Source organism: Streptomyces sp. NPDC034103 (assembly GCF_055575395.1).
This window is the reverse complement of record NZ_JBVISS010000004.1, coordinates 280,936-336,742: the sequence shown is the minus strand read 5'-3', so window position 1 is coordinate 336,742 and position 55,807 is coordinate 280,936. Positions and strand designations below refer to the sequence as shown.

Genomic DNA, 55,807 nt, shown 5'->3' with positions numbered 1-55,807 from the left:
TGACTCAGAAGCGTATCCGCTGAATTCCATCGGATTCTTCTGTTGGACCAATGCCCACAGGTCACGAAAGAGTGGGCAGGCGGTTCTCAGGTAAGCCGCCCCCACCGTGTCAACCCCTCTGGAGTCGCGTTGTACACCGCACACCCCGACCGCTACGCGGACATGCCCTACCGGCGCACCGGACGCAGCGGTCTGAAGCTCCCCGCGATCTCGCTCGGTCTGTGGCACAACTTCGGCCCGGCGGACCGCACCGTCGAGACGCAGCGTGCCATCCTGCGCCGCGCCTTCGACCTCGGGGTCACCCACTTCGACCTCGCCAACAACTACGGCCCGCCGCCCGGCGCCGCCGAGTCCGCCTTCGGCGAGGCCCTGAAGTCCGACCTCGCCGGCTACCGCGACGAGCTGGTCATCTCCACGAAGGCCGGCTATCTGATGTGGCCCGGCCCGTACGGCGAGTGGGGCTCGCGCAAGTACCTGCTGTCCTCGCTGGACCAGAGCCTGACCCGGATGGGCCTGGACTACGTCGACATCTTCTACTCGCACCGCCCCGACCCGGAGACTCCGCTGGAGGAGACGATGGGCGCCCTGCACACGGCGGTCCAGCAGGGCAAGGCGCTGTACGTCGGCATCTCCAACTACAACGCCGAGCAGACCCGCGAGGCCGCCCGCATCCTGGGTGAGCTGGGCACCCCGCTGCTGATCCACCAGCCGCGCTACTCGATGCTGGACCGCCGTCCCGAGGAGGAGGGCGTGCTGGACGCCCTGGACGAGGTCCAGGCCGGTTCGATCGTCTTCTCCCCGCTGGAGCAGGGGCTGCTCACCGGCCGCTACCTCGACGGCATCCCCGAGGACTCGCGGGCCGCGAGCGACAGTCCCTTCCTGAACTCCGACGCCGTCACCGAGGACCTCGTCGCCCAGCTGCGCGAGCTGAACGACATCGCCCAGTCCCGTGGTCAGACGCTGGCGCAGATGGCGCTGGCCTGGGTGCTGCGCGGCGGCCGGGTCACCTCCGCCCTCGTCGGTGCGAGCAGCCCGCAGCAGATCGAGGACAGTGTCGGCACGATCCGCAACCTGGACTTCGACGACGAGGAGCTGGCCCGCATCGACGCGGTGCTCAAGAAGTAGCGCCGTTGCTTCAGAGGCGTTCCTGGAGGCGGACGGTCACCGTGTCGCCCGCCTCCTTGCCGATGGCCTCGCGCACCTCGGCCTTCACGGGCAGCTTGTGCCTGCCGTCGCCGAGGGCCATGAAGGAGCTGCGGAAGGGGTGCCCGTCGATCGTGCCGCGCACCTTCACCAGACCGCGCGTGCCGAAGAACGCGACCGACTCGGGCCAGACCAGATAGGTCCAGCCGCCTTCGTTCGGGCTTCTGACCAGCTCGGCGGTGAACTGCCGGTCCAGTTTCACGGTCATGGTTGTCGCCTCTCGCTCGCGGTGGTCCTCCTCAGGAGACCACCGCGAGCGCCGGAACTCATCGTCAGGCGGCGGGCACCCGGTCCAGGAAGCCGAGGACCGACCGGATACGTCCCTGCTCGTCCAGGGTGATCACGTCGAAGCCGGCGACGGGCGCGCTGCCGTCGGCCTCGTTCACCAGTTCCCAGGAGAAGCGGGCGGTGTCGTGGTGGCCGTCGACGACCCCGGTGGGTCGGAAGGCGAAACCCGGGAACTGCTCGTGCGCCGCCGCGATCACGGCCGCGATCCCCTCGTGTCCGCCGACCTCGGTCAGCGGGTCGGTGTAGGTGCCGTCGGCGGACCAGGCGGCCGCGACCGCCTTGGTCAGGGTCTCCTGGTCGAGGGCGTTCCAGGCCTCGAAGTAACGCGCGACGGCACTCTCGTAACGGTCGGTGGTGGCGGGCATGAGAAATCAGCCTCCGTCGAGGTCGTATCTGCTGGTCATGGGCCGGGTCCCCGTGGGGTGACCCGGTACCGACAGCCTGCCCGCGCCGCCTCGGTCCGTCGATTACCTCTCACGTCATGGTGAGGCCCGCCGCATTTCGGCCAACTCCGGTGGTGAATATGCCAGGAGAGTGGCCAAAAAACCGTGGTGACAGTGTTTCGGTAGTGAACATACTCAACTGACAGAGCGTTCACATCCAGCGAGGATGTGATCACACACCGCACATGATCCACGGTACCCGCAGCACGCGAGCCGCACCGAAAGCGAGGCAAGCCGAAAGGCGCACGACGCGACGGGGGAGTGAACGTGCACGACGAATTCCTGTGCCATGTCACCGCGTACGGAACCTGCGAGGGGAAACGTATCGGCGTACCCCTCGGCAGCTATCGTGCCCCCACCCTCGCGCTCGCACTGTGGTGGCTGCGCGACCGGGCGTCCTGGATCGCCGAGCGTCTGGACCCCCGGCCCGACGTCGGCGGGATCCCGCCGAACGCGCTCGTCCCGGTCGCCGACACCGTCCCCGACGTCCCCGCCGTGCTGCGCGCCTGGTGCTGTGACGACGCCCAACAGGAGCGGGTGGCCGACGAGTTGGCCGCGGGGCGGCTGATCCGGATCGCCACCAGGGACGAGACCACCGAGTACGAGCTGCTCGCCGAGTCGGTCGACGCCCTGCGCATGCAGCGGACCATCCCGGCGCTGGTCGTCTCCGTGGGCTGAGCCGCCCGGAGCGGAGGCCGGACAGGCGCATATCCGTACGCATCGGTAGAATTTCGGCATGGCAGAGCGGCCGAACGCGCCGACTGCGCCCGAACTTGTCCTGGAGACCGAGACGGGCTCCATGGTGATGAGTCCGAGCCGCGACTATCACGTCGGACGCGATCCGTTGAGCGACATCTTCATCGACGACGCCCGGGTCTCCTGGCACCACGCGGTGCTGCGGCCCCAGGCCGACCACTGGACCCTGGAGGACGAGCACAGCACGAACGGCACCTACGCCGACGGCCGGCGCATCGACGAGTGGAGCGTCGGACCCGGCAGCGTGATCCACTTCGGCAGCCCCTCCGACGGCCCCCGAGCCGTGCTGACCGGCACCGCTCCGATGGTGCCCCGGGAGCGCCCCTCCGCGGTCTCCATGCCCGCCCTGACCGGCACCTTCCGCCAGCCCACCACCGTCAGGCCGCTGCCCACCCGCACCGTCCGCATCGGCCGCTCCGCCGACAACGACCTCGTCATCGACGACCTGGTCGTCTCCCGCAGCCACGCCGAGCTGCGCGCGCTCCCCGACGGCGGCTACGAGATCGTCGACCTCGGCAGCCACAACGGCACCTACCTCAACGGCGGCCCGGTCACCCGCGCCCCGCTCGGCCCCGGTGACGTCGTCGGCATCGGCCACTCCGCGTTCTGCCTGGTCGGCGACGAACTCCAGGAGTACGTCGACACCGGCGAGGTCTCCCTCGACGTGCAGGACCTGTCGGTCGCCGTCGACCACGGGCGCAAGACCCTCCTGGACCAGGTGTCGTTCCCGGTGGGGGAGAAGTGCCTGCTCGCGGTCGTCGGCCCCAGCGGCGCGGGCAAGTCCACCCTGCTCGGCGCCCTGACCGGCCAGCGCCCCGCCGACCACGGCACCGTGCTGTACGACGGCCGCGACCTCTACCGCGACTACGCCGAGCTGCGGCAGCGCATCGGACTGGTCCCGCAGGACGACATCCTGCACGCCCAGCTCACCGTCCGTGCCGCCCTGTCCTACGCCGCCGAACTGCGCTTCCCGCAGGACACGGCCAAGGCCGAGCGACGGGCACGGGTCGAGGAGGTCATCCGCGAACTGGGGCTGGAGCAGCGCGCCGACCAGGCCGTGCACAGCCTCTCCGGCGGCCAGCGCAAGCGCGTCAGCGTCGCACTGGAACTGCTGACCAAGCCGTCCCTGCTCTTCCTCGACGAACCGACCTCCGGCCTCGACCCCGGCATGGACCGCTCGGTGATGCACATGCTGCGCGGCCTCGCCGACGACGGCCGTACCGTCATCGTCGTCACCCACAGTGTCCTCAGCCTGGACGTCTGCGACCGGCTCCTCGTCCTCGCGCCCGGCGGCAGGATCGCCTACTACGGCCCGCCCGAGGACACCCTCGCCTACTTCGGCTACCAGCAGTGGCCGGAGGCCTTCGAGGCCTTCGAGCGCGACCAGGACCGGGACTGGGCGGGGGAGTTCCGCGCCTCGTCGTTCCAGCGGCGGTACGTCGGCGATGCCACCGGCCAGCCCCGGGTGCCGCGCTCGGGCCCCGTCGTCATCGCCCCGCCGCCCAGGCCGCGCAGCCGGGGTGCCCAGCTCGGCACCCTGATCCGCCGCTACGCCACCGCGCTCGCCGCCGACCGGACCTTCCTGGCCATCATGATCGCCCTGCCGTTCGTGATGGGCGCGATGGCCCGCGCGCTGGCGGGCAGCGAGCTGACCCAGGAGACGGCGATGAACGCGCTGCTCATCCTGTGCGTCGGCGGTGTGCTCACCGGCGCGGCCAACGCGGTGCGCGAACTGGTCAAGGAACGCACGATCTACCAGCGCGAACGCGCCGTCGGCCTGTCCAGATCGGCGTATCTGCTCTCCAAGGTCGTCGTGCTCGGCGCGGTCACGGTGCTCCAGGCGGTCGTCCTGACCCTGGTCGGCCTGTTCGGCGTCGACCTCAACGCACCCGGTGGCGAAGGCGTGTTGCTGCCGCCCCTGGTCGAGATCATCGTCGCCGTCGCGCTGCTGGCGTTCACCGCGATGATGCTCGGCCTGCTGGTCTCGGCGCTGGTGCGCAAGGAGGAGGTGACGATGCCGCTGCTGGTGCTGCTGGCCATCGTCCAGGTGGTCTTCTGCGGCGCCCTGCTGAAGCTGGACGGGGTGCCGGGTCTGGAGCAGCTGTCCTGGCTGGTGCCCTCGCGCTGGGCGCTGGGCGCGATGGCGGGCACGGTGGGTCTCGCCCGGATCGTGCCCGGCGAGCTGACCGCCGACCCGCTCCTGCGCCACTCGACGGGGGTGTGGCTGCTCGACGTGACCATGCTGGTCGTGCTGTCGGCCGTCTTCGGCCTCGCCGTGTCCCGGTTGCTGCGCCGGCACGAACCGGCCGTGCTGCGGAAGTAGAGGAAGCCCATGACGACCGACGACCCCGGGTGCGAAGGCAGGCGCGCATGATGACGACCCACCGCCGCGGGCGCGCTCGATGACGGCGCGGGACTCCGGGCGCGGAAGCGGGTGCACGGGATGGTGACCCCCGGCTTCCGGCCCACCCACGTCGTCCCGCAGAACGGCATGGCCGCCTGGGACGCCCCCGACCCCGCCCGGCCCACGGTCCCGCTCGATCCGTTGCTGCCGGTGCAGCTGGTGGAGCGGCGCGGCGACTGGGGGCACGTGCTGTGCGCCAACGGCTGGTCGGCCTGGGTCGACGGCCGCTGCCTGGTCGCCGTACCCCCGGACCCGCCCGCCGCGGACAGCGCGCTCGCCCGCACCGCCGATCCGCGCCCGCTGCTGGCCCGCGCCGAGCAGGCCCTGGCCGGCTACCGGGCCGCGGTCGAGGAACTGGCCGCGGGCGGCCTCAACGGCGAGGCCTTCCAGGCCCGCACCCGCGGACAGCGCATCGGAGTGGTCGTCGACGGCGAGTCCGTCTGGCTCTACGACGCCCAGCACGGCCGCTGGGTGTACGCCGACGGCACCCGACTGAGCACCTACGCGGCGGACGAGGCGCCCCGCACCGCCCCCGCGGACCACGCCGCCACCCAGGTCGTGACGCCCGATGGCCCGTGACACGAGCCTCTTCTCCGGACGGCCCTCCGAGCTGATCGGGCGGACCATCGCGGGTTACCGCATCGAGCGCGAGATCGGCCGGGGCGGCATGGCCGTCGTCTACCGGGCCCTCGACCTGCGCCTGGAGCGCACGGTCGCCCTCAAGCTGCTCGCCCCCGAACTCGCCCGCAACGACACCTTCCGCCGCCGCTTCACCCACGAGTCCAGGGCCGCCGCCTCCATCGACCACCCGCACATCGTCCCCGTCTTCGAGGCCGGCGAGACGGACGACGTGCTGTACATCGCGATGCGGTACGTCGAGGGCAGCGACCTGCGTCATCTCCTGGACCGCCGGGGCCCGTTGACGCCCGCGGCCGGTCTGCGCATCGCCGCCCAGATCGCCTCCGCGCTGGACGCGGCCCACGACCACGGGCTGGTCCACCGGGACGTCAAACCCGGCAACATCCTGGTCGCCCGCGGCACCGACAGCGACCACCCCGAGCACGCCTACCTCACCGACTTCGGCCTGACCAAGAAGTCGCTGTCGCTGACCGGCTTCACCACCGTCGGCCAGTTCGTCGGCACCCTGGACTACGTGGCCCCGGAGCAGATCTCCGGCAAACCGGTCGACGGGCGCTGCGATGTCTACGGCTTCGCCTGTGTCGTCTACGAAGCCCTCGCCGGACGCCCCCCGTTCCTGCGGGACGACGACATGGCCCTGCTGTGGGCCCACCAGTACGACGAGCCGCCTCCGCTCACCGAGTCCCGCCCCGACCTCGCCCCGGCCGTCGACGCCGTGTTCGCGCGCGGCCTCGCCAAGAGCCCCGACGACCGCTACGACTCCTGCCTCGCCTTCGTGGCGGCCCTGCGCGTGGCCACGACGTCCGGCGACCACCCCGGCGGCCACGCGCCGACGGAGGTGGACCTGAGGGTCGTGGGAATCCCGCGCGAGGGCCCGAAGCAGCCGCCGCCGTGGGCCCGGCCGGTCTTCAGAGGTGGCTAGGGCCTGCTGTGAAAGTGGCCGCCCTCCGAGCGGCGAGGCCACTTTCACAACACGCCCGAGGCCCTCGCCCACCCGGTGCCGGTGGCCCCGTCCGGACCCGTCGCGCCCCCGCGCCGCACCGGGCGGGCCAGCAGTGCGCCGAGGAAGCCCGCGACCAACCCCCACAGGGCCGCGAGGCCGACCGCGGTCCACAGCTCGGGCTTCAGCAGGAGTTCGCCGTTCAGGTCGCCGCCGAGGTCGCCGATGCCGAGGACCGACAGGCCGTAGTGGGCGGAGATCCGGCCCAGGAGGCAGATCATGAGGACGGTCAGCGCCAGGGCGACCGCCAGGTGCAGGGCGTGCTGCCAGGCGCGCACACCCGCCGGGGAGCGTGCCGCCATCACGAACGCGGCGGCCAGCAGCAGGACCGCGTCCACGGCGACCAGCCACCACACCCGGCCGTCGTACTCGGCCAGCGTGCGCAGGTTCAGGGTGGCGGTGTCCGAGCCGCGCAGGACCTCGTCCAGGACGTGCGGCATCGGCAGCCCGAACGGCCCCTCCACCCGGCCCTTCCAGGTGGCGCCCAGACCGAGCGTCAGCGCCAGCCACGCCAGGTTGGGCAGGCCGAGCAGGATCACGGCGAGCGTCTCGACCGCGTGCCCGCGCGTGAGCGCCACGACGAGTCCGATGACGACCCCGAGGACCACGTAGGCCAGCAGCAGGACCACCATCGCGTACGCCGCCGGCCGGACCGTCGCCTGGAAGCGCAGCAGCCGGGCCGGCAGCGGTGCGCCGCGCGAGACGAGCAGGGCCAGCACCAGGACACCCGCCAGCCACAGCAGACCGAGGCACAGTGTCTGCGGGACGTCCGTCTCGAAGCCGACCTTCGGTGAGACGCCGAACAGATCGCCGAGGTCGGAGAGCGTGTCGTCGCCGACCGAGAGCTGGAAGGTCTGCCGGGCGCCGAAGGCCAGTGCGAGCAGCGCGAGCAGCCACAGCGCGGCGACCCGGGCGGCCCAGCCGGCCAGTTCCCCAGCGCCCGCGACGGCCCGGTGCCGCAGGGGCCGCAGAAAGCCCGCGGCGATCACCAGGGCCCCGACGAGCGTGACCGACAGCGGGATCACGGTGAGGCCCGCCTCGGTGCCCGCGAGTCCACCGGCGTCCCCGGAGAGCTCGATGGTGCCGCCGACCGCGGTCACCACGGTCGCGGCCACGACCCGGGGGAAGGCCCCGTCGGGCAGGTCGGTGGCGCCCGCCGCCCACAGTCCGAGAGCGGCGGTCACGCCCATGGCGATCAGCCCGGACAGGACCGTGAGGAGGGCCTGCACCCAGCCGTGCGGGGCAATGGCCTGGTCGGAGCGGGTTTTCGGGCTCACCCTGCCACGCTAAGCAGCCCCCGGCCGCCCCGCCCGCCGAGAGGGCCGTCCGCGTCGGCTTGCGAGCGGCACCCGACCGGAGCACACAATGGGAATGTCGTGGATAAAAGCGGCGTAAACGCATCAAAGCCGCAGGAGTCCCACGTCGGGAAGAAGGGCTCGTGAGCGTCGAACCTCCGTCCTCCGGCCGGCCCACCGGGCCGCCCTCCGGTCCGCTGTCGGGACCCTCCCAGCCGCCCTCCGGGCCGCCGTCGCAGCCCCCGGGCAGCAGTGGGGGAACCCCGCCCCCGCCGGAGCCGCACCGCCCCTGGTGGCGGTCCGTGCCGCGGGTCGCCGTGCTGGCCACCGTGGTCGTGGCCGCGGTCGTCCTGGCCCTCGTCCTCAGCCGCTCCGACGGCGGCGGTGGCGGTTCGGCCAAGGGCGGCGAGGTCTTTCTCCAAGCCGCAGGCAAGAGCGGCCCGGACCCCTTCACCCCGTCCTCGGCGACGGACAGCTCCGCCGCGCCCGCCTCCACCGCCCCGGCCGACGAGTCTGCCTCCGCCAACGCGGTGCGCGGCGTCGACGGCGGCGCACCCGGCCTCTACGGCGGCACCCGCAACGTCGCCAGCTGCGACGTGGAGCGCCAGATCACGTCCCTGCGGTCGGATCCGCCGGTCAACCAGGCCTTCGCCTCCGTCGCCGGCGTCCAGCCCGACGCCGTCCCCGCCTACCTGCGCTCGCTCACCCCGGTCCAGCTGCGCATGGACACCCGCGTGACCAACCATGGCTACCGGGACGGACGGGCCACCAGTTACCAGGCCGTCCTCCAGACCGGCACCGCCGTCCTCGTCGACAGCCGCGGTGTTCCCCGGGTGCGCTGCGCCTGCGGCAACCCGCTGACCCCGCCCGTGGCCCAGCAGAGCACACCGAGGCCGACCGGCGACTCCTGGTCCTCCTACCGGCCCACGAACGTCGTCGTGGTCGCCCCCTCGGTCACGGTCGTGAACATCTTCGTGATCTACGACCCCGACTCCGACGACTGGATCGCCCGCCACCGCGGTGACACGGGCGGCAAGGACAAGCCGACCAAGCCGCCGGAGAACCCGGCCTCCCCGTCCCCGAGTGAGATCACGCCGACGCCGCCCACGTCACCGTCCAGCGTGCCGCCCGCCCCGGTACCGTGTCTGAACACCGCCACCGGCACCCCCAGCGGGCCGGTCACGGGCACCCCCACCGGTTCGGCGCCCTCGTGCCCGCCCACGTCGAGCGCCCCGTCCTCGACGTCGCCGAGTTCCGAGCCTCCCACGTCCGACTCAGGGACCACCGAGGACGAGCAGTCCGAGCCCGAGAGCTCGGCACCACTGGCCCCACCGGATTCCGACACGACGTCAGGGTCCGCCTCCACGGACACCGCCCCGGGGTCCGTGGTGACGCCACCGGCCGTGTGACCGACACGACTCGTTCGGGAGACTGCGAGACCCCTCTCGGGGTACGAGCACTGGTGTAGCAGGCGTCCGGCCAGTCCGGCTTCTTCCGAGAGAGAACGCATGATCGAGCACCTGGACGGGGCAGTGATGCCGACTGGTTTCGACGTGCCCGTGGACCCGCTGCGGCGGGCGGCCCACTACACCGGTGAACCAGGGTGCATCGCCGAGGCCCGTGGTTTCGCGGCGAACTTCCTGGACCAGCTCAGGAACGAGTGGTGCGCCGAGATCGACGGCCGGGCCGACGGCGAGGTGCTCCTGGTGGTCAGCGAGCTGGTCACCAACGCGGACCGGCACAGCAACGGGCCGTACATACTCGATCTGGAGGGCACGGACGCGGTGGTCACCGTGTCCGTCTACGACAGCAGCGCGGCGCTGCCCCTGCGCTTTCCCAGGGATCCCGAGCGCATCGGTCGGCATGGTCTGGAGATCGTGCACGCGCTGGCGGACGAGGTCAGCGCCGAGCGGGTGCCGGTCGGCAAGCGAGTGAGCGCGGTGCTCAGGCTCGACAAAGGGTGACCGTCGGAGCCGGCTCCGACGGTCACCCTTTGTCTCACTCGCCCTGTGTGTGTCAGGCGCAGCCCAGCTCGCCCAGCATCCCCGTGCGCAGCCGCGTGATGATCCGCTTGATCAACCGGGACACGTGCATCTGGGAGCAGCCCAGCCGTTCACCGATCTCCGCCTGGGTGGCCTCCTCCACGAACCGCAGGTGGATGATCTCCCGGTCGCGTTCGCTCAGCTCGGCCATCAGCGGGGCCAGGGACTGGAAGTCCTCGACCAGTCGCAGTCCGTCCTCCTCCACGCCGATGAAGTCGGCCAGCACGGACTCGCCGTTCTCGGGTCCGTCGCCGGTGAGCGCGGCGTCGAGCGAGGAGGAGTTGTAGCCGTTGGCGGCGATCTGGGCCTCGACGACCTCCTTCTCGGAGATGTTCATCAAGGTGGCCAGCTCGGCCACGGTCGGCTCCCGGTCCAGTCGGCTGGCCAGCTCCTCGCGGGCCTTGGCCAGCTCCACCCGCAGCTCCTGGAGCCTGCGCGGCACGTGCACCGCCCAGGTGGTGTCACGGAAGAACCGCTTGATCTCACCGACGATGTACGGCAGCGCGAAGGACGTGAACTCCACCTCCCGCGAGAGGTCGAACCGGTCGATGGCCTTGATCAGGCCGATCATGCCGGTCTGGACGATGTCCTCCATGTCGTCGCCGCGGCCGCGGAACCGTCCGGCGGCGAACCGCACGAGCGACATGTTCATCTCAATGAGGGTGTTGCGCGCGTACTGGTACTGGTGCGTGCCTTCTTCGAGCTCGGTGAGACGCCTGAAGAACTGGCGGGACAGCTCCCGCGCGTCGCGCGGAGCAACGCTCCGCGGGTCCACGATTCCCGGCAGTGTCGCGTCACCCGTGCTGCTGGTCCCGGCGGTTGTCTCCACGACCTGTGCCTCCGACCGGATCACGGCGGTGTCCATTACCTCTCCCACGCAAGTCACGGCTTGACGCCCTGCCTTTTCAGCCTCGGTTGTTCCCGGAAACTGCTCTTCGCGCTCTCCGGGTACCCCGATCGGGACGACGTATGCGTACGTCATCCTCTGGCCGGCGTGTCGCCCGCGGGTCCCGCCCTCTCGCGTACCCACCGGACGGCGGCGTATGCCCTTGGCGCGCAAGGGTTGTGCGGGGGAGGGCGGGGAGGTCGCGGGGGATGCGGCAGGCCTCCGCCAGTATGACCGAGGTCACATTTTCAGGTGGTGCGGGTGGCGGTGACCACCTCGTGAAGGTAACGCTTGGTGACCATGCCGCCGTACTGCGTGTCGAGCAGCTCACGGAGACAGGCGAGCAACCCGTGCCGGAGATCCTCCCGGAGGGCGCGGTGGTTCGAGTAGGTGAGCAGGACGTCTAGGTACTCCGCGGTCGTGTACGTGATGTCCTGGACGTACCGGTGCGCCTGGACGTTCTCCAGACGCGGGCAGTGGACGAGCTCCTCGGTCTGGGCGGGGATCTCGTCCGCCCCCCTGAGCAGGAGCCCGGGCGGCGTCTCCGGGTCCCAGCGCCGGTAGCACTCCTGGGCCTGGTGGAAGAACTCCGTGGTACCGCCCGCGACGTGGTGGGTGACCACGACCGCCAGCCGTCCTCCGGGTGTCAGCGCCTGGGCGGCCCTGTCCACGCGCGTGGCGGGATCGAGCCAGTGCCAGGCGGTCGCGCACACCACGAGGCCGAACGGGTCCGGCGGCAGGGGCCACTTGTCGAAGTCGGCCACCTCGACGTCGACGCGCGGGAACCCGCCGAGCCGGCGCCGCGCCACCGCCGCCATGGCCGGGCCCAGCTCCACGGCCGTGATGTGACAGCCGAACCCGGCCAGCGCGACGGTGAGTTGGCCGGTCCCCGGCGCCACCTCCAGCACCCGGCGCCCCGGCCCGAGGCCCGCCGACCGCCCCAACTCCTCGACCAGCGCGACCGGATACCGCGGCCGCGCCCGGTCGTACAGCTCGGCGTCCTCGTCGAACGTCTCCCTCAAGGCCACGGTCCGTGCCTTTCGCCTCGGCGATTCCACCCAGGGCAGAATGCTGATCCCTTCCCTCGGCGTCCAACGCTTTTAGGCTGGGAAGGTGAGTGACGAAGCGACGAAACAAGCCCGCGTGATCCCCCTGCGCCCGGGGACCGCCCGCCCTGCCGCCGCACCTGCTCCCAAGGAGCCGCTGCTGCGCGACCTGGTCGGCGACGTCCTGCGCCAGGAACGCCTCGACCAGGAGCGCACGCTGAAGGACGTGGCCGACGCGGCGCGGATCTCCATGCCGTATCTCTCGGAGGTGGAGCGGGGCCGCAAGGAGGCCTCCTCGGAGGTCCTCGCGGCCGCCGCCCACGCCCTCGGACTGGGCCTCGGCGACCTGCTGGCGCGGGCCCAGGGCGAACTGGTCCGGATCACCAGCCGCCGGTCCGTCGCCGACCGCAGGGCGTCGACCTCGTCGTACGACGGACTCTGCCTGGCCGCCTGAGCCGAGGCCGGCGCCTCAGACCGTCACCAGGCGCCGACTGAGCACCTCGTCGGCGAGCCCGTAGGCGACGGCCTCCTCGGCGGTGAACACCTTGTCGCGGTCCATGTCCGCGCGCAGCGTCGCGGGGTCGTGGTGGGTGTGCCGGGCCAGTACCTCCTCGACCTGCGCGCGGATCCGGACCATCTCCTTGGCCTGGAGGGTGAGGTCGGAGATCGTGCCCTGGCTGCCGCCGCTGGCCGGCTGCCCGAGCAGCACGCGCGCGTGCTCCAGGACGATCCGCCGCCCGGGGTCCCCGCCGGCCAGCAGCACCGCCGCCGTGGAAGCCGCCTGGCCGACGCAGATCGTGGAGATGGGCGCCTGGACGTAGGTCATCGTGTCGTAGATCGCCATCAGCGAGGTGAACGAGCCGCCGGGGGAGTTGATGTAGATCGCGATCTCGTTCTCCGGCGCCGAGGACTCCAGATGGAGCAGTTGCGCGATGACGACGTTGGCGACGCCGTCGTCGATCTCGGTGCCGAGGAAGATGATCCGCTCCGACAGCAGCCGGCTGAACACGTCGGAGGAGCGCTCGCCGTGCGCGGTCCGCTCGACGACGTACGGAATCGTGTAGTTCCCCATGTCACAGCCCCATCCGTCGCTTGGAGGCGGCCGGGCGGACGTCCGTGAGGGACTCCAGGACCCGGTCCACCATGCCGTACTCCCTGGCCTCCTCCGCCGTGAACCAGCGGTCGCGGTCGCCGTCGCGGGAGATGGCCTCCTCGCTCTGCCCGGTGTGCTCGGCGATGAGCCGCTCCATGGTCCGCTTGGTGTGCTCCAGGTTCTCGGCCTGGATCTCGATGTCGGCGGTGGTGCCGCCGATGCCCGCGGACGGCTGGTGCATCATGATCCGCGCGTTCGGCAGCGCGTAGCGCTTGCCCGCCGTGCCGACGCTGAGCAGGAACTGACCCATGCTGGCCGCGAAACCCATGGCGAGCGTCGAGACGTCGTTGGGGATCAGCCGCATGGTGTCGTAGATGGCGAGGCCCGCGTGGACGGAGCCGCCGGGGCTGTTGATGTACAGGCTGATGTCGGTGCGGGGGTCCTCCGCGGACAGGATCAGCAACTGGGCGCAGACCCGGTTCGCGGAGACCTCGTCGACCTGCGTGCCCAGCAGCACGATGCGCTGCGCCAGGAGCTGGGCGGCCAGGTGGTCGTCGAAGCGGCTGGGCGCGGTGTCGCCCTCCTCGGCCCGCGGCGCGAGCGTGGACAGTGGAGTCATCGGTTCTCCTCGGGGTGGCGGGGATGCCGTCGACTCCACCCTTGCCCCCGGGCGGCGCTCGCCGGTGACTTCTCTGCCCGCGGCAGATTCGCCCAGGGCAGAGCGGCCGCCTCAGCCCTTCTCGCGCAGGAGGCGGAAGAACGCCCGTACGTCCTCCACCAGCAGCTCCGGCTCCTCCATCGCCGCGAAGTGACCGCCGCGGTCCAGCTCGGTCCAGCGCACGATGTTCTCGGTGCGCTCCGCCTTGTGGCGCAGCGGGATCTGCGGGTCGCCGGGGAAGGCGGCCACCGCGGTCGGGGTGGTGGACGGCTCGTGCGGGGCGGCGATCCGGTCGCCGGTGGCGTGGGCCCGCTCGTAGTAGACCCGGGCGGAGGAACCCGCCGTGCCGGTCAGCCAGTACAGCATCACGTTGGTGAGCATCTGGTCCCGGTCGACGGCCTCCTCGGGCAGCTCCTCGGAGTCCGTCCACTCCTGGAACTTCTCGACGATCCAGGCGAGTTGACCGACCGGCGAGTCCGTGAGCGCGTACGCGAGGGTCTGCGGCCGGGTGGACTGCTGGTGGAAGTAGCCCGTGCCGTCCCGGAACCACGCGGCCCACCTGCGCCAGGAGTGCAGGGTCCGCTCCCGCTCCTCGGGCCCGAGCGCCGCCAGCTCCTCCTCGGTCGGCTCGGTGGCCGCCTGCGCGCCGGGCAGCAGGTTGAGGTGGACGCCGATGCACCGGTCGGCGTGGACACGGCCCAGCTCGCGGCTGATGGCCGCGCCCCAGTCGCCGCCCTGGGCACCGAACCGGTCGTAGCCGAGGCGGGTCATCAGCTCGGCCCAGGCGTCGGCGATCCGGCGCGCCTCCCAGCCGGTCTCCCGGGTGGGTCCGGAGAAGGCGAAGCCGGGGATGCTCGGCAGTACGAGGTGGAAGGCGTCGGCGGGGTCGCCGCCGTGTGCGGCCGGATCGGTCAACGGTCCCACGATGTCCAGGAATTCGGCGATCGACCCGGGCCAGCCGTGGGTGACGACCAGTGGGGTCGCGTCGGGCTCGGGGGAGCGGATGTGCGCGAAGTGCACGTGGGCCCCGTCGATCTCGGTGGTGAACTGCGGCCACTCGTTCAGCCGGGCCTCCGCCGCCCGCCAGTCGTACTCGTGCCGCCAGTAGCGCACCAGTTCCCGCAGATACCCCGTCGGCACCCCGTACGACCAGCCCACCCCGGGCAGCTCGTCGGGCCAACGCGTCCTGTCGAGGCGTTCGGCGAGATCGTCCAGGTCGGCCTGCGGGATGTCGATGCGGAACGGGTGGATGCCGCTGTCGGCGGGCGAAGACGTCATGGGCGCGATGCTAGTTCGCAATGATGTAGAGGCCACCTGGATTTCCGGACGCGCGAGCGATGAGTTCCGGCGTGAGGATCGGTCGACACAGGTGACAGCGTTCCGCACACCCGGGAGGTACCCATGGCAACCGACGGTTTCACCACGTGTCTCTGGTTCGACGACCAGGCCGAGGACGCCGCCCATTTCTACGTCTCGGTCTTCAAGAACTCGAGCATCGGCGAGATCGCGCGCTACCCGGAGGGCGCGCCCCGGCCCGCGGGCAGCGTCATGACCGTCGAGTTCACCGCCAACGGCCACAGGTTCCTCGGGCTCAACGGCGGCCCCGAGTTCACGTTCACCGAAGCGGTCTCCTTCATGATCTTCTGCGAGAACCAGGAGGAGATCGACTACTACTGGGCCAAGCTCACCGAGGGCGGCGGCGAGCCGGGCCCCTGCGGCTGGCTCAAGGACCGCTTCGGCCTCTCCTGGCAGGTCGTCCCCGACACCCTCCAGAAGATGATCACCGACCCCGACCCGGCGAAGGCGGCACGGGTGACCCAGGCCTTCATGGCGATGAGCAAGTTCGACCTGGCCGCGCTGGAGAAGGCCTACGCGGGCGAGTGAAGGTCAGTCGGCGGCGGCCCGGCCTATCGCCCGGGTGATCTCGCGGGCGATCCGCAGGATGCCGGGGGAGCGGACCGGGCAGGGCTTCGGCGTGGCCGTCGTGGGCGCCAGGCAGAAGTGCAGGTAGTCCTTGTCCCGGTGCAGGGCGGTCCGGTCGCGGCCCGGCTGGGTGCAGTACGCGGTGTGCTCGCGCTCGTAGGCGGTGCACGGCAGGTACTGGACCCAGGAGTAGCGGGCCCCGGCCGCGCTCACCGCGGCCCCCGCGTCGGCGACCAGGTCGCCGGAGGCGGCGGCCTGCTCGGTGTAGAGCTCGTTCACGCGCCGGACGCGGTCGGGGGTGATCGCGTCCGGGCCCTGCGCCACCCACACGATCCGCGGCCGCTCGCGCCCGCCGGCCCTGGTGATCTGCGCGGTCAGCCGGGCCATGTCGGCCTTGTACCGCTTGAAGTACGTCGTCGGCCGCTCGGCGTGGGTGATGCCGTCCATGCACCAGGTGTAGCCCCACGCGTTGCCCCAGAACTGGAGCACCACGAAGTCCGGCCGCAGCGAGCGCACCAGGGCCGCCGCCTTGTCCCGGTCCGGCACGAGCGACTTCGCGCCGGTGCCCTCCAGGTAGTCACAGACCGTCGTGCCCGAGTACGGCTTGCTCGTGTACTCGGCGCGCAGATCCCGGCGCAGTTCCTGCCCGACCACGTTCTGGGCCTCCATCGCCAGGGAGTCCCCGAGATACAGCACCCTCGGCGGCTCGGCCGGGGCGCTGGGGGCGGGGCTGCCGGCGGCGCGCTGGTGCGTCGTGCCGGCCGACGCGGGGGGTGCGAGGGAGCGCGGTGGCTCCGCGGGGTCCGAGGCGGGGTCGGAGCACGCGCCGAGCAGCACCGCGGCCAGCAGCATTCCCACGATCCACGGCTTGCGCATGCGGCAACTCCCGCCCCGGACACCGAAAACGGTTCCCCAGGCAAGCACAGCCGGGCGCGAGGAGGAAGACGTGTGCCGGTCACGTCTCCGCGAAACGCTCCAGGCCCGCTGTCCGGCCGGAGACGGTCCGAACCGTTCGGCGCGCGGGCCGACGCAAGGGTGGCTAGCGTGAGAAAGGGGACGAACCGCCGAATCGGAGAGGGCCGGTCATGGCCGTACAAGCTGAGGGAACCCCCTGTTGGGCCGATGCGATGTTCAGCGATGTCGAGGGAGCGAAGAGCTTCTACGGCGAGGTGCTGGGCTGGACCTTCGGCGAGGCGTCGTCGGAGTACGGCAACTACATCCAGGCCTACGCGCACGGCAAGGCCGTCGCCGCGGTCGTGCCGCCCATGCCCGGCCAGGAGGGCCACTCGCAGTGGTGCGTGTACTTCGCGAGCCCGGACGCGGCGGCCACCGCGGGCAGGATCCGCGAGAACGGCGGCGAGGTGCTGATGGAGCCCATGGCGGTCGGCGACTTCGGCACCATGTGCCTGGCCCGCGACCCGAGCGGTGCCGTCTTCGGCGTCTGGCAGGCCGGGGCCCACGAGGGGTTCGAGGCGATCGGCGAGCCGGGCGCGTACGCCTGGGCGGAGGTCTTCACCCGCGAGCCGGAGAAGACCGACGCCTTCCTCACGGCCGTCTTCCCGTACCGCGTAAGGCAGATGCAGGACGAGGCGATCGACTTCCGGATCTTCGACGTCGGCGAGAACACCGTCCTCGGCCGGATGCGGATGACCGACGAGTTCCCGCCCGAGATCCCCTCGTACGTCAACGTCTACTTCGCCGTCCCCGACTGCGACGAGGCTGTCGCCAAGGCCACCGGGCGCGGCGGCGTCCTGCGCTTCGGGCCGATGGACAGCCCCTTCGGCCGGTTCGCGGCGCTGAGCGACCCGCAGGGCGCGAGCTTCTCGGTGATCGACCTGAGCACCACCCAGGGCGAGATGCCGCAGATCACGGAGGTCTGAGGACCGGTGACCGGGCGGTCCGCCGGTCCGTGGCATGATCGGGCCCATGCGTGAACGTGTGGTGGCCGCGTGCGACGGCGCTTCGAAGGGAAACCCCGGACCGGCCGGCTGGGCCTGGGTCGTCGCCGACGAGAGCGAGACCCCGGACCGCTGGGAGGCGGGCCCGCTCGGCAGGGCCACCAACAACGTCGCCGAACTCACGGCGCTGGAACGCCTGTTGACTGCCATCGCACCGGACGTGCCGCTGGAGATCCGGATGGACTCCCAGTACGCCATGAAGGCCGTCACCACGTGGCTGCCCGGCTGGAAGCGCAACGGCTGGAAGACCGCCGCGGGCAAGCCGGTCGCCAACCAGGACCTGGTGGTGCGCATCGACGCGCTGCTCGACGGCCGCGAGGTCGAGTTCCGCTATGTCCCCGCCCACCAGGTCGACGGCGACCGCCTGAACGACTTCGCGGACCGTGCCGCCAGCCAGGCCGCCATCGTCCAGGAGCCCGCGGGCAGCGGTCTCGGCTCGCCCGAGCCGCCGCCCTCGCCCGACACCCCGAAGAGCGCGCGCCCCGCCAAGGCCAAGTCGCCCCGGCGCAGCGGCGGTTCGGCGTCCGCATCGCGCACGATCAAGGCCAAGTTCCCCGGCCGCTGCCTGTGCGGCCGCACCTACGCGGCCGGCGCGGACATCGCCAAGAACGCCCAGGGCTGGGGTCACCCGGAGTGCCGTACGGCGGACGCCTGATCAGTCGGTGTCGAAGGTGTAGTGCGCCCGGTGGTCCAGCAGGTCCGCCGGGCGTACGTCGTTCCACGGCTTCATCGTCTCGTTCAGGTCGACGACGTCCCGCGTCCCGGCGGCCGGCAGATACGGCGAGTCCGGGTGCCGGCGCTGCCACTCGGCCCACAGCTTGTCGATGTAGGCGTGGTGCAGCCAGAACACCGGGTCGTTGGGGGAGACCCCGGTGGCCATCTGGCCGCCCACCCACACATGGACGCGGTTGTGCAGGTTGACCCCGCGCCAGCCCTCCAGATGGTTGCGGAAGCCGTCCGAGGCGCTGTTCCAGGGCGCCATGTCGTACGTCGGCATCGCCAGCACGGAGTCGACCTCGGCCCGGGTCGGCAGCTCCCGCACGGACGTGCCCAGCGAGCGGCGCAGGAACGTACGGCCGTCCACCCGCACCGATATGGGCCAGTTGCCGGCCGACGCGGCGAACGGGCCGTCCATCACCTGGCCGTCCCGGCTGCGGCCGGTGCCGCCCAGGAAGTCCGGCGCCCACAGCGAGGCGCGCGGTGAGCGGTCCACGGACCAGTCCCAGTACGGCAGCGCCACCGAGGCGTCCACGGACTGCAGCGCCTGCTCGAACTCCAGAAGGTATCTGCGGTGCCAGGGCAGGAACGACGGTGAACGGTGGCCCGTACGCTCGCTGTTGTCGGTGTCGGACATGATGAAGGCGTTGTGCGTGGTGACGAAGGCGTCGTAGCGGCCGCTGCGCTTCAGCTCCAGGACGGCGGCGACGAACCGCCGCTTCTCGTCGGAGGTCAGGCTCGCCTGGTTCTTGCGGACGGTCATGTGTGGTGCTCCAAAGTGCTTGCGGGACGGTTCAGTTGGCCGGGAACGGGACGAGTCGCGCGCCTCGCAGCTCGTCGACCGCGGCCCGTGCGGCGGCCCGCGGGGTGGGTACCGGGTCGTAGTGGCTGACGACGCTGATCCAGCTGCCGTCGGCGTTGCGCATCACGTGCAGCTCGACCCCGTCGATGAACACGGCGTATCCGGCGCCGCCGTGATGGTGGCCGCCCGAGGCGGCCGGCCGGCCCTGTATCCGGCGGCCCTTGTAGACCTCGTCGAAGGCCTCGGGGGTCGCGGGGGTCGCGGGGGTGGGGTGGTCGTGGGCGGCCGCGCGGGGTGCGACGGCGACCGTGGTGGCGAGCGCGGCCGCGGCGGCGAGTGCGTGACGGCGAGTCAGTTCGGACACGGGAGTCCCTTCGGTGATGGATGACCCCGTATGCCTATCCGCCCTGGTGAGGGCGCGAGAAGTCCCGTCGTGCCGGTTGGCTGCGATCCGGACAATTACCAACATGTCGTGCAAGGTTGAACCAAGATGATCTTGCTCCCGCGCGGCTCTCCCTGTGCCGGAACGGGAAGTTCCTTCCACTGGGGGGCGTGTTTCGGGTGGACCCTGGCGGGCGCGCGGTTCGCCAGTGGCCTGGCTCACCCGGAGAAACTGGCGCAATCCCCTGCTACTCTGCGTCGTCAACTGACCGCTATAAGTGATTCCTGGGGTGCGCGTGAAGGTCGCCTGCGTCGGTGGCGGGCCCGCCGGCCTGTATCTGTCGATCCTGCTGAAACGGCAGGACCCGTCCCACGACATCACCGTCCACGAACGCGATCCGGAGGGCTCGACCTACGGCTGGGGCGTCACCTACTGGCGCGGACTGCTCGACAAGCTCCACGAGCACGACCCCGAGTCGGCGCGCGCCGTCGAGGAGCACTCGGTCCGCTGGAGTGACGGCGTCGCCCACGTCCGGGACCTGACGACCCGGCACCGTGGCGACGAGGGCCACGGCATCGGTCGCCACCGGCTCCTGGAACTCCTCGCCGCCCGCGCCCGCTCGCTCGGCGTACGGCTGGAGTACGAGCACGGCATCACGCCCGAGAACGTGCCCGACGCCGACCTCGTCGTGGCGGCCGACGGCGTCCACAGCGCCCTGCGCACCGCGCACGCCGACCACTTCGGCACCGAGGTCAGGGCCGGGCGCAACCACTACATCTGGCTCGGCACCACCAAGGTCTTCGACGCCTTCACCTTCGCCTTCGTCGAGACGGACCACGGCTGGATCTGGGCCTACGGCTACGGCTTCGGCTCCGACCGCAGCACCTGCGTCATCGAATGCGCCCCCGAGACCTGGTCCGGCCTCGGCCTCGACCGCGCCGACGAGGCCGAGGGGCTGAACCTGCTGGAGAAGCTCTTCGCCGGCATCCTGGACGGCCACTCCCTCATCGGCCGTGCCCCGGCCGACGGCAGCGCCCAGTGGCTGAACTTCCGCACCCTCACCAACCGCACCTGGTCCCACGGCAACCTCGTCCTGATCGGCGACGCAGCCCACACCACTCACTACTCCATCGGCGCCGGCACCACCCTCGCCCTGGAGGACGCCATCGCCCTGGCCGGAGCCCTGCGCGAGCACACCGACCTTCCGGCGGCCCTCGCCCACTACGAACGGCAGCGCAAGGCGGAGCTGCTGTCCGTGCAGAGCGCCGCCCGCTACAGCGCCCAGTGGTACGAGAACCTCCCGCGCTACATCGGCCTGCCCCCGCACCAGATGTTCGCCCTGCTCGGCCAGCGCCACTCGCCGCTGCTGCCCCATGTCCCGCCGCGGCTGTACTACCGGATCGACAAGGCGGCCGGACAGCTCGAAGCGCTGCGCCGGCTCAAGCGGTGGCTGGGTCCGAAGGTGGCGCGCAGCGTCCACGCGCGGACGGCGAGCGGGCGGAAATAGCGACTTCCCCTCTGGGGTGCAGGGCGATTCACCGGCTGGCCCGGCGTCATGTACGGCATGGCCCGCGGCGACCACCTCCGGGCGAGCGCGGTCGAGGAGAGCGCCGACCGGTACGTGCTCGTGGTGCGGTCGCAGCTGACGTCCTAGCCGAACAGCCGGTCCAGGAAGGCGTTGCCGAACACGCCGTGCGGGTCGAGGCGGTCCAGGATGCCGGACGCCTGCCCCCAGGCGCCCTCACCGAGGGAGGCGGGTACGGCCGTGCCCAGCACCTCCTCGTCGTCCCAGACCGCATCCCTGGTGTAGGCCCAGCCCTTGGACCACTCCACGCGGGTGAGCGCGTGGGTGCCGTCGTGGCTGTCGAGCAGGAACCGCTCCAGTTCGCGCAGGAACGCCTCCGCGTGCGGGGTGCCGGGCAGGGTCAGCACGTCCAGCCAGACGGCGGTGTCCCACTCGGGATGCCCGGCGTCGGGTCGCAGGGCGGAGAGCAACGGGGCGCGGGCACCGGCGAGTTCCGCGTCGGCCGGGTCGTCGAGGCCCGTCACCCGGATCTCGACCGAGCCGTTGACCGGGAAGCGGCCCAGGGCGGCGTAGGCGGTGAGCCGTTCGCGGTAGAAGGCGGTGAACTCGGCCACGACCCGCTGCACCTGGTCCCGCGAGGTGAGCACCGCGTACCCGTTGGCGTGCACGCGCAAGGTGGTGGGCCTGACGTAGAGCAGCGTGTTCTTGGACGGCCCCCAGATGTCGGCCGACAGCGTCGCCACCAGCCCGAGCGCGGCCGCGTCCGCCTGCGCGTTGCCCAGCACCGGCGCCAGGTACCAGGCCGCGTCCGAGACCATCCGCCCGGCGAGGTCCGCCACCAGGGTCGGGACGTTGTCGGAGAACGGGTAGTTGTACGGCGAGTTCACGCGACGCGAGGCGAGCGGCTTCGTCGGCGCCACGCTCCACACCTTCAGCCACGGGAACTCGGTGAAGGCGAACCAGATCGCCTCCACGCGCCCGGACTCCTCCAGATACCTCGCGAGCGTCCGTCCGCCGCTGCCGGGCGCGGCGAAGAGCTCGCCCGCCGGGATGTCCGTACGGCTGACACATCGCAGGTTCGCGTTCGCCCCGACCCGCAGCACCACCTCGGTGACCAGGGTGCGCCCCAGATGGGTCAGCAGCGCGGCGGCGTCGGCCTCGTCGCGCTCGTAGGTGCGCAGGACATAGGCCCCGCTGTCCTCGTCCCACACGACCGCCGTCACCGACAGCACCCGGTTGCTCAGCGAGCCGTACGTCTGCCCCGGCGCCCGCTTCTCGCCCTCGGCCGGTACGGCGGTGCCGTGCGCGTCGATCGCCAGGGCGCCGCCCAGCGTGAGGTCGCCGGGGGCGGGTGCGGCGGTGAGCCCGAGGCCGTGCTCCTCCAGGAACGTCAGCAGCGCCTCGGTCGAGGCACCGGCGCCCGCGCGGACGGCGTGCGGGCCCTGGAGGGCCAGGCCGGTCAGATGCGCGGTCGTGTCGACCAGCAGCACGGGCGCGTCCGGGGACGTGTCCTCGGTGATCGTCAGCGGGGACCAGCCGTGCGCGTAGCCCCGGGCGCGCACCCGCCAGCCGCTGCGCCAGGCCCAGTTGACGACGGCCACCGTCTGGTCCCCGTCGGCCGGCGCACAGGCCCACAGGCCCACGGCGGTGATCTCGCCCACCCAGTTCCGGTACGCCGAGCGGTACAGCTCCACACCGCCCGGGAAGCCGGGCAGCTCCTGCGCGGCGGCGGCCGGATCGGCCGGTACGAGGGTCAGCGCGGCCGCGCCGAGGAGGAAGCTTCTGCGGGTCCAGTCGTGGGTCACCAGGTCACGCTAGGACCGGCTTGACAGAGAGTGCTTGGACGTCGAGGTGAATCACCCGTCCGAGTGAACCCTTCGCAGGTGCGCGGCCGGAGGAGGACGTTCCGCGTATGTCCGCGATGGATGACAGACTGACGCCATGGACGAGCGTACTTTCGGCAGGTTGGGTCAGCAGGCATCCGTCGTCGGTCTCGGCACCTGGCAACTGGGGGCCGACTGGGGAGACGTGGACGACAAGGAAGCCCTTTCGGTACTGGAGGCCGCCGCCGAGTCGGGCGTGACCTTCTTCGACACCGCCGACGTGTACGGCGACGGCCGCAGCGAGCAGACCATCGCCTCGTTCCTGCGCGGCCGCCCCGACCTGCACGTGCTGGTCGCCACCAAGATGGGCCGCCGGGTCGACCAGATCCCGGAGAACTACGTCCTCGACAACTTCCGCGCCTGGAACGACCGTTCCCGGCGCAACCTCGGCGTCGACCGCCTGGACCTGGTCCAGCTGCACTGCCCGCCCACGCCGGTCTACTCGACGGACGAGGTCTACGACGCCCTGGACACCCTCGTCGCCGAGGAGCGCATCGCCGCCTACGGCGTCAGCGTGGAGACCTGCGAGGAAGCCCTCACCGCGATCGCCCGGCCGGGCGTGGCCAGCGTCCAGATCATCTTCAACGCCTTCCGCATGAAGCCGCTGCACCAGGTGCTCCCCGCCGCCCGGGAGGCGGGCGTCGGCATCATCGCCCGGGTGCCCCTGGCCTCCGGCCTGCTGTCCGGCAAGTACACCAAGGACACTGTCTTCCCCGAGAACGACCACCGCGCCTACAACCGGCACGGCGAGTCCTTCGACGTCGGCGAGACCTTCTCCGGCGTGGACTACGCGACCGGCGTGGAGGCCGCCGCGGAGTTCTCCGCCCTCGCCCCCGAGGGGTACACCCCGGCCCAGCTGGCGCTGCGGTGGATCATCCAGCAGCCGGGGGTGACCACCGTGATCCCCGGCGCCCGCACCCCTGAGCAGGCCCGCGCCAACGCGGCCGCCGCCACGCTGCCGGAGCTGTCCGAGGAGACGCTCGGGGCGATCCGGGACCTCTATGAGCGGCGGATCAAGGACCAGGTCGAGAGCCGCTGGTAGCCCGTCGGGACGGGAGCCGGGCTGTTTGAATGATCAGTCGTCGGGTAACCCGTCCCGCATGGTGGAGGCAGCGGAGAGACGCACGGGCCGGGACGAGACCGAGGACGAGCGCGCCGACCGGATGTGGGTCGAGCTCATGCAGGAGATCAGGGTCGCGCAGATGGGCGTGCAGATCCTGTTCGGCTTCCTGCTGACCGTCGTCTTCACACCGAAGTACGCGGAGCTGGGGGACACCGAGCAGGCGATCTACATAGTGACGGTCGTCCTCGGGGCCATCGCCACCGGTGCCCTCATCGGGCCGGTGTCCCTGCACCGCCTGGTGTCCGGGCGGCGAATAAAGCCGCGCGCGGTGCAGTGGGCGGCCCGGCTCACCTTCGTCGGCCTGATACTGCTGCTCGCCACGTCCGGTTCCTCGCTGCTGCTGATCCTGCGGGTCGCCACCCATGACGCCTATGTGCCGTGGCTGGTCACCGCGGTCGTGGGCTGGTACGTGGTGTGCTGGTTCCTGCTGCCGCTGTGGATCCGGCGCCGCTACACGACGAAGTGAGCTCCACGGTGGTCAGTTGCCGGTCGTGCGTCCCGCCCCACACCAGCACGGAGACGGTGGCGCCGATCAGCGCGCAGAACATGTCCCACTGGGTGTCCCACACATCGCCCTGGGTGGCGAGGAACGCGTCCGCCGCCTGACCGCCGATCACCGCGGCCAGCCACTCCAGCATCTCGAAGACCGCGCTGAAGGCCAGACAGGCGCACACCGTCAGCGGCGCCAGCCAGCGGCTGCCCCGCAGCGGTGAGGTGCGGCTGAGCAGCTCCCGCACCAGCACGGCCGGCACGAACCCCTGCATCAGGTGCCCGAAGCGGTCGTACGGATTGCGCTCCAGGTCCAGCTCGTCGCGCAGCCAGTTCCCGAACGGCACCTCCGCGTAGGTGTAGTGGCCGCCGATCAGCAGCACGAGCGCGTGCGCGGCCAGCAGACAGCACAGCAGGTCCGTCAGCGGGAAGCGCCGCCAGGTCAGCACGATCAGCGGCAGCCCGACCAGCACCCACACCGTCTCCAGGAACCACGTGGTGCGCTCCCGCGGATCCCATGCGGACAGGACCAGTCCCACGACCACGACCCCGGCGAGCAGGGTGGGCAGAGGGCGGCGAACTGCTGTCATGGTCGGGCTCCTTGTCGTCGGAGCCCCATCGTGGCGGCGGTGCGGGGGAGCGGCATGAGTACGGCTACTCAGCTCGGCCCTGGGGGAGGCCTCTCCGCTCAGCCGCGTGAGAAGACCTCCGAGATCAGGTCGTCCACCCTGGTCTCCTCCTGCCCCGGCGGCACGACGTCGTGGGTGCGGCGCAGGAACGAGCCGAACGCCGGGGCCCACGCGAACACCACGGCGCGATGCCGGCCGCCCTCGGGACGGGCCTCGCCGAGGAACTCCATGCGCAGTTCCTCCCACAGACCGCACGACACGGGACGCAGCCGTACGTCACCGACCCCGACCGGGCGCAGCAGTCCCTCGGCGAGCATGTCCCGGTCCAGCCGCCATCGGGCGAGGATCCGGCCGTCGTGGCTGAACACGACCGTGACGGCGAACGGATCGGCGGGGTCGTACCCCAGGTGGGCGAGCACGGGGAAGCGGTCCGTGTCGCCCGCCTGGAGCTGTACGACGATGGTTTTGTGCACGATGGGGTTCACGCGAGGGCCTCCGGGAAAAATGACGTGTGCCCTCTGGTACCCCGTAGGGGCACATGATGCTCACTCCGGAGAGTGATTCCCCCGCGCTCCGCGCAGCGCCGTGATGCAGGCACCGATGGCGTGCTGCAACTCCTCCAGCTGCTGGACCATGTCGTCCTCGTAGAAATCCTGCGCGTCGTCGAAGGTGAGCTCCTCGAACACCTTCGTCGCCTTCTGCAGGCTGCTGTAGAACTTCGTCCGGCGTTCCTGGACGCGCAGTTCGGGGTCGGCCTCCACGGCCTCGACCACGAGGGTCTTCAGGGTGCCGTAGGCCTCGGTGGCCCACTCGCCGGTGTCCTCGTCCTCGTCCAGCTCGTCGAGGAGCGACAGATGCCGCTCCGCCTCCTGGCGCAGGTCGGCGGGTGCCTCGACGGTCTGCCCGGCGGGTGTCTTGATCTGGCCGGACTCGGCGATCTGACGGACGTAGTCGATCCGGTCGGCGGACCTGCTCTCGGTGGCGACGGCCTTCTTCAGATCGTCGGTGCGCACCACGTCACGGGCCAGCTCGGCCTGCAACTCCGGATCTTCGCGGACCCGGTCCAGGAGTGCCTGGCGGGCGGCGCGGGCGGTGGAGGGGTCGGCGAGGATCGCGGCCCGCAGCGCGGTGGGGTTCTCGGCGACCTCCAGGGCCTTCGTCGGCCGGATGCCCTCCGCCTCGGCGGCCTCGGTGATGGCGGTGCCGCGCTCGGAGGTGGCGCTGTTGCGGGAGACGTAGTAGGTCAGCCACACGTCGGCGTCCGGGAGCTCCACCTCCTGGCCCGGCGCGAGCCCTTCGAAGTGCGGGACGAGGCCGTCGTCGGCCGCCCGGTCCCACGCCTTGTAGTACCGCATGACACGGTCGGCGGAGCAGCCGGCGAGTTCGGCGAACTCCTTCGCGGACACCTTCGGGGTCTCGTCCGCGCTCTGGCCGCCGGGCCGGACGCTGCGCGCCACCATCAGGGCGAAGGCCCACCCACCGGTGCGCGCGTAGACGCCGAACTCCCGCGCGTCCCGCGCCACGAGGTCGGACAGTGGCGCGGGGGACGTCTCGGACGGGGCGGTCGCTAGGGTCACGGGTGACTCTCCTGGGTGGGGGCCGGTCGCACCGCACTGGTGCAGGGACGCAGCCTATATCCACCCATTGGAGATGCTTTGGCGGCCCTGGCGTGTCCAGGGCCTGCCGACTCTAGGAGTCCAGGGCGTCGTGGAGCGCGGGCAGCAGTGTCTTCTCCGCCCAGTCCAGATACGCCGGCTGCGAGTCGCCGCCGATCTGCACCAGCGCGATCTCCGTGAACCCGGCCTCCGCGTACGGCCGTACGGCCTCGACGAAGTCCTCCGGGTCGTCGCCGCACGGGATCGACGCGGCGACGTCGTCGGGGGTGACGAACTGGGTGGCCGACTCGAAGGAATCGGGGTGCGGCAGCTCCGCGTTGACCTTCCAGCCGTTGCCGAACCAGCGGAACTGCGCGTGGGCGCGCTTCACCGCCGCCTCCCGGTCCGGGTCGTAGCAGACGGGCAGCTGGCCGACGCGGGGCTTGCCGGTGCCGCCGTGCTGGTCGAAGGCGTCGAGCAGCCCCTGCTTCGGTTCCGTCGCGATCACCAGGTCGGCGAGCCGGCCCGCGAGCGCGCAGGACTGCTCACCGGAGACGGCGATGCCCAGCGGCGGCGCCTCGTCGGGCAGGTCCCACAGTCGGGCCGACTCCACGTCGAAGTGCTTCCCGCGGTGGTTCACATGGCCGCCCGCGAAGAGCGCCCGGATGATCTCGACGGCTTCCTCCAGCATCTCGTGCCGCACGTCCGCGGACGGCCAGCCGCCGCCCACCACATGCTCGTTGAGATTCTCCCCCGAGCCGAGTCCGAGGCGGAAGCGGCCCTCGGAGAGCAGCTGCATCGTCGCCGCCTTCTGCGCCACCACGGCCGGGTGATAGCGGAAGCTCGGGCAGGTCACGTACGTCATCAGCGGGATCCGGGAGGTCGCCTGGGCGGCGGCTCCCAGCACGCTCCACGCGTACGGCGAGTGACCTTGTGAACGCAGCCACGGGAAGTAGTGGTCCGAGGTCACCGAGAAGTCGAAGCCGACCTCCTCGGCCCGCACCACATGGTCCACGAGGTCACGCGGGCCGGCCTGCTCGGTCATCATCGTGTATCCGATTCGCACCATAAAGGGCGAGTCCCCGGCTTGAGGGACGGAAAACAGCTTCCGGGCGTCTGGATCATGGCGTGATCGCCGGGAGAGGATGCTCGCATGAGTGTTCGCCCCCTGCCCACGAGCACCCCGTCCGCCCAAGGCGTCGACCCGGCCGGTGTCCATGCCCTCCTCGACGGCCTGGAGACCGCCCCCGACCTCGAGCCGCACAGTCTGATGGTGCTGCGCCACGGCAAGGTCGTGGCGTCGGGGTGGTGGGCGCCGTACACCGCCGACCGCCTCCACCTGCTGTACTCGCTCAGCAAGAGCTTCACGGCGACCGCCGCCGGCATCGCCGCCGCCGAGGGACTGCTCCGCCTCGACGACACGGTGATCTCCTACTTCCCGGAGTTCGAGGCCGACATCACCGACCCGCGCAGCCGTGCCATGCTGGTGCGGCACGTGGCGTCCATGGCCAGCGGCCATGTGGCCGAGACGTACGACCGGGCGGTGGCGGCCGACCGCGAGGAGCCGGTGCGCGGCTTCCTGCTGCTGCCGCCGGAGCGTGACCCGGGCACGGTCTTCGCCTACAACCAGCCCGCCACCTACACCCTCGCCGCGATCGTGCAGCGGGTCACCGGCCAGTCGCTCACCGACTACCTGCGGCCGCGCCTGCTCGATCCCCTCGGTATCGGGGACGTGGCCTGGCTGCGCGACCGGGCCGGACGCGAGCTGGGCTTCAGCGGACTGCACGCCACCACCGACGCGATCGCCCGGCTCGGGCAGCTGTATCTCCAGCGCGGCGAGTGGGAGGGCGAACGCCTGCTGTCCGAGGCGTGGGTGGCCGAGGCGACGCGCTCGCACATCGTCGCCGAGGACGGCACCTGGAGCGGCGACTGGGCACGGGGGTACGGCTTCCAGTTCTGGATGGCCCGGCACGGCTACCGCGGGGACGGGGCGTACGGGCAGTACTGCCTGGTCCTGCCCGAGCAGGACGCGGTGGTCGCCATCACGGGGGCCACGCACGAGATGCAGAAGGTGCTCGACCTGGTCTGGGACCACCTGCTGCCGGCCTTCGGCGCCGACCCGCTGCCGGGCCGCGCGCGGGAGGACGCCGCACTGGCCGAGCGCCTGGACCGGCTCGCGCTGCCGCCGGCCGGCGGCAAGCCCGCACCGCTGGAGCAGGACCTCGCCTTCACCCCGTACGGGGGCCGTTGCGAGGGACTGCCCAAGCTCACCGGGGTGGAGATCGGCGCGGACGGCCGCCGGATCACGCTCGTCGAGGACGGACAGCGGCTTCAGCTGGGGTTCGGCGCACCGGGCTGGACCGTGACCGAGGGACCGGTGCCCGCCGCCGTGAGCGGGGGCTGGACCGACGAGGACACCCTGGTGCTGGACGTGGCACTGCTGGAGACACCGCACCACGTCGATCTGACCTGCTCGCTCACCGACCGGACGTTCACCGCGCGATGGCGCACGCAACCGCTGCACAGCTCCCGTGTCGCGGCGATGCGGGCACCGCGCGACTCAGTCTGACGGGATCCGGAAGGTGCGCAGGACCGTCTCCAGGGCCCGCTGGTTGGCTGGGTCCTCCCAGTCACCGGCCGGGGTCGTCCAGCGCAGCGAGAAACCCCTGCCCGAGCCGATGAGGAAACCACGGCCCAGGGTGTGCAGGCGGGTGCCGTCGACGGTCGCGAGCCACTCCAGGTCGGCCGCCTCGCGGCCCTGGTACGTCGTCGCGCGGATCTCCCCGATCCGCTCGTACCCGCCCGCCCTCTTCAGCGCCGGTTCGACGTCGTCCCGCCACACGGCGACCGGGTCGTCGCCCACCCGTGTGCTGTAGGTGACCGCGAGCGTGCGCGGGTCGCCCTTCGCGCCCAGGACGACCCGGTACGCCAGATCGTCCTGTTCGGTGGTGCTCAGCGCCTCCCAGCCCTCGGGGAGGCCCACGGAGAAGCCCTGCGGTGAGGTGTAGTGCTGGAACCGCGGCTGCTCGCGCGTCGGGGAGGCGCTCGTCGGCTCGGCGGTCGGGGTCGGGGTCGGCGTCGGCGTAGGGGTGGGGGTGGGTGTCGGAGCGGGCGTGGGGGCCTGGCTGGGCGGTGCGGCGGGGGCCGAGGCCGTGGCGGTCGGTCTGGGGGTGCTCGTGTCGGTCGCCGAGTCGTCCGAACCGCCCGGCACTTCGCGGGCCACGACGACGACCACGACCGCCGCCGTGACGGCGGCCAGCGCCGTGCCCGCGACCAGGACGCGCTTGCGCCGGCCCGGCCCGCCGACGGACAGGCCGCGCAGCCGGGGCCGGGGCTCCGAGGCGAGGGGCGCGCCGGGGTCCTCGGCGACGACACGGGTGAGCGCCTCACGGACCACCTGGCGGGTCAGCCGCTCCCGTGAGTTCTTCCGCAGCAGTCCCAGCACGGTCGGGGTGAGCGGCCCGGCCCGTACGGGGCTGCGCAGCGGCAGCCGGTCCACGCCCTTCAGGGTGGTCTCCGGGCTGTCCCGGTCCCGGAACGGCGGGCGGCCCTCGACCATCGTGTACAGCATCGCGCCCAGCGCCCACAGGTCCGCCGCCGGTCCGATGCGCTCGTCGCGGGCCTGTTCGGGGGAGGCGTACGACGGGGCGCTGATCCGGGGCGCGAGGGTCGCGCCGGTCAGACCGAAGCCGGTGACGACGACAGGACCCTTGTCCCGCACGAACACCTGGCCGGGACTGAGCTCGCCGTGCGTGATGCCCTCGCCGTGCCCGGCCTCCAGCACGTCGAGGAGTTCCAGGCCGATCCGGGCGGCCCGCACGTGGTCGAACGCGCCCTCCCTCTCCAGGACCTCACCCAGCGAGACGCCCTCGATCCAGTCGGTGACGGCCCACAGGGTGCCGTACTCCTCGACGGCGTCCACGACCGTGGCGACGCGGCCGGGGCAGAGCCGTCCCATGGTCTGCGACATCCGGACGACCCGGGCGATCGCGCGCCGTGAGCTCTCCCCGTCCGGGTCCGGGGGCAGCCCGATCTGGGTGAGCAGACACGGGCGCCCGACCTCGACGTCCTCCCCGTACCAGCAGACGCGGTTCGTCTCGCGATGCAGGACCTCCAGCAGCCGGTACCTCCCGGCCACCAACTCGTGTGTGGAGACGTGCGCCTTGACCATGGCCATCCCTCGCCGAACCCTGGCTCTCACCTTTCCCAGTGGTACGGGAGACGTGACGGGGTGCGTTCAGCGGAAAGCGGAGTCCTTTTCCTGACGGGCTGTCATGGACAAGGGGTGTCGCACGGTCAGAGCAGTTCGAAACGTTTTGCCCAGGCGGCGACATCCCCGGTCGTCGCGTTGCCCCCGCACACCACCAGCCCCAGGCGGGCACCGCTCCCCACCCGTTCCAGCACCCGCCGGGCGGCGGGCAGCAGGCAGCCCGCGGCGGGCTCGGCCCACACCTTGGCGTGGTCGGCGAGTTGCAGCGAACCCCGCACCGCCTCCCGGTCGCTCACCACGAGCACCTCGTCGACCAGGGCGGCCACATGGTCGTACGTCAGCCGGGACACGGACGGGGCGCTCAGCGTGGACACGATCGAGGACAGCGTGACCGGCACCGGGCGACCCGCGGCGAGCGCCTCGGACATGGCCTCGGCGCCCTCGGTCTCCACGCCCCAGATCCGCACTCCGGGACGCCGGGCGCGCAGTGCCGCCGCGACACCGGCGATCAGGCCACCGCCCCCGACGCTGACGACGACGTCGGTGAGGTCACCGGCGTCCTCGGCGAACTCCAGGCCCACGGTCCCCTGTCCGGCGATCACCAGCGGGTCGTCGAAGGGGTGGACCAGCGTCAGCCCCTCGTCCCGCAACCGGGTCACCAGCGAGAACGCGCCGTCCATGTCGTCGGTCACCCGCACGGACGCCCCGGCGTCCTCAGCGATCCGCAGGGCGTGGGCCGGCGCCGAACGCGGCATGACCACCGTGGCCTTCACGTCGAGCGCGGCGGCCATCACCGCGAGGGCGATGCCGTGGTTGCCGCCGCTCACCGCGACGACACCGGCGGCCCGCTCGGCCTCGGTCAGCGAGAGCAGCTTCGCCGTCGCGCCGCGCGCCTTGAACGAGCCGGTGCGCTGAAGGAGCTCCAGCTTGGCGGTGACCGGCGCCCCGAGCAGGGCGGACAGACCAGGACTCGGAACGGTCGGGGTACGGATCACATGTGCGGCGATCCGCTCGGCCGCGGCTTCGATGTCGGAGATCCCGATCAAGGCAGTCCACCCTCCCGGCACGGACGGTCCGTACCGCTTCGCACCCTCGCGCGTCGGGCGGTCGCCGGTCAACACGGATTCGGCGGCCGCCCGGACGACGGCCCGGCGGGGGTCAGTGCTGCTGCGGTTTCTGCGGAGTGGTCTCGCTGGGTCGTACGACGACGTACCCCTCGCCCTGGAGCATCAGCTGCACCGCCTCGCCCGAACCGCCGCGCAGCATCGACCCGATGGACTGCGAACGGTGCAGTGAGGTGTGCAGGCCCGCGGTCCAGCCGACGACCGCGTCCGTGTCGACGTACACCGGGTACTGCCGCGAGACGGGGATCACCAGCGGGTTGCCCTCGCAGACCAGCCCCAGCATCCCGCTGCCGGTGAAGACGCTGTTGAACAGGCCGCCGCCGGAGATGCCCGCGCCCTTCACCGTCGCGATCCGGTACGACAACGTGGCGTCGAAACACAGCACGTTGCGGCCGTTGACCGTGAACTCGTCGCCCGGGTCCACCTCCACCACGAAACAGTTCTGCGCCTCCTGCGCGAACCAGGCCTCGCCCTGGCCGCGCACGCTCATCAGCGGCAGGCCCTCACCGGTGACCGCGCGCTTGAGCATGCCGCCCACGCCCTGGCCCTTGCGTTCGAACTGGAGGTTGCCGCGATAGGCGATCATCGAGCCCTGCCGGGCGAACATCTCCCCGTTCACCGTGTACTTGACGCACTTCGCGTTCTCGACCGACATACCCGGCGCCGCGGCCGGCTGGACCATGTGCTCACTGGAAAAGAGGTCACCCTTCATGCGGGCATGGTGTCCCGGAGGCGCGTGTTCCGCCATGGGGCCCGGCGGTGTGTCGGTCAGGCGCCGAAGAGCTGGGTCCAGTCGGTGCCCGCCGAACCGCCGCCCCCGAAGCCGATCAGGTCAGTCCAGCGCGACCCCGGGAGCGAGGTCCTCGTAGCGCTCGACCCGTGCGGAACCGCGGACCGCCGTGCCGCGCTTGCCGCAGAACGCCGACTCCAGCGTGCCCGCCAGGGTGTTGAGCACCGCCCCGTTGTTGGAGGCGTTGGCGAGCGCGCTGAGGCTGCGCCTGCCGTCCTTCGAGGTGAACGCGTAGGTGTAGTAGCCCTGGACGGCGCCGGTGTGCCCGTACACCGACACCCCGCACGACAGGGTCCGGCGGCGCAGGCCGAGGCCGTACGCCGTGGTGCTGTTGACCTTCCACCAGCGCTGCATCTGCCCCAGGCTCGCGGCCGAGGTCAGCTCTCCGCCCAGCAGTGCCGACAGGAAGGTGTTGAGGTCACCGGTGGTGGACAGCAGTGCGCCCGCGCTCTGCGCCCAGGACGTCGTCTGCCGGGTGGCGTCGATCAGGGGCGCCCCCGCGGTGTCGGGGGTCAGGTAGCCGCGGGCGTGGCGGCCGGGGATCTTCGTGGCGGGATGGACGTAGAGCGTGTTGCGCAGGCCGAGCGGCTCGATGATGCGGCTCTGGTACGCCGTCCCCACCGAGTGGCCCGTGAGCTTCTCGATGAGCATGCCGGCGACCACGAAGTTGGTGTTGGAGTACACGTAGGCGGCGCCGGGCCGGTTGGTGCGGGCGTGGCGCAGTGAGCGGTCCACCAGCTGGCGGTAGGTGAAGACCTTGGTGCGGACGGCCTCGAAGCCCTGGACCGACCTGGCGAACATGTCGTTGGAGTAGTCGTACAGCCCGCTGCGGTGGCTCAGGACGTGGCGCACGGTGATGCGGTCGTCGGGCAGCAGGCCGGGCAGATAGCGGTTGACCGGCGCGTCGAGCTTCAGCTTCTTCTCGTCGACCAACTGGAGCAGCACCACGGCGGAGAAGGTCTTGGTGACGCTGCCGATGCGGAACCGGTCACGGGTGCTGATGGCCCGTCGGGTCCCGCGGTCGGCGACGCCGGTGACCAGGCGGTGCACGGTCCCGCGGTCGTCGACGCGGGCCATCGCGCCGGGCGCGCCCTGTCGCACGGCGGTGCGCAGCACGCCGCGCAGCCCCACGAGGTCGGGCTCGGCCAGGGCAGCCGCCGCGCCGGTCGGGGCCGTGTCCGGGCCGGCGGTCGTGGCGTGGGCCGGGACCGCGAGCAGGGACAGCAGGACCGCCCCCGAGACCGTGGCCCTGCGCAGCGTTGCTGATGTCATCCGACTGTTCTCCCGTTTCTTCTCGTTCTTCTGGATGCGAGATCGATCACACATACGCCGGGCAACCTCCTCGCACTCCGTCACATCTCCACAGTCGACGCACAGTTGGTGACCCATCGCTCACTGAGCGCTGCGGATTCGCAAAGTATCGCCATGAAGTGCTGAAAAAGCGACGATTCCGGCTTTACATGAACATGACTCATCCGTAAGGGTGTGGTCCCGGGGCCCGACCAGCCCCCATGGCGCCAACCGCGCCATGCACCAGGGCGGTTGGTGATCCCGGCCGCCCTCGCGCGAAGGAACCCTCAACAGTGCGTAGACCCCATATACGCAACCTGGCCGTCGCCGTCGCCGTGACGACGGCCGCCACGGGGCTCGCGGGCACGGCAGTCGCCGACCCGTCCACCGGGACGCCGGGCAAGGCCCCGGCCGTCACCGCCGCGTCCGTCGTGGACGCCGCCCGCACCGCCGCGTTCGCCCACGCGGAGGCGACCGGCGTCGTCCCGGGCGACGAACTCCAGGCCCAGGACGTCCTGATCGACCCCGAAGGCGCCCGGCATGTCCGGTTCCTCCGGGCCCACCGCGGCATGCCGGTCCTCGGCGGCGACCTCGTCGTCCACCTCACCCGGCAGCTGGCCTACACCGGAGTCACCCGCGCGGCCGACCACGCCGTCCGGCCCCAGGCCTCGAAGGCCAAGCTGACGGCACAGCAGGCCGAAGCGCGCGCCGCCGCCGCGGCCAAGGGCGACGCGGGTCCGGCGGAGCTCGTCGTCGACGCCCGCGACGGTGCCTCGGCCCTCGCCTACCAGGTGCGCGTCACCGACAGCGCCACCGCCGAGGCCGGCTCCCGCACGGTCGTCGTCGACGCCCTCACCGGCACGGTGCGCAGCAACACGCCGGACAGCGACGAGTTCCTCTCGCCGCACCTCATCGACACCCTGCGCGCACGCGGCGAGAAGCTGGACCCGGCCACCGGCACCGCCCCGAACGCCGACGCCCTCGCGGCGACCGCCTCGGGCACCGGCAACTCCCTCTTCGCTGGCAAGGTCACGCTCACGACCACCAAGACGGGCAGCCGCGCCTACCTCCTGAAGGACCCCAAGCGCTGGGGCACCGAGACCCGGGACGCCAAGGGCCGGGAGCTGGAGGACTTCGCCCGCGGCAAGAAGTTCACCAGCACCACCAACAAGTGGGGCAACGGCACGACCTCCAACCGCGCCAGCGCCGCCGTCGACGCCCAGTACGGCATCACCAAGACCCTGGACTTCTACAAGAAGACCTTCGGGCGCAAGGGCATCGCCAACAACTCCAAGGGCGCCAAGGCGATGGTCCACTTCGGCAACAAGGTGGCCAACGCCTTCTGGGACCCGGCCTGCGGCTGCATGCTGTACGGCGACGGCGACGGCGACATGTTCAAGAAGCCGCTCGTCGTCCTCGACGTCACCGGCCACGAGCTGACCCACGGCGTCGTGGACGCGACCGCCCGCCTGGAGCCCACCCGCGTGGACGTGGACGGCAACCAGTACGGCGAGGCCGGCTCCCTCAACGAGTCGCTGGCGGACATCTTCGGCTCTAACGTCGAGTTCAGCGCCAACAACCCGAAGAACCCGCCGAACTACCTGCTCGGCGAGAAGCTCGGCCTGGACCAGAAGTTCCTGCGCCGCCTCGACAAGCCCTCCCTCGACGTGCTCGAAGGCGCCATCGACTACTGGTCGCCGGCGGTCTACGACGCCGAGGTGCACGCCGGCTCCGGCGTGTCCTCGCACGCGTACTACCTGCTCGCCGAGGGCAGCGGCCGCAAGAAGATCGGCAACGTCACCTACGACTCGCCGACCATCGACGGCCTGCCCGCGAAGGGCATCGGACGCACCAAGGCCACGGCGATCTACTACCGCGCCCTGACCCGCTACATGGTCTCCTCCACCGACTTCCACGACGCCCGGGTGGCGACCCTGAAGGCGGCGAAGGACCTCTACGGCGCGACCAGCGCCGAGTACAAGGCGGTCAACCGCTCCTGGGCCGCCGTCAACGTCACCGCGGCCAACACGCCCGCGACCAGGCACTGACGACACACGGCACTGTCACGCCCACTGTCTCTCCACCTCGTCGGACACACCGAACTCGGCGTCGCAGGAGGGGCAGTGGGCCCTGCCGAAGACATACGTGAGCGCTCGCGCCACCTCGTCCCGGCCCGCCGCCACGGCCTCCCGGTGCAGCCGGGCGCCGATCCCCTCGAACCGCTCCGGAGTCGTGGGCACGAGCCGCGCCCGGCCCTCCTCGTCCTCCGCGCCCGGGCCGGTCACGTAGTCGCCCGACACGGTGAAGTGGCCGTGGGAACCGAAGGCGACGAAGAGGCCGTCCTCGCACGCAGGGCACTCCAGCTCGTACTCCTCGTTGAGGACTCCCTCCAGCGCCGAAGCCCATACGCCGGCGCCCTCCAGAGCCAGGACGGCCATCTGGAGGTACACGAAGTCACCCGTCTGCAGATGGTTCGCGGCGAACAGACCGCGTGCCACGCCGAGCAGTTCCTCGATCTCGCGGGCACAGAGCTCGCGGCGGACGGTGTCCGCGTCCGTCGTGATCAGCCCGGCCATCAGCACCGCCTGGAGCGGCTCGCCGGGCGCCCGGCCCAGCGCGATGTCCGCGAGGACCGGCATCGCCGCCCAGCTCGCCTCGTACACCGACCCCTGATGGCACAGCGCGGACCACAGCTCGTCCCACACCTTGCCGTCGTCGGGGCCGCCGAGCTGCGCGAAGAGTCCCGGGATGTTCTCCGCGCTGCCGTAGGCGTGCGTCAGCCCGGCCCAGTTGATCGTCGTCATGGCAGCGATTGTGCCGCCCGGCACTGACATCCCGGTCACGGACGGATCCTGCTCCGATCGCCTCCACCCCGACGACAAGGGGACGCAGCCATGGCCGACGCCGTCGACCCGCGCGGTCCCGATTGCGTGGACCGCTGATCACTCCGGGGCGATCAGGCCCTCGCGGTAGGCGACGGCCACCGCCTCGGTCCGGCTCGCCGCCCCCAGCTTGGCGAGGATGTTGGAGACGTGCACGCTCGCCGTCTTGCCGCTGATGAACAACTCCTCGCCGATCTGCCGGTTGCTGCGCCCGAGGGCGAGGAGCCGCAGCACCTCCTGCTCGCGGGCGGTCAGCGGGGAGGAGCCGGTCGCGGTCGCCTGGGTGGCCGCGAGACGGGCCCGGCGGACCAGCTGGTCCGTCTGCTCCAGCAGGAGCGTCGCTCCGAGCCGTACGGCCGTCTCCCGGGCGGCGGTCGCCTCGGCCGCCGCCTCCGCACGCCGGTCGGCCGCCACCAGGGCCTCGGCGAGCCGGAGCCGGCAGCGGGCGAACTCGTAGGCGTCGCCGAAGCCGAACGCGGCGACCGCCTTCTCCCAGGCCGCCACGTCCGGCCCGGACACCGCCCGCACCCACTCCGCCTCGGCGCGCGCCAGCCAGGCCTGTCCCTCCGGCCCCTGCGGCGTGCCGTCCTCCCCGCCGATCGCCGTGTGCCGGGCCGACTCCACCAGCTCGTCGGCGATGGCCGCCCACCGCCCCGCGCCGGCCTCGTCGCCGGTCAGGCGCAGCCCGCAGGCCGTGTCGGCGACCGCGGACAGTGCGCGGGCGGCGAGCCGGACCGTGACGTCGGGACGCGTACCCGCGTCGTCGGTGAGGGCCTTGACCGTCGAACGCAGTTGTTCCACCGCGGCCTCGGCGTCACCGCGCAGCGCCGCCGCCTCGGTCAGCGAGATGCCCGCGACGAGCGTGCCCATCCAGTCGAAAGGCCCCTTGAGCAGGGCACGGGCCCGGTCGGCGGCCGTGAGATCACCGCGCGCGAGGGCGACGTAGAGCGCGGGCCCGGCCGCGTACCCGCTGAGCGTGGGCACCTCGGTGTCGCCGGACGCCGCACGCAGGCACTCGTCCCAGCGGCCCAGGGTGTAGAGCACCACGAGCTGGAGGTGGCGCATCGCCTGGGGGTAGGCCGACGACAACAGCCCGGCACGGCGCGCCCGGTCCAGGCCCTCGGCGAGCCAGGGGAGGGACTCCTCCAGATCGCCGGACTCGTAGCAGCCGATGGCGAGGTTGAACAGCGCGCGCATCTCCACGGGCGCGTTGCCCGCGCCGCGGGCCAACTCCCTGGCCTCGGTGATCCGTTCCCGGCCCTCCGCGGTGCGGCGGCCGCCGCTCTCGAGGGCGGCGAGGGAGATGATCAGGTCTGCCCGGGCGTCCTTCGCGTCGAGTCGCTCGGCGACGCGCAGGGCCTCGCGGGCGACCCGGAGCGCGATCTCGTTCTCGCCGACGTGACGGGCGGCGCTGACATGGGTGGCCGCCGCCCACACCCAGGTCCGTGACGGCGGATCGGCCGGGATGAGGGCGAGCGCCTCACTGCTGTACTCGAACGCCGCGGTCAGGTTGTCGACGTCGATCAGGTTCCCGGCGAGGGTGTAGCGGACCCGTGCGGCGAGTTCGGAGTCGGCGTCCTGGTCGATGCCGGCCAGCGCGGAACGGGTGAGGGAGACCGCGCGGTGCGCCTCACCGGCGTGCGCGGCCGCGGCGGAGGCCCGCAGCGTGAGCGTGACCCGGTCCGCGGAGGGACGTGCGGCCGGCTCGACCGCCGACCACAGATCGAGGGCCGCTTCCAGATGCCGGAGCTCTTCCGCCGGCGCCCCGATCCGCTGGGCGTGGTCGGCCGCCTCCAGCGAGGCGGTCAGGGCCTCGGCGAGCCCATGGCTCTCGCGGTAGTGGTGGGCCCGTTCCGCCGCCGACTCGGGCCGGCGGCCCCGCCCGGTGAGCAGTCGGGCGAACGTGCCGTGCAGCCGGGCCCGTTCACCGGGCAGCAGATCGGCGTAGACGGCCTCGCGGGCGAGCGCGTGCCGGAAGGAGTACGTGTCGCCGTCCCCGGGGACCAGGAGCTGGCGTCCGACGGCCTCGCGCAGCGCCGACTCCAGCTCGTCCTCGGGCAGCCCCACGGCGTCCCGCAGCAGGTCGTGCTCGACCCGGCGCCCCGCCACGGCGGCGGTCCGCAGCACCTGCTGGGCGGTGTCCGACAACTGCTCGAACCGGATCAGCAGCACGTCCGCCAGAGCGCTGGGCACCCCGCCGGCCTCGGTGTCCGTGGCCGCGACCAGCTCCTCGGCGTAGAAGGCGTTGCCCTCGGCCCGTTCGACGATCCGCCGGACCGTGGCGGCCGACAGGGGCTGCTCCTGGAGCGCCTGCACGAGCCGTGTCACCTCGGCGTCGGCCAGCGGGCGCAGCTCCAGCCGCTCGACGGTGGGCAGCCGCACCAGCTCGGCCAGCAACGGGCGCAGCGGGTGGCGCCGGTGCAGGTCGTCCGCCCGGTAGGAGGCGAACAGGGCCAGCCGATGGGTGGGCGCCCCGCCCGCCGACCGCTGCAGAACGCCCCGGCTGAGCAGGAACCGCAGCAGGTCCCGGGAGGACTGGTCGGCCCAGTGCAGATCCTCCAGGACCAGCAACAGCGGGGCGACGTCCGTGAGATCGGCCAGCAGCGCCGCCATCCCCTCGAACAGCTGCAACCGCCCGCCGTCGCCCCCGCCGCCCAACAGCCGCTCCGCCACCGGATGTCCGCCGAGGACCGGGGCGAACCGCTCGTCGGCGGCGAGCACGCCGAGGATCTCCGTGAACGGCAGATACGGCAGACCCACGTCACCGAGGTCGACACAGTGCCCGGTGAGCACGGTCATCCCGTCCCGGGCGGCGCGCCCGGCCGCCTCGTCCAGCATCCGGGTCTTGCCGACGCCGGCGTCCCCGGCGATCAGGACGGCACGCGCCTCACCGCCCCGGGCGCGTTCGAGGACATCGGCGAGACGGGCGAGTTCGTCGGCCCGCCCGATCAGCGGGGAGGCGAAGGAGGTCGGAGGCACACCCCCATCCTGTCACCCGATCACCCTGGTCACCGAGGCATTAAGCGCGCAGCGTCTTCGCCCAGTCGGCCGGGACCCGCCCCCGCGGGCCGGGTGCCGGCTGGTCCGCGGGATGACTGTCGGGCGCCGCCAGGGCGGGCCCGGACTCGAACATCTCCTGCGTCGCGAAGTTCCAGTACCACTCCTCGCCCGGCTCGAAGCTCTGCACCAGCGGATGCCCCGTCGTGGCGTAGTGCTCGGTGGCGTGCTTCGCGGGCGAGGAGTCGCAGCACCCCACGTGCCCGCACTGCGCACACCGGCGCAGGTGGAACCACCAGCCGCCGTCTGCGTCGCACTCGACACACCCGTCGCCGCTCGGCGGCACGCTGGGGTCGATTCCGCTGATGTCGGTCATTGTGGCTCCTCGGTCGTGTCACTCTCGGCGGCGGTGAGCGGAAGCAGCACCTGGAACCGCGTGTCGCCCGGCTCGGACTCGACCTGGAGCGTGCCGTGGTGCTTGTTCACCACGATCCGCCAGGAGATGTCGAGACCGAGCCCGGTGCCCTCACCCACCGGCTTGGTGGTGAAGAAGGGGTCGAAGATCCGGTCGCGGATCTCCTTCGGCACCCCGGGCCCGGTGTCCCGGAACTCCACCAGCAGCCGCTCGTGTTCGAGCGCCGTCCGCACGGTCAACGTACCGTCGCCGCCCGCGCTGTTGATCGCCGCGACCGCGTTGTCGATCAGGTTGGTCCACACCTGGTTGAGCTCCGCCGGGTACGCCGGGATCTTCGGCAGCGTGCGGTCGTACTCCTTGACGACCTGGATGCGCCGGCCGATCTTGCCCGACAGCATCAGCAGGGTGCTGTCCAGGAGTTCGTGGACGTCGGCGTGCTGGAAGGGCGCCCGGTCGAGCTGCGAGTACTGCTTGGCGGCGTCGACGAGGTGGGAGATGCGGTTGGTGGAGTCGTTGATCTCGTCCATCAACAGCTCGGTCTCGACGGTGTAGTTGAGCCAGCCGATCGCGCTCGGCAGGATCTCCTCGGTCACGGCCGCCGCGACCTGGTCCAGCCAGTCGACGTCCAACCCGGCCTGTACGAAGGTGGGCGCGATCCGCCAGCCGTCCTGGATGTCGTGGTCGTCGAGCCAGTCGCTGAGCGCGTCCTCGCGGTCGGACGCCTCCAGGGGGCTCAACGTCGGCGCCTTGGCGACCCGTTCGGCGGTGCGTTCCTGGATGTCGATGAGGTTCGCCATCACCTCGGGGGCGTAGTTGCCCTGCGCGATGACGGCGAGCTTGTGCCGCATCTTGCCGACCCGCTCGCGCAGCGTCGCCGTGGCCCGTACGGCGGCCGCCGCGGGGTTGTTGAGCTCGTGCGTGAGCCCGGCCGACAACGAGCCGAGCGCCAGCAGCCGTTCACGCTGTCCGATGGCCCGCTGGGTGTTCTTCGAACCGAAGAAGAGCCCTTCCAGCAGGTGCACGGCCATCGGGAACCACTCCTGCATGAAGGCCGCGAACGTCTCCGCGGGCAGGACGAAGAACCGCGAGGGTTCCGTGACCCGCATGGAGCCGTTGTAGGTCTGCTGCACCCGGTCACCGAGGTAGGCCTGCATGGAACCCGCGTAGACCCCGCGCTGCGAGGTGCGGTTGAGCTCCACGTCGTCGCCGCCGACCCGGCGGGAGAGCACGACGGTGCCCTCGATCATGACGTAGAAGCAGGTGGCGGGCTCGCCCTCGGTGTAGACCGGACCGGGTTCGAACTTCTCCACCCGTCCCGCGCCGCACAGTTGCCCGAGCTGCTGCGGCGCCAGCTTCTCGAACAGGAACAGCGACCCGATCTCCGCGGGGCTGCACGGCATGGGCTGCCCGCTCATGACTGCTCCAGGTACCGGTGGACGAGCATCACGGCCATGGCTCCCTCTCCTACGGCGGAGGCGACCCGTTTCGCGGACTCGGCGCGCGCGTCGCCCGCCACGAAGACGCCGGGGACGTTGGTCTCCAGGTGGTACGGCGGCCGGTCCAGCTCCCAGTCCGCCGGCGGCCGCCCGTCGGCGGTGAGGTCGGGGCCGGCCAGGATGAACCCGTGCTCGTCGCGCAGCACGGTCCCGTCCAGCCAGTCGGTGAGCGGGGCCGCGCCGATGAACACGAACACCCACTGCGCGTCGACGAGTTCGGTCTCACCGGTGTCGACATCGCGCAGGGTGAGCTGCTCCAGGTGGTCCGAGCCGTGGGCGGCCTCGACGACGGTCCGCGCGCGGACCGAGATGTTCGGCGACTCGTTGATCTGCTGGATCAGGTAATGGGACATCGACGCGGCGAGGTCCGGCCCGCGCACCAGCAGGGTCACCGACTTGGCGCCCCGGGACAGGTACATCGCCGCCTGCCCGGCGGAGTTGGCGCCCCCGACGATGTAGATGTCCTGCCCCTGGCAGGAAGCCGCCTCGGTCAGCGCCGAGCCGTAGTACACCCCGCATCCGGTCAGGTCGGTGCAGCCCGGCGCGTCCAGCTGCCGGTAGGACACGCCGGTCGCGAGGATCACGCTGTGCGCGGCGACCGCGGAGCCGTCGGAGAACCGTACGACCCGGGCGGCGCCGTTGACCTCCAGGCCTGTCACCTCGCGCGCGGTGAGGATCTCGGCGCCGAACTTCGCGGCCTGCCGCCGGGCCCGGTCGGTGAGCTGGCCGCCGGACACGCCGTCGGGGAAGCCCAGGTAGTTCTCGATCCGGGAGCTCTGCCCGGCCTGACCGCCGGTCGCGGACCGCTCCACGAGCACGGTCCGCAGCCCCTCCGAGGCCCCGTACACGGCGGAGCCGAGCCCGGCCGGGCCGCCGCCGATGACGACCAGGTCGTAGAAGTCGGCCGTGGGCGTGGTCGCCAGGCCCACCCGCGCGGCCAGTTCCGGCGCCTCGGGCGCGACCAGCGGCGTGCCGTCCGGGGTGACCACCAGCGGCAGCCGCTGCCCATCCTGCCCGGCCGCCGCGAGCAGCCGCCGGCCCTCGGGCTCGTCGGCCGAGTACCAGCGGTAGGGCACCTGGTTGCGGGCCAGGAACTCGCGCACCTCCGAGGAGCGCGCGGACCAGCGGTGGCCGACCACCTTGGTGCTGGGCACCGGCCGGAAGTCACTGCACCGCCAGGCCTGCAGGAGGTCGTCCAGGACGGGGTAGAGCTTCTCCTCGGGCGGGTCCCAGGGCTTGAGCAGGTAGTGGTCGAGGTCGACGACGTTGATCGCGTCGATCGCCGCGTTGGTGTCCGCGTACGCCGTCAGCAGCACCCTGCGGGCCCCGGGGTAGATGTCGAGGGCCTGCTCCAGGAACTCGATGCCGTTCATCTGCGGCATCCGGTAGTCGGCCAGGATCACCGCCACCAGGTCGCCGCGGAGCTTCAGCTCGCGCAGCGCCTCCAGCGCGGACTCGCCGGACTCCGCGCGCACGATCCGGTACGACTCGCCGTAGCGCCGTCGCAGGTCCCGGGCGACGGCGCGGGAGACCCCCGGGTCGTCGTCCACGGTCAGGATGACGGTCCGCGCTGTCTCGGCGGCCTGTGCCATGCGTCTCCCACCCCGGCAGTTCGGCTGTGCGGTGCCGTTCTCAGGCCACCGCGTCGGCTTCGGCCCATCGTATGTTCGATGCTCCCGCCGCGCTCAGGTACGCGGTCCGCGTTCGCTCAGGACGCAGAACTCGTTGCCCTCGGGGTCCACGAGTGTCACCCAGGGGAAGTCGCCGGGCGCGCCGTCCGGGTGCCGGGCGCCGAGGGCCAGGAGGCGGGCCACCTCGGCCGCCTGGTCGTCGGGGCGGAAGTCGAGATGCAGCCGGTTCTTGACCGTCTTGGCCTCCGGGACGGGCACGAAGATCAGGCCCGGCAGCCGGCCCCGCTCCGGCTGGATCTCGAACTCCTCGGCACTGGCGTTGACCACGACCCAGCCCAGCGCCTCGGCCCACCAGCGCCCGAGGGCCGCGGGATCGGCCGAGTCCACGACCGTCTGCTCCCATTCCAGACTCATGGGGGCAGCGTAGTGAAGACTTGCCCCGATGGACGTGACCACGACACAGGGAGAGAGCTCTATGACGCGCCCGATCACCGCGGGGTTCGACGGGTCCGAGGAGAGCGTCGCCGCGCTGGACTGGGCGGCCCGCGAGGCGGTCCGCCGCGACCTGGCGCTGCGGGTCGTGCAGGCCTGGCGGTTCGAGCCGTACGAGGCCGTCGAGGCGGCCGACCGGGACACCCAGGCCGGCTGGGTGCGGGACGCGCTGGCCGAGGCGACCGCCGTCGTCACCGGGCGCTACCCGGGGCTCGCCGTGACCACGGACGCGCTGGAGGGCGGCAGCGTCGAGACGCTCCTAGACGCGGCGGCGGACGCCGGGACGCTGGTGCTGGGCTCGCGCGGACACGGTCCCGTCGTCGGGTTCCTGCTCGGCTCCGTCGGCCAGCAGGTGATCGCCGAGACCACACGCCCTGTCGTGCTCGTCCGCGCGGCGGACCAGCCCTCCGCGGAGGCCGCCGGCCGCGAGGTGGTCGTCGGTCAGCAGGGGGATCCGGAGGACAGCGAGGCCGTCCTGCGCTTCGCGTTCGAGACCGCCGCCGCGCGCGGCGCGACCGTGCGTGCCGTACGGGCCTGGACGCTGCCCCCGGTGTTCGCGTACAGCCCCGGTTCGCTGAAGCTCCTCGACGAGGCCGGCGGCCTGGAGCCGCGGGAGCAGAAGGCGCTCGCCGCGGCACTGGAGCCGGTGCGGCGGCGTTTCCCGGACGTCCCGGTGGTCGAGCACGTCGAGATGGGCAGCGCGGGACAGGTGCTGCTGTCGGTGGCGGCGCGGGCCCAGCTGATGGTCGTCGGCCGGCGCGCCCGCCGCACCGCCGTGGGCGCCCGGATCGGCTCCGTCGCCTACGGCGTGCTGCACCACGCGGACTGCCCGGTGGCGGTGGTACCGCCCGCCTGAGTCACTCCTCGAGGGTGGTGGGCTGGAGTGTCTCCCGCGCCTTGGGCAGGACGTTCTCGATGTAGTGGGTGACCGCCGTGTCCAGGCCGATGTCGTGCTGTGCCCGCTCCGACAGGTACCAGCGGTGTTCGAGCAGCTCGTGGTAGATCTCGGCCGGGTCCATCGAGCCGCGCAGTTCGAGCGGCACCGCGCGCACGGTGGGCCGGAAGACGTCGCGGACCCAGCGGTGGGCGAGGACCTCGGGGCGGGCGCCGAGGGGGTCGCCCGGGGCGTAGTCGTCCTGGGTGGCCATCCAGCTCTCCAGGTCGTTCAGCAGCCGCCGGGCCTGGTTCTCCTCGGTGTCCAGGCCCGTCAGGCGCAGCAGTTGGCGCTGGTGGTGGCCGGCGTCCACGACCTTGGGCACGAACGTGACCGTGTCACCGTTGTTCGCGTGCTCGATCTGCATCTCGGCCACGTCGAAGCCGAGCTCGTTGAGGCGGCGGATGCGGCGCTCGATGTAGTGGTACTTGCCCGCCGGGTAGACGGAGGTGCGGGTCAGCTCCTCCCACAGGCCCCCGTAGCGGGCGCAGATCTCCATGCCGAACTCGATCGGGTCGACGGAGGGGTGGAGCGCGCCGGAGGCCTCCAGGTCGAGGAGCTCGCCGCTGATGTTCACGCGGGCGAGGTCGAGGTCGTAGTCGCGCTGCCCGTTGCTCAGCTGCGGATGCAGATCGCCGGTCTCGGCGTCGACCAGGTAGGCGGCGTAGGCGCCCGCGTCCCGCCGGAACAGGGTGTTGGACAGCGAGCAGTCGCCCCACGCGAACCCGGCCAGGTGCAGCCGGACCAGCAGTACGGCCAGGGCGTCCATGAGCCGGTGCATGGTGGCGGGGCGCATGGTGGTCTCGAACATCGAGCGGTACGGCATCGAGCCGCCGAGGTGCCGGGTGACCAGGACGGACTCCAGCGGGTTGCCGTCCGGGTCGACGCGGCCGGTCACCACGGCGAGGGGGTCGACGGAGGGGATGCCGAGGCGGTCCAGGTCGCGCAGCATGTCGTACTCGCGCAGGGCGGGCCGCTCGGCGAGCTCCTTCACGGCGATCACCTCGTCGCCGGCGCGGGCGTAGCGCACGACGTGGCGGGATATGCCGCGCGGCAGCGGGACCAGGATCTCCTCCGGCCACTCCTCCAGGGGCACGTCCCACGGCAGTTCCAGCAGGAGCGCGGGGTGCTCCGGGTTCGTCGCGCTGATCTGGAGTGCCATGGGCCGTTCGTCCTCGTCTCGCGGGTGCCCTCGCGGGTGCCCTCGCGAGTGCTCTTGCGGGTGATCGTCACCTCACCTTAGAGGGCGCGCTCCCTGGCCTGAAGTGCCGCTTCACGGACCGGACCGCGGTGGACGGGGCCGTGGCCCGGGAGCAACAGATCGCCCTCCAGGGCGGCGAGCACGTCCAGCGAGGCGACGGCACGCGCGCGCTCGTGGTGGAACATGTCGGGCAGCAGCTGCGGTCCCTTGAGGCGCGAGGTGGGGTGGCCGCTCACCAGGGCGTCGCCGGAGATCAGCACGCCGGTGCGGGGGAGGTGGAAGACGGCGTGCCCGTCGGTGTGGCCGGGGGTGTGCACGGGGACCGGCCGCCCGGGCAGGTCGAGCGCGCCCTCGGAGGGGAACGGCTCGGGAGCGGTGACCGGGACGTGTGCCGTGCCGCCGGATCGGATGGCGTGCAGCGCCCAGGGCAGGACGCCGGGCTTCCAGCCGTTGCGCAGGACCTCGCCGACGGTCACCTGGTGCAGGAACTCGCGGCGGGCGTGCGCGACTTCGGCCTCGTGGAGGTAGACGGGTGTGCCGTACGTGGCGCGCAGGTACTCGGCGGAGCCCAGGTGGTCGTTGTGGGCGTGCGTGATGAGCACCGCCGCGACCGCCTCCGGTGAACTGCCCACCTGCGCGAGGGAGGCGAGCACCTGTTCGCGGTCGCCGGGGTAGCCGGTGTCGACCAGGGTGACGGCGTCCCCCTCGGTGAGGATCACCCAGTTGGTGTTGCTGCCGTGCACCAGGTAGGTGCCGTCGGCGACTTGCCGCACGTCCGTCTGCATGATCGTCCCGTGTGATGAGGTGCCTGCCCGACGGGCACAGCAAAGCAGACCAACAGGGCGGCGGAGGCGCCGGGTCCGGTCATGTCCGGTACGGGACCGCGTCGCGCGCTTGGGGCGCGGTGCGTTTTCGCGCACCACCAGGAGCACGGCCGCCTCTCCGCCTCAGTGCACGCCGCGCGGGCGGAACTGGATGCTGATGCGCGGTCCCGCGGCGCGCGTGGTCTTCGGTACGGAGTGCTCCCAGGTCCGCTGGCAGGAGCCGCCCATCACGATCAGGTCGCCGTGGCCCAGCGGTCTGCGGACGGTGTCGCCGCCGTGGACCGGGCGCAGCAGAAGGTCGCGGGGCGTGCCGACGGAGAGGATCGCCACCATCGTGTCCTCGTGGGCACCCCGGCCGATGCGGTCGCCGTGCCAGGCCACACTGTCCCGGCCGTCGCGGTAGTAGCAGAGCCCGGCGGTGGCGAACGGCTCGCCCAGCTCCTCGGCGTAGTGCGCGCTGAGCGCGGTGCGCGCCTCGGTGAGGACCGGGTGCGGCAGGGCGTCGTCCGCGCGGTAGTAGGAGAGCAGGCGCGGTACGTCGACCACGTGGTCGTACATCGTGCGCCGCTCGGCCCGCCAGGGGACCTCGGTCGCGAGCTGTTCGAACAGGGCGTCCGAGCCATGGAGCCAGCCGGGCAGGACGTCGATCCAGGCCCCGTGACCGAGCTCGGTCCGGCGGGTCCCGTCGAGGGGGCCGAGCCGCAGGTCGTCGGTCTGGTCGAAGAGCGAGGCCTGGAGGTGCGTGGGCATGACTCCAGCGTACTCCTGATTCGAAAGTGTGTTCCTATCTCGAAAAACCGACTCTTTCGATACACCGCCGTATCGGATACATTCGCGTATCGAACCGAGGGCGGGGGCATGGCAGTGGAGGGTGCGACCAGGCACGGGGCCAAGCGCGTGACCAAGCGCCGGGTCCGCACACGCGCCAACCTCCTGGACGCCGCTTTCGCCGTCTTCGCCGCCAAGGGCTTCGGGCGGGTCTCCATCGAGGAGGTCTGCGAGGCCGCCGGCTACAGCCGCGGCGCCTTCTACTCCAACTTCGACAGCCTCGACGAGCTCTTCTTCGCCCTCTACCAGCAGCGGGCCGAGCTGATCGCCGACCAGGTCGCCGGCGCGCTGGCCCTCGACGGCCCCGACCTCGACGTGCCGGCCGCCGTCGACCGGGTCACCGAGGTGCTGCTCCTGGACCGCGACTGGCTGCTGGTGAAGACCGACTTCCTGGTGCACGCCGCCCGGGAGCCCGCCGTCGCCGAGACCCTCCTGGAGCACCGGGCGCGCCTGCGCGCGGCCGTCGCCGAACGGCTGGCCCGCGCGCGGGGCCACGCCGCGCTGCCCGCCGTGCTCGGCGACCTCGACGGCGCCGCCCACGCCGTGGTGGCCGCCTACGACGGAGTCACCACCCAACTGCTGCTCGACCGGGACGTCGAACACGCCCGGGCCTGGCTGGGGCAACTGCTCACCGCGCTGCTGACCGACGGCAGCGGGACAACCGTATGAGGAAGGGACGGTCGCCATGGATGCCGACGTCATCGTCGTCGGAGCGGGGCTCGCGGGCCTGGTCGCCGCGCACGAACTGACCAGCCGGGGCCGGCGGGTCGCGCTGGTCGACCAGGAGAACGCCGCCAACCTCGGTGGCCAGGCCTTCTGGTCCTTCGGCGGACTCTTCCTCGTCGACTCGCCCGAACAGCGCCGCCTCGGCATCAAGGACTCCTTCGACCTGGCCTGGAACGACTGGCAGGGCAGCGCCGGGTTCGACCGCGAGGAAGACGAGGACTCCTGGGCGGTGCGCTGGGCGCGCGCCTACGTGGAGTTCGCGGCGGGGGAGAAGCGGTCCTGGCTGGAGGGCCACGGCATCAAGTTCCTGCCCACCGTCGGCTGGGCCGAGCGCGGCGACCTGCGGGCGCACGGGCACGGCAACTCCGTACCCCGCTTCCACATCGCCTGGGGCACCGGCACGGGTGTCGTCGAACCCTTCGTCGACCATGCCAGGCAGGCGGCTCGCGACGGGCTGCTCACCTTCTACCACCGCCACCAGGTCGACGAGCTGGTCATCGAGGACGGCCAGGCGCGGGGCGTGCGCGGCACCGTCCTCGCCGAGGACAACTCCGCCCGGGGCGTGCGGTCCAACCGCGACCGCGTCGGCGACTTCGAACTCACCGCGCAGGCCGTCGTCGTCACCACCGGAGGCATCGGCGCCAACCACGACATCGTCCGCCGCTACTGGCCCGAGCGCCTGGGCACCCCGCCCGGCGAGATGGTCACCGGCGTCCCCGCGTACGTCGACGGCCGGATGCTCGACATCAGCGCCCGCGCCGGTGTACGGCTCGTCAACCGTGACCGGATGTGGCACTACACCGAGGGCATCCAGAACTGGGACCCGATCTGGCCCGGCCACGGCATCCGCATCCTGCCCGGGCCATCTTCGATGTGGTTCGACGCCCTCGGCCGCCGGCTGCCCGACTCGTGCCTGCCCGGCTACGACACCCTCGGCACCCTCAAGCACCTGCGCACCACCGAGGACATCGCCGGCCACGACCACTCCTGGTTCATCCTCACCCAGAAGATCATCGAGAAGGAGTTCGCGCTGTCGGGCTCCGAGCAGAACCCGGACATCACCGCCAAGGATCGCGTCGGCTTCCTCAGGACGCGCGTGCTCGGCAAGGGCGCTCCGGGGCCGGTGGACGCGTTCCTGCGCAAGGGCGCGGACTTCGTGACCGCCACCGGTCTGGAGGAACTCGTCGAGAAGATGAACGCGCTCACCGACAAGCCCCTCCTCGACGCGGCCCGGGTCCGCCGTCAGATCGAGGCCCGCGACCTCCAACTCGCCAACCCCTACAGCAAGGACGCCCAGATCCAGGGCATCCGCAACGCCCGCCGCTACATCGGCGACAAGCTCGGCCGGGTCGCCACCCCGCACCCCCTCCTGGACCCGGCGGCCGGACCGCTGATCGGCGTCAAGCTGCACGTCCTGACGCGCAAGACCCTCGGCGGCATCCAGACCGACCTGGACTCCCGCGCCCTGGGCACCGACGGCGAACCGATCGGCGGTCTGTACGCGGCCGGTGAGGTGGCCGGCTTCGGCGGCGGCGGCGTCCACGGCTACAACGCCCTGGAGGGCACCTTCCTCGGCGGCTGCCTCTTCTCGGGCCGAGCGGCGGGCCGCGCAGCGGCGAAGCAGACGGGCTGAGACACCCTGGGCAGCGGCCCAGCCCCGGGTCGCATCCCAACTCCGGGCAGCAGCCCAAACCCGGGCGCCGTCCCGACCCCCGGGGGTCAGCCCAGCCCCGGGCGTGAGCTCAGCAGGCCGACTGAGTCACCCGGGGCGTCGGCCCGGCACCGGCTGAGTCACCCCGGGCGTTGGCCCGCCCCTGGGCGTCAGCCCAGCAGACGGGCAGCAGCCCTACCCTGGGTCGCATCCCAGCCCCTGGGCAGCAGCCCGACCCTGGGCGTCACCCCGGCAGGCCGGCTGAGTCTCCCCGGGCGTTGGCCCGACCCCTTGCTCAGGCCCAATCCCGGGCGTCAGCCCAGCAGACGGGCGTCAGCCCAGTCCCTGGGCAGCGGCCCAACCCCGGGCGTCGGCCCGGCAGACCGGCTGAGTCACCCGGGCGTTGGCCCGCCCCCGGGCGTCAGCCCAACCCCTAGGCAGCGGCCCAACCCCGGGCGTCAGCCCAACACGCCGGCTGAGGCCCCCTGGGCTGCAGCCCAACCCCGGGCGTCACCCCAGCAGGCCGGCTGAGTCACCCCGGGCCTCGACCCGACCCCTCGCGCCGTCCCACCCCCGGGCGTCAGCCCAGCAGGCGGGCGAGTACCGTCGCGTGGCTCTCCTCGGGGGACTTCGCGGCCGTCAGCAGGGTGACGGTTCCCGTGTGGGCCGACTCCCGGAGCCGGTCCAGGAGTTCGGCGGCCTCGGGCTCGGCCAGCTCCGCCTCGTAGCGGCGGGCGAACTCCTCGTAGGACCCCTCGCCCGCGTGGTACCAGCGGCGCAGCTCGGTCGAGGGGGTCATGGCCTTGGGCCACTCGTCGACCCGTGCCGCGTCCTTCGACAGACCGCGCGGCCACAGCCGGTCGACCAGGACACGGACGCCGTCGTCCGGCGAGGGCGCTTCGTAGACGCGGCGTACGCGAATGCTCACGGCGGTGCCTTTCTGGACCGGGGGCGGGCTGCCGGGAGCGTACTGCGGGGCGCGTGGCTTCTTGACCGGATCCAGGGCGAGTTCCGACGGAGATCACCCTTACTGTGAGGTCGATTCCCACCCCCCCACCGCAGGAGCCCATGTGTCACAGACCGTCGGACGCGCCGTCGTCCTCGGCACCGTCCCCGTCGCCCTGGCCGCGCTGCTGGGCGCCGCCGCGCCCCCGTCGGCGGGCTCGCCGGGGGCCGGGGACCCGTACTTCCCGCTCGCCGGGAACGGCGGCTACCGCGTCGCGCACTACGACCTGACCCTCCGCTACGACCCGGGCAGCCGCCACCTCGACGGCAAGGCCGTGCTCTACGCCCGCGCCACCCAGAAGCTCGGCCGCTTCGACCTCGACCTCCACGGCCTGAAGGTCACCGGCCTCACCGTCGACCGGCACCGCGCCGACTTCCGCCGCGACGGACAGGAACTCGTCGTCACCCCGCGGAGCACCCTGCACCAGGGGCAGTGGTTCCGCGTCACCGTCACCTACCGGGGCAGGCCCGCGCCGGTCACCGACCCCGACGGCTCGCTCGACGGCTGGATCCCCACCGACGACGGTGCCTTCGTCGCCGGCGAGCCGCAGGGCGCGATGACCTGGTTCCCGGCCGACAACCACCCCACGGACAAGGCGTCCTACGACTTCAGGATCACCGTCCCCAAGGGCCACACCGCCGTCGCCAACGGGGTCTACCGCGGGCAGACGACCGCCCACGGACAGACCACCTTCCGCTGGCGCCAGGCCGAACCGATGGCCGCCTACCTGGCCACCGCGACGGTCGGGAAGTTCAAGGTCGAGCGGTACACCACCCGCGACGGCATCCAGGTCTACAACGCCGTCGACCCGCGCGAGGCGGCCGCCGCCGCGCCCGTCCTGAAGAAGCTGCCGTCGGTCCTCGCCTGGGAGAGCAAGCTCTTCGGGCCCTACCCCTTCAAGGCCGCCGGCTCGATCGTCGACCGGGCCCCGGACGTCGGCTACGCCCTGGAGACACAGACGCGGCCGGTGTACGACCGGGCCCCCGACCTGAGCACCCTCGTCCACGAGAGCGCCCACCAGTGGTTCGGCGACTCCGTCAGCCTGACCTCCTGGAAGGACATCTGGCTCAACGAGGGTTTCGCGACCTACGCCGAGTGGCTCTACGCCGAGCAGCACGGCGGCGACAGCGCGCAGAAGACCTTCGACGAGTTGTACGCCCGCCCCGCGAGCGACGGGCTGTGGGAGTTCCCGCCCGGCGCCCCGGGCAGCGGCGCGAACATCTTCGGCACGCCCGTCTACGCGCGCGGCGCGATGGCCCTGCACCAGCTCCGCAAGGCCGTCGGGGACCGGGTGTTCTTCCGGACCCTGCGGGCCTGGGCCGGCGAGCACCGCGCCGGACACGGGACGACCGCCCAGTTCGTACGGCTCGCGGAGCGGGAGTCCGGCATGGACCTGGACGGCCTGTTCCGCACCTGGGTGTACGGGCAGGGCAAACCGAACTCCGCCTAGAACCTGACGAGTTCCAAACAACTGTCGGCGAGGGTCGACGCATGACCCCACGTACTTCCCCGGTGGCGCTGCTGGCCGCCTCTCTCGTGCTCGCCGGGTGCGGGGGAGGGGCGGCGGTGACCAGCGAGCGGCCGCCGCCGACCCCGGCCACCACGACGATCCAGCCCGCCCCGACGGTCTCCCCGCTGGAGGCCGCCCCGCGGCAACTGCCCGGCCTGGGGCCGAAGACGTGGGCGAAGGTGCCGGAGGACACCCGTCAGGCTGTCGTCGTCACCGGACGCGGCAAGAACTCCCCGCGGTCCTCCGTCGTCCTGTACGAGCGCACCGTCGCGGGCTGGGTGGCCGGACCCACCTGGCCCGCGCACAACGCGCTGCGCGGCTGGACCGACCACCACCGCGCCGGCGACCTGCGCTCACCCATCGGCGTCTACGGCCTCACCGACGCCGGCGGACTGCTCCGCGATCCGGGCACCCGGCTGCCGTACGACCGGGGCAGCGGTTTCACGGCGACCGGCACCGGCTTCGAGGGCGAGCCCCTCGCGGGCTCCTTCGACTACGTCATCGCGATCAACTACAACCGCGCACCCGGCACTTCGCCGCTCGACTGGACCCGCCCGCTCGGCGCGGGCCGCGGCGGCGGGATATGGCTGCACGTCGACCACGGCGGCCCCACCCAAGGCTGCGTGAGCCTCGCCGAGAAACACATGAAGGAGCTCCTCCTGGCGCTGGACCCGGACCGCCGACCGGTCGTCGTCATGGGCGACGCCGAGTCCCTGGCCCGCTGAGCGGCTTAGGATCCGCCAGGTGTGCGCACATGTGATGGTCGCCGAGGACGACGAGATGCAGGCCGAACTCATACGGCGCTCCCTGCTGGCGGAGGGCCACACCGCCACCGTGGTCCACGACGGCCGGGCCGCCCTCGACGCGGTGCGACGGCTCGGACCCGACCTGGTCGTGCTGGACCTGATGCTGCCCGTGATCGACGGCCTCGGCGTGTGCCGGGAGCTGCGGCGGGCGGACGACATCCCGGTGCTGATGCTCACCGCCCGCTCCACCGAGGACGACGTGCTGCTCGGCCTGGACGTGGGCGCCGACGACTACATGACCAAGCCCTACAGCCCGCGTGAGCTGATGGCGCGGATCCGCACCGTGCTGCGGCGCAGCGGACGCGGCCCCGTGCGGGCCGCCGGGCTGCAGGTCGATCCCGTCCGGCACGAAGTGCGGTGCGAGGGGGCGGAGGTGGAGTGCACGCCCGCCGAGTTCGCGATCCTCCTCGCCATGACCGCCGAGCCCGAACGGGTCTTCTCCCGGCGGCAGTTGCTGGAGTGCACCCGCGGCATCGACCGGGCCTCCACGGAACGGGCCGTGGACGTCCACATCATGAACCTGCGCCGGAAGATCGAGACGGATCCACGCAGGCCGACCCGGCTGCTGACGGTGTTCGGCGTCGGCTACAAGCTGAGCGGCGGCCGGGGATGAGCGTCGGCATACCCCTGCGCAAGCGCCTGCTCGTACGGTTGCTCTTCGCCTCCGCCCTGATCGCGGTCTGCTCGGTGGCGGCGACGGCCTGGCTCGCGGTGGCGACCACCACCCAGGCGCTGCGGGAGGAACAGGGGCAGGTGCTCGCCGAGGACACGGAGGTCCTGGCGCGGCTCAGCGGGTACGCCGCGACGCACCCCGACTGGAAGGGCGTCGACGGGCTCGTGCGGTCCCTGTCGGAGAAGATCGGCCGCAGGGTCGCCCTGACCACCACCGGCCGCCGGACCATCGTGGACTCCGCGCCGGCGGGCACCTCCCTGCCGCCGCGCGCCGCGGCCACCGTGGACCCCCTGCGCACCGACACGTACACCGAGCGCGGAGCACAGCGCAGCGGCATCGATCCGCGGGTGGTGGGGCCGTACCGGCTGACCGCCGGGGAGCGGGCCCGGTGGGGCAAGCTGGCCTTGGTGCGGCAGTCGTGCTTCGCCCGCAACGGCATCGAGACGCGCATCCTTCAGACGCCGAGCGGCCGTCCGGTCCTCAGCGGGGACGACGACACGCCCCTCGAGTGTGCCGACGGCAAGCTCAACTCCCCGACCCCCGGGGAGAGTAAGGCCCTCGCGGACCTGATGGAACGGGCGCGTGGCTGCCTCGGCCGCGACGATCTGAAGTCCGCCGTGCCCATGTTCGTGTCCCTCGACGGCACCGACCGGGGCCCGCTCGGGTACCAGCTGGGAAAGACCGACGTGGTACCCGGCTCCGCGGCTGCCCGCACCATCCAGGAGTGCGTCGACAGCGGCCGCCGCGCTCAGCTCGACCCCTATGTCGCGCCGACCGCCGAGCTGTTCCTGGGCGGTGGGGACCGGGCCGCCGTGCGCTTCGACATGTCCCCGGGCAACAAGGCCAAGGTCGTCGGCGCCGCCGGGCTGGTGCTCGCCGTCACCGTCGCCGTGACCGCGGTGGTCGCCACCCGGCTGGTCAGGCCGCTGCGCGCGCTGACGGCAGCGGCTCAGCAGCCGCCGGAACTGCACGTGCGCGTGCCGGTGACGACACGGGACGAGACCGGCATCCTCGCCGCGGCCTTCAACGACCTGACCGAGCGCCGGGAACGGCTGGAGGCCCAGCGCAAGGCCATGGTCAGTGACATCGCCCATGAACTGCGCAGCCCGCTCACCAACATCCGGGGCTGGCTGGAGGTCACCAAGGACGGTGTCGTCGATCCGGACCCCGCTCTGCTCGGCTCCCTGCACGAGGAGGCCCTCGTGCTCCAGCGCGTCATCGACGACCTCCAGGACCTCGCCGCCGCCGACGCGGGCACGCTGCGGATGCACCGCGAACCCGTCCGCGTCGACGAACTGATCGGCCAGGTCGCCGCGGCCTACCGGGTGGCGGCCGACACGGCGGGCGTCGCCCTGCGTGACCGGGCGGAGGGCGAGCCGTGGCTGGACGCCGACCCGGTGCGGTTGCGGCAGGCGCTCGGCAATCTCGTCTCCAACGCGCTGCGCCACACGCCCGAGGGCGGCGCCGTCACGCTGTCCGGCCGGTGCGACGGCGACGAGGTCGTCCTCGACGTCACCGACACCGGCAGCGGGATCGAGGCCG

At 72.0% G+C, this 55,807-nt stretch carries 54 protein-coding genes (2 of these 54 running past the window's edge); 23 read left to right on the top strand and 31 right to left on the bottom strand.

Annotated features, from left to right (window positions below; genetic code table 11):
* Position 1, bottom strand: partial view of a LysR family transcriptional regulator gene (locus tag ACZ56U_RS10945; protein WP_469083712.1) — a 1-nt sliver only. 917 nt of this gene lie to the left of the window's left edge; just 1 of its 918 coding nucleotides falls inside the window; only part of the start codon is in view: it crosses the left edge, with 1 base visible at position 1; its stop codon lies off the left edge, out of view.
* A gap of 128 nt (positions 2-129) precedes the next feature.
* On the opposite strand from ACZ56U_RS10945, the gene mgrA reads away from it, so the two are divergent.
* A complete protein-coding gene (gene mgrA / locus ACZ56U_RS10940) occupies positions 130-1,125 on the top strand; it encodes an L-glyceraldehyde 3-phosphate reductase (RefSeq protein ID WP_469083711.1) in 996 nt (331 codons plus the stop codon).
* Positions 1,126-1,135: 10 nt separating this feature from the next.
* Here mgrA and ACZ56U_RS10935 read toward each other — a convergent pair whose 3' ends face one another.
* Together ACZ56U_RS10935 and ACZ56U_RS10930 are read right to left on the bottom strand one after the other, a co-directional pair.
* Entirely contained in the window at positions 1,136-1,411 is a 276-nt protein-coding gene (locus tag ACZ56U_RS10935; RefSeq protein WP_469083710.1) for a DUF1905 domain-containing protein, read from the bottom strand.
* Between the two features lie 64 nt (positions 1,412-1,475).
* Positions 1,476-1,856 (bottom strand): nuclear transport factor 2 family protein, encoded by a 381-nt coding sequence (locus ACZ56U_RS10930; RefSeq protein WP_469083709.1) that lies wholly within the window; start codon positions 1,854-1,856, stop codon positions 1,476-1,478.
* Between the two features lie 345 nt (positions 1,857-2,201).
* Here ACZ56U_RS10930 and ACZ56U_RS10925 point away from each other — a divergent pair, with 345 nt between their 5' ends.
* From ACZ56U_RS10925 to ACZ56U_RS10910, 4 genes are all read left to right on the top strand, one after another.
* Positions 2,202-2,612: a hypothetical protein gene (locus tag ACZ56U_RS10925; RefSeq protein ID WP_469083708.1), complete on the top strand. Its 411-nt coding sequence runs from the start codon at positions 2,202-2,204 to the stop codon at positions 2,610-2,612.
* A gap of 58 nt (positions 2,613-2,670) precedes the next feature.
* The gene (locus tag ACZ56U_RS10920) at positions 2,671-5,013 is read left to right on the top strand and encodes an ABC transporter ATP-binding protein/permease (protein ID WP_469083707.1); all 2,343 of its coding nucleotides are present in this window, start codon (positions 2,671-2,673) and stop codon (positions 5,011-5,013) included.
* A gap of 120 nt (positions 5,014-5,133) precedes the next feature.
* A complete protein-coding gene (locus ACZ56U_RS10915) occupies positions 5,134-5,673 on the top strand; it encodes an SH3 domain-containing protein (RefSeq protein WP_469083706.1) in 540 nt (179 codons plus the stop codon).
* Entirely contained in the window at positions 5,663-6,655 is a 993-nt protein-coding gene (locus ACZ56U_RS10910) for a serine/threonine-protein kinase (protein WP_469083705.1), read from the top strand. The genes ACZ56U_RS10915 and ACZ56U_RS10910 overlap by 11 nt, the downstream gene beginning before the upstream one ends.
* Positions 6,656-6,699: 44 nt before the next feature.
* On the opposite strand, the gene ACZ56U_RS10905 is transcribed toward ACZ56U_RS10910, so the two are convergent.
* Complete coding sequence (locus ACZ56U_RS10905) at positions 6,700-8,010, bottom strand: streptophobe family protein (protein ID WP_469083704.1); 1,311 nt, start codon at positions 8,008-8,010, stop codon at positions 6,700-6,702.
* Positions 8,011-8,171: 161 nt separating this feature from the next.
* Between ACZ56U_RS10905 and ACZ56U_RS10900 the strand changes: the two genes are divergently transcribed.
* Both ACZ56U_RS10900 and ACZ56U_RS10895 read left to right on the top strand, forming a co-directional pair.
* Positions 8,172-9,437 (top strand): DUF6777 domain-containing protein, encoded by a 1,266-nt coding sequence (locus tag ACZ56U_RS10900; protein WP_469083703.1) that lies wholly within the window; start codon positions 8,172-8,174, stop codon positions 9,435-9,437.
* 99 nt (positions 9,438-9,536) lie between these two features.
* Positions 9,537-9,992 carry an ATP-binding protein gene (locus tag ACZ56U_RS10895; protein WP_469083702.1) on the top strand — a complete coding sequence of 152 codons (456 nt, stop codon included), beginning with the start codon at positions 9,537-9,539 and terminating at the stop codon, positions 9,990-9,992.
* A 52-nt stretch (positions 9,993-10,044) separates the two neighbouring features.
* On the opposite strand, the gene ACZ56U_RS10890 is transcribed toward ACZ56U_RS10895, so the two are convergent.
* Together ACZ56U_RS10890 and ACZ56U_RS10885 are read right to left on the bottom strand one after the other, a co-directional pair.
* Positions 10,045-10,935, bottom strand: coding sequence for an RNA polymerase sigma factor SigF (locus ACZ56U_RS10890; protein ID WP_469083701.1), 891 nt, complete (start codon positions 10,933-10,935; stop codon positions 10,045-10,047).
* A gap of 269 nt (positions 10,936-11,204) precedes the next feature.
* The gene (locus ACZ56U_RS10885; protein ID WP_469083700.1) at positions 11,205-11,978 is read right to left on the bottom strand and encodes a class I SAM-dependent methyltransferase; all 774 of its coding nucleotides are present in this window, start codon (positions 11,976-11,978) and stop codon (positions 11,205-11,207) included.
* 91 nt (positions 11,979-12,069) lie between these two features.
* Between ACZ56U_RS10885 and ACZ56U_RS10880 the strand changes: the two genes are divergently transcribed.
* A complete protein-coding gene (locus tag ACZ56U_RS10880) occupies positions 12,070-12,456 on the top strand; it encodes a helix-turn-helix domain-containing protein (protein WP_469083699.1) in 387 nt (128 codons plus the stop codon).
* 15 nt (positions 12,457-12,471) lie between these two features.
* On the opposite strand, the gene ACZ56U_RS10875 is transcribed toward ACZ56U_RS10880, so the two are convergent.
* The 3 genes from ACZ56U_RS10875 to ACZ56U_RS10865 form a co-directional block, all read right to left on the bottom strand.
* Positions 12,472-13,074, bottom strand: coding sequence for a ClpP family protease (locus ACZ56U_RS10875; protein WP_469083698.1), 603 nt, complete (start codon positions 13,072-13,074; stop codon positions 12,472-12,474).
* A gap of 1 nt (position 13,075) precedes the next feature.
* Positions 13,076-13,714 carry an ATP-dependent Clp protease proteolytic subunit gene (locus tag ACZ56U_RS10870; RefSeq protein ID WP_469083697.1) on the bottom strand — a complete coding sequence of 213 codons (639 nt, stop codon included), beginning with the start codon at positions 13,712-13,714 and terminating at the stop codon, positions 13,076-13,078.
* A 111-nt stretch (positions 13,715-13,825) separates the two neighbouring features.
* On the bottom strand, positions 13,826-15,031 hold the full coding sequence (locus ACZ56U_RS10865) for an epoxide hydrolase family protein (RefSeq protein ID WP_469083696.1): 1,206 nt from the start codon (positions 15,029-15,031) through the stop codon (positions 13,826-13,828).
* 123 nt (positions 15,032-15,154) lie between these two features.
* On the opposite strand from ACZ56U_RS10865, the gene ACZ56U_RS10860 reads away from it, so the two are divergent.
* Complete coding sequence (locus tag ACZ56U_RS10860) at positions 15,155-15,637, top strand: VOC family protein (protein WP_469083695.1); 483 nt, start codon at positions 15,155-15,157, stop codon at positions 15,635-15,637.
* Between the two features lie 3 nt (positions 15,638-15,640).
* Here ACZ56U_RS10860 and ACZ56U_RS10855 read toward each other — a convergent pair whose 3' ends face one another.
* The gene (locus ACZ56U_RS10855) at positions 15,641-16,552 is read right to left on the bottom strand and encodes an SGNH/GDSL hydrolase family protein (RefSeq protein WP_469083694.1); all 912 of its coding nucleotides are present in this window, start codon (positions 16,550-16,552) and stop codon (positions 15,641-15,643) included.
* Positions 16,553-16,761: 209 nt separating this feature from the next.
* Here ACZ56U_RS10855 and ACZ56U_RS10850 point away from each other — a divergent pair, with 209 nt between their 5' ends.
* Both ACZ56U_RS10850 and ACZ56U_RS10845 read left to right on the top strand, forming a co-directional pair.
* Entirely contained in the window at positions 16,762-17,556 is a 795-nt protein-coding gene (locus tag ACZ56U_RS10850) for a VOC family protein (RefSeq protein WP_469083693.1), read from the top strand.
* 34 nt (positions 17,557-17,590) lie between these two features.
* The gene (locus tag ACZ56U_RS10845; protein ID WP_469083692.1) at positions 17,591-18,289 is read left to right on the top strand and encodes a ribonuclease H family protein; all 699 of its coding nucleotides are present in this window, start codon (positions 17,591-17,593) and stop codon (positions 18,287-18,289) included.
* Here the strand turns inward: ACZ56U_RS10845 and melC2 are convergent, their stop codons facing one another.
* Complete coding sequence (gene melC2, locus ACZ56U_RS10840) at positions 18,290-19,114, bottom strand: tyrosinase MelC2 (protein ID WP_469083691.1); 825 nt, start codon at positions 19,112-19,114, stop codon at positions 18,290-18,292.
* A gap of 31 nt (positions 19,115-19,145) precedes the next feature.
* Positions 19,146-19,517, bottom strand: coding sequence for an apotyrosinase chaperone MelC1 (melC1, locus tag ACZ56U_RS10835; protein ID WP_469083690.1), 372 nt, complete (start codon positions 19,515-19,517; stop codon positions 19,146-19,148).
* 307 nt (positions 19,518-19,824) lie between these two features.
* On the opposite strand from melC1, the gene ACZ56U_RS10830 reads away from it, so the two are divergent.
* The gene (locus ACZ56U_RS10830) at positions 19,825-21,042 is read left to right on the top strand and encodes an FAD-dependent monooxygenase (protein ID WP_469083689.1); all 1,218 of its coding nucleotides are present in this window, start codon (positions 19,825-19,827) and stop codon (positions 21,040-21,042) included.
* 143 nt (positions 21,043-21,185) lie between these two features.
* Here the strand turns inward: ACZ56U_RS10830 and ACZ56U_RS10825 are convergent, their stop codons facing one another.
* Positions 21,186-22,865, bottom strand: coding sequence for a cholesterol oxidase substrate-binding domain-containing protein (locus ACZ56U_RS10825; RefSeq protein ID WP_469083688.1), 1,680 nt, complete (start codon positions 22,863-22,865; stop codon positions 21,186-21,188).
* 136 nt (positions 22,866-23,001) lie between these two features.
* On the opposite strand from ACZ56U_RS10825, the gene ACZ56U_RS10820 reads away from it, so the two are divergent.
* Together ACZ56U_RS10820 and ACZ56U_RS10815 are read left to right on the top strand one after the other, a co-directional pair.
* Positions 23,002-23,985, top strand: a complete 984-nt coding sequence (locus tag ACZ56U_RS10820) for an aldo/keto reductase (protein WP_469083687.1) — start codon at positions 23,002-23,004, stop codon at positions 23,983-23,985.
* A gap of 58 nt (positions 23,986-24,043) precedes the next feature.
* A complete protein-coding gene (locus ACZ56U_RS10815) occupies positions 24,044-24,532 on the top strand; it encodes a DUF6328 family protein (RefSeq protein ID WP_469083686.1) in 489 nt (162 codons plus the stop codon).
* Here the strand turns inward: ACZ56U_RS10815 and ACZ56U_RS10810 are convergent.
* The 4 genes from ACZ56U_RS10810 to ACZ56U_RS10795 all read right to left on the bottom strand — a co-directional run bounded on the left by ACZ56U_RS10810 (position 24,453) and on the right by ACZ56U_RS10795 (position 27,848).
* The gene (locus ACZ56U_RS10810) at positions 24,453-25,145 is read right to left on the bottom strand and encodes a DUF2238 domain-containing protein (RefSeq protein WP_469083685.1); all 693 of its coding nucleotides are present in this window, start codon (positions 25,143-25,145) and stop codon (positions 24,453-24,455) included. The genes ACZ56U_RS10815 and ACZ56U_RS10810 overlap by 80 nt on opposite strands.
* Before the next feature lie 98 nt (positions 25,146-25,243).
* Positions 25,244-25,669, bottom strand: a complete 426-nt coding sequence (locus ACZ56U_RS10805) for an SsgA family sporulation/cell division regulator (protein WP_469083684.1) — start codon at positions 25,667-25,669, stop codon at positions 25,244-25,246.
* 60 nt (positions 25,670-25,729) lie between these two features.
* Positions 25,730-26,761 (bottom strand): hypothetical protein, encoded by a 1,032-nt coding sequence (locus tag ACZ56U_RS10800; RefSeq protein WP_469083683.1) that lies wholly within the window; start codon positions 26,759-26,761, stop codon positions 25,730-25,732.
* A 112-nt stretch (positions 26,762-26,873) separates the two neighbouring features.
* Positions 26,874-27,848, bottom strand: coding sequence for an LLM class F420-dependent oxidoreductase (locus ACZ56U_RS10795; protein ID WP_469083682.1), 975 nt, complete (start codon positions 27,846-27,848; stop codon positions 26,874-26,876).
* Between the two features lie 84 nt (positions 27,849-27,932).
* Here ACZ56U_RS10795 and ACZ56U_RS10790 point away from each other — a divergent pair, with 84 nt between their 5' ends.
* Positions 27,933-29,348 (top strand): serine hydrolase domain-containing protein, encoded by a 1,416-nt coding sequence (locus ACZ56U_RS10790; protein ID WP_469083681.1) that lies wholly within the window; start codon positions 27,933-27,935, stop codon positions 29,346-29,348.
* Here the strand turns inward: ACZ56U_RS10790 and ACZ56U_RS10785 are convergent.
* The 4 genes from ACZ56U_RS10785 to ACZ56U_RS10770 form a co-directional block, all read right to left on the bottom strand.
* A complete protein-coding gene (locus ACZ56U_RS10785) occupies positions 29,340-30,950 on the bottom strand; it encodes a serine/threonine protein kinase (RefSeq protein ID WP_469083873.1) in 1,611 nt (536 codons plus the stop codon). The two genes, ACZ56U_RS10790 and ACZ56U_RS10785, sit on opposite strands and share 9 nt — an antisense overlap.
* A 125-nt stretch (positions 30,951-31,075) precedes the next feature.
* Positions 31,076-32,035: a threonine/serine dehydratase gene (locus ACZ56U_RS10780; RefSeq protein ID WP_469083680.1), complete on the bottom strand. Its 960-nt coding sequence runs from the start codon at positions 32,033-32,035 to the stop codon at positions 31,076-31,078.
* A gap of 112 nt (positions 32,036-32,147) precedes the next feature.
* Positions 32,148-32,825 carry an AIM24 family protein gene (locus ACZ56U_RS10775; RefSeq protein ID WP_469083679.1) on the bottom strand — a complete coding sequence of 226 codons (678 nt, stop codon included), beginning with the start codon at positions 32,823-32,825 and terminating at the stop codon, positions 32,148-32,150.
* 120 nt (positions 32,826-32,945) lie between these two features.
* Positions 32,946-34,175, bottom strand: a complete 1,230-nt coding sequence (locus ACZ56U_RS10770) for a serine hydrolase domain-containing protein (RefSeq protein ID WP_469083678.1) — start codon at positions 34,173-34,175, stop codon at positions 32,946-32,948.
* 311 nt (positions 34,176-34,486) lie between these two features.
* Between ACZ56U_RS10770 and ACZ56U_RS10765 the strand changes: the two genes are divergently transcribed.
* Positions 34,487-36,241 (top strand): M4 family metallopeptidase, encoded by a 1,755-nt coding sequence (locus ACZ56U_RS10765; RefSeq protein WP_469083677.1) that lies wholly within the window; start codon positions 34,487-34,489, stop codon positions 36,239-36,241.
* A 15-nt stretch (positions 36,242-36,256) separates the two neighbouring features.
* On the opposite strand, the gene ACZ56U_RS10760 is transcribed toward ACZ56U_RS10765, so the two are convergent.
* The 6 genes from ACZ56U_RS10760 to ACZ56U_RS10735 form a co-directional block, all read right to left on the bottom strand.
* On the bottom strand, positions 36,257-36,997 hold the full coding sequence (locus tag ACZ56U_RS10760; protein ID WP_469083676.1) for a hypothetical protein: 741 nt from the start codon (positions 36,995-36,997) through the stop codon (positions 36,257-36,259).
* 138 nt (positions 36,998-37,135) lie between these two features.
* Positions 37,136-40,054, bottom strand: a complete 2,919-nt coding sequence (locus ACZ56U_RS10755; RefSeq protein ID WP_469083675.1) for a helix-turn-helix transcriptional regulator — start codon at positions 40,052-40,054, stop codon at positions 37,136-37,138.
* A gap of 40 nt (positions 40,055-40,094) precedes the next feature.
* On the bottom strand, positions 40,095-40,448 hold the full coding sequence (locus ACZ56U_RS10750) for a UBP-type zinc finger domain-containing protein (protein ID WP_469083674.1): 354 nt from the start codon (positions 40,446-40,448) through the stop codon (positions 40,095-40,097).
* Positions 40,445-41,902, bottom strand: coding sequence for an ATP-binding protein (locus ACZ56U_RS10745; RefSeq protein ID WP_469083673.1), 1,458 nt, complete (start codon positions 41,900-41,902; stop codon positions 40,445-40,447). The genes ACZ56U_RS10750 and ACZ56U_RS10745 overlap by 4 nt, the downstream gene beginning before the upstream one ends.
* Positions 41,899-43,575, bottom strand: a complete 1,677-nt coding sequence (locus tag ACZ56U_RS10740) for an NAD(P)/FAD-dependent oxidoreductase (RefSeq protein WP_469083672.1) — start codon at positions 43,573-43,575, stop codon at positions 41,899-41,901. Before ACZ56U_RS10740 ends, ACZ56U_RS10745 begins: the two co-directional genes overlap by 4 nt.
* Positions 43,576-43,668: 93 nt before the next feature.
* Entirely contained in the window at positions 43,669-44,028 is a 360-nt protein-coding gene (locus ACZ56U_RS10735; RefSeq protein ID WP_469083671.1) for a VOC family protein, read from the bottom strand.
* Positions 44,029-44,089: 61 nt separating this feature from the next.
* Here ACZ56U_RS10735 and ACZ56U_RS10730 point away from each other — a divergent pair, with 61 nt between their 5' ends.
* A complete protein-coding gene (locus tag ACZ56U_RS10730; protein WP_469083670.1) occupies positions 44,090-44,962 on the top strand; it encodes a universal stress protein in 873 nt (290 codons plus the stop codon).
* Position 44,963: 1 nt separating this feature from the next.
* On the opposite strand, the gene ACZ56U_RS10725 is transcribed toward ACZ56U_RS10730, so the two are convergent.
* From ACZ56U_RS10725 to ACZ56U_RS10715, 3 genes are all read right to left on the bottom strand, one after another.
* A complete protein-coding gene (locus ACZ56U_RS10725) occupies positions 44,964-46,202 on the bottom strand; it encodes a DUF4032 domain-containing protein (protein ID WP_469083669.1) in 1,239 nt (412 codons plus the stop codon).
* Positions 46,203-46,279: 77 nt separating this feature from the next.
* On the bottom strand, positions 46,280-47,026 hold the full coding sequence (locus ACZ56U_RS10720; RefSeq protein WP_469083668.1) for an MBL fold metallo-hydrolase: 747 nt from the start codon (positions 47,024-47,026) through the stop codon (positions 46,280-46,282).
* A 162-nt stretch (positions 47,027-47,188) separates the two neighbouring features.
* The gene (locus tag ACZ56U_RS10715; RefSeq protein ID WP_469083667.1) at positions 47,189-47,815 is read right to left on the bottom strand and encodes an alpha-ketoglutarate-dependent dioxygenase AlkB; all 627 of its coding nucleotides are present in this window, start codon (positions 47,813-47,815) and stop codon (positions 47,189-47,191) included.
* A gap of 108 nt (positions 47,816-47,923) precedes the next feature.
* Here ACZ56U_RS10715 and ACZ56U_RS10710 point away from each other — a divergent pair, with 108 nt between their 5' ends.
* Together ACZ56U_RS10710 and ACZ56U_RS10705 are read left to right on the top strand one after the other, a co-directional pair.
* Positions 47,924-48,562, top strand: coding sequence for a TetR/AcrR family transcriptional regulator (locus tag ACZ56U_RS10710; RefSeq protein WP_469083666.1), 639 nt, complete (start codon positions 47,924-47,926; stop codon positions 48,560-48,562).
* Between the two features lie 16 nt (positions 48,563-48,578).
* Positions 48,579-50,252 (top strand): FAD-binding dehydrogenase, encoded by a 1,674-nt coding sequence (locus tag ACZ56U_RS10705; RefSeq protein ID WP_469083665.1) that lies wholly within the window; start codon positions 48,579-48,581, stop codon positions 50,250-50,252.
* Between the two features lie 598 nt (positions 50,253-50,850).
* Here the strand turns inward: ACZ56U_RS10705 and ACZ56U_RS10700 are convergent.
* Positions 50,851-51,198 carry a DUF488 domain-containing protein gene (locus tag ACZ56U_RS10700; protein WP_469083664.1) on the bottom strand — a complete coding sequence of 116 codons (348 nt, stop codon included), beginning with the start codon at positions 51,196-51,198 and terminating at the stop codon, positions 50,851-50,853.
* Between the two features lie 142 nt (positions 51,199-51,340).
* Here ACZ56U_RS10700 and ACZ56U_RS10695 point away from each other — a divergent pair, with 142 nt between their 5' ends.
* The 4 genes in view from ACZ56U_RS10695 to ACZ56U_RS10680 are tightly spaced (at most 41 nt apart) and all read left to right on the top strand, a layout consistent with a single transcriptional unit that may run on beyond the window.
* Complete coding sequence (locus ACZ56U_RS10695) at positions 51,341-52,726, top strand: M1 family metallopeptidase (RefSeq protein ID WP_469083663.1); 1,386 nt, start codon at positions 51,341-51,343, stop codon at positions 52,724-52,726.
* 41 nt (positions 52,727-52,767) lie between these two features.
* Positions 52,768-53,511 carry a L,D-transpeptidase family protein gene (locus ACZ56U_RS10690; protein WP_469083662.1) on the top strand — a complete coding sequence of 248 codons (744 nt, stop codon included), beginning with the start codon at positions 52,768-52,770 and terminating at the stop codon, positions 53,509-53,511.
* Between the two features lie 19 nt (positions 53,512-53,530).
* A complete protein-coding gene (locus ACZ56U_RS10685; protein ID WP_469083661.1) occupies positions 53,531-54,205 on the top strand; it encodes a response regulator transcription factor in 675 nt (224 codons plus the stop codon).
* Positions 54,202-55,807: the 5' portion of a sensor histidine kinase gene (locus ACZ56U_RS10680; protein ID WP_469083660.1), read on the top strand. The gene runs 224 nt beyond the window's last position; the window shows 1,606 of its 1,830 coding nt (coding positions 1-1,606); it begins with the start codon at positions 54,202-54,204; its stop codon lies beyond the right edge, outside the window. Before ACZ56U_RS10685 ends, ACZ56U_RS10680 begins: the two co-directional genes overlap by 4 nt.

Bases quoted from the DNA above. Each gene is read 5' to 3' on its own strand.
- ACZ56U_RS10710 (WP_469083666.1), top strand. From the start codon at position 47,924: ATGGCAGTGGAGGGTGCGACCAGGCACGGGGCCAAGCGCGTGACCAAG.
- ACZ56U_RS10860 (WP_469083695.1), top strand. From the start codon at position 15,155: ATGGCAACCGACGGTTTCACCACGTGTCTCTGGTTCGACGACCAGGCC.
- ACZ56U_RS10910 (WP_469083705.1), top strand. From the start codon at position 5,663: ATGGCCCGTGACACGAGCCTCTTCTCCGGACGGCCCTCCGAGCTGATC.
- ACZ56U_RS10730 (WP_469083670.1), top strand. From the start codon at position 44,090: ATGACGCGCCCGATCACCGCGGGGTTCGACGGGTCCGAGGAGAGCGTC.
- ACZ56U_RS10845 (WP_469083692.1), top strand. From the start codon at position 17,591: ATGATCGGGCCCATGCGTGAACGTGTGGTGGCCGCGTGCGACGGCGCT.
- ACZ56U_RS10740 (WP_469083672.1), bottom strand. From the start codon at position 43,575: ATGGCACAGGCCGCCGAGACAGCGCGGACCGTCATCCTGACCGTGGAC.
- ACZ56U_RS10790 (WP_469083681.1), top strand. From the start codon at position 27,933: ATGAGTGTTCGCCCCCTGCCCACGAGCACCCCGTCCGCCCAAGGCGTC.
- ACZ56U_RS10735 (WP_469083671.1), bottom strand. From the start codon at position 44,028: ATGAGTCTGGAATGGGAGCAGACGGTCGTGGACTCGGCCGATCCCGCG.
- ACZ56U_RS10720 (WP_469083668.1), bottom strand. From the start codon at position 47,026: ATGCAGACGGACGTGCGGCAAGTCGCCGACGGCACCTACCTGGTGCAC.
- ACZ56U_RS10935 (WP_469083710.1), bottom strand. From the start codon at position 1,411: ATGACCGTGAAACTGGACCGGCAGTTCACCGCCGAGCTGGTCAGAAGC.
- ACZ56U_RS10690 (WP_469083662.1), top strand. From the start codon at position 52,768: ATGACCCCACGTACTTCCCCGGTGGCGCTGCTGGCCGCCTCTCTCGTG.
- ACZ56U_RS10795 (WP_469083682.1), bottom strand. From the start codon at position 27,848: ATGGTGCGAATCGGATACACGATGATGACCGAGCAGGCCGGCCCGCGT.
- ACZ56U_RS10855 (WP_469083694.1), bottom strand. From the start codon at position 16,552: ATGCGCAAGCCGTGGATCGTGGGAATGCTGCTGGCCGCGGTGCTGCTC.
- ACZ56U_RS10785 (WP_469083873.1), bottom strand. From the start codon at position 30,950: ATGGTCAAGGCGCACGTCTCCACACACGAGTTGGTGGCCGGGAGGTAC.
- ACZ56U_RS10715 (WP_469083667.1), bottom strand. From the start codon at position 47,815: ATGCCCACGCACCTCCAGGCCTCGCTCTTCGACCAGACCGACGACCTG.
- ACZ56U_RS10760 (WP_469083676.1), bottom strand. From the start codon at position 36,997: ATGACGACGATCAACTGGGCCGGGCTGACGCACGCCTACGGCAGCGCG.
- ACZ56U_RS10895 (WP_469083702.1), top strand. From the start codon at position 9,537: ATGATCGAGCACCTGGACGGGGCAGTGATGCCGACTGGTTTCGACGTG.
- ACZ56U_RS10775 (WP_469083679.1), bottom strand. From the start codon at position 32,825: ATGAAGGGTGACCTCTTTTCCAGTGAGCACATGGTCCAGCCGGCCGCG.
- ACZ56U_RS10920 (WP_469083707.1), top strand. From the start codon at position 2,671: ATGGCAGAGCGGCCGAACGCGCCGACTGCGCCCGAACTTGTCCTGGAG.
- melC2 (WP_469083691.1), bottom strand. From the start codon at position 19,114: ATGACCGTCCGCAAGAACCAGGCGAGCCTGACCTCCGACGAGAAGCGG.
- ACZ56U_RS10930 (WP_469083709.1), bottom strand. From the start codon at position 1,856: ATGCCCGCCACCACCGACCGTTACGAGAGTGCCGTCGCGCGTTACTTC.
- ACZ56U_RS10870 (WP_469083697.1), bottom strand. From the start codon at position 13,714: ATGACTCCACTGTCCACGCTCGCGCCGCGGGCCGAGGAGGGCGACACC.
- ACZ56U_RS10865 (WP_469083696.1), bottom strand. From the start codon at position 15,031: ATGACGTCTTCGCCCGCCGACAGCGGCATCCACCCGTTCCGCATCGAC.
- ACZ56U_RS10725 (WP_469083669.1), bottom strand. From the start codon at position 46,202: ATGGCACTCCAGATCAGCGCGACGAACCCGGAGCACCCCGCGCTCCTG.
- ACZ56U_RS10750 (WP_469083674.1), bottom strand. From the start codon at position 40,448: ATGACCGACATCAGCGGAATCGACCCCAGCGTGCCGCCGAGCGGCGAC.
- ACZ56U_RS10890 (WP_469083701.1), bottom strand. From the start codon at position 10,935: ATGGACACCGCCGTGATCCGGTCGGAGGCACAGGTCGTGGAGACAACC.
- ACZ56U_RS10705 (WP_469083665.1), top strand. From the start codon at position 48,579: ATGGATGCCGACGTCATCGTCGTCGGAGCGGGGCTCGCGGGCCTGGTC.
- ACZ56U_RS10875 (WP_469083698.1), bottom strand. From the start codon at position 13,074: ATGGGGAACTACACGATTCCGTACGTCGTCGAGCGGACCGCGCACGGC.
- ACZ56U_RS10770 (WP_469083678.1), bottom strand. From the start codon at position 34,175: ATGACATCAGCAACGCTGCGCAGGGCCACGGTCTCGGGGGCGGTCCTG.
- ACZ56U_RS10815 (WP_469083686.1), top strand. From the start codon at position 24,044: ATGGTGGAGGCAGCGGAGAGACGCACGGGCCGGGACGAGACCGAGGAC.
- ACZ56U_RS10745 (WP_469083673.1), bottom strand. From the start codon at position 41,902: ATGAGCGGGCAGCCCATGCCGTGCAGCCCCGCGGAGATCGGGTCGCTG.
- ACZ56U_RS10850 (WP_469083693.1), top strand. From the start codon at position 16,762: ATGGCCGTACAAGCTGAGGGAACCCCCTGTTGGGCCGATGCGATGTTC.
- ACZ56U_RS10915 (WP_469083706.1), top strand. From the start codon at position 5,134: ATGGTGACCCCCGGCTTCCGGCCCACCCACGTCGTCCCGCAGAACGGC.
- ACZ56U_RS10810 (WP_469083685.1), bottom strand. From the start codon at position 25,145: ATGACAGCAGTTCGCCGCCCTCTGCCCACCCTGCTCGCCGGGGTCGTG.
- ACZ56U_RS10820 (WP_469083687.1), top strand. From the start codon at position 23,002: ATGGACGAGCGTACTTTCGGCAGGTTGGGTCAGCAGGCATCCGTCGTC.